The 57,671-nt window shown below is 44.3% G+C and carries 51 protein-coding genes (2 of these 51 cut by a window edge); 22 read left to right on the top strand and 29 right to left on the bottom strand.

The window, feature by feature from the left end; genetic code table 11:
* From AC3CH3_RS21750 to AC3CH3_RS21720, 7 genes are all read right to left on the bottom strand, one after another.
* On the bottom strand, positions 1-260 hold the 5' portion of the coding sequence (locus AC3CH3_RS21750; RefSeq protein WP_488538407.1) for a hypothetical protein. 37 nt of this gene lie to the left of the window's left edge; the window shows 260 of its 297 coding nt (coding positions 1-260); it begins with the start codon at positions 258-260; its stop codon lies off the left edge, out of view.
* Positions 261-391: 131 nt separating this feature from the next.
* A complete protein-coding gene (locus tag AC3CH3_RS21745) occupies positions 392-649 on the bottom strand; it encodes a hypothetical protein (protein WP_488538406.1) in 258 nt (85 codons plus the stop codon).
* A gap of 165 nt (positions 650-814) precedes the next feature.
* Positions 815-1,297: a GNAT family N-acetyltransferase gene (locus AC3CH3_RS21740; protein ID WP_488538405.1), complete on the bottom strand. Its 483-nt coding sequence runs from the start codon at positions 1,295-1,297 to the stop codon at positions 815-817.
* A gap of 127 nt (positions 1,298-1,424) precedes the next feature.
* Complete coding sequence (locus tag AC3CH3_RS21735; protein WP_004730454.1) at positions 1,425-1,739, bottom strand: cupin domain-containing protein; 315 nt, start codon at positions 1,737-1,739, stop codon at positions 1,425-1,427.
* Between the two features lie 61 nt (positions 1,740-1,800).
* Positions 1,801-2,304, bottom strand: a complete 504-nt coding sequence (locus AC3CH3_RS21730; RefSeq protein ID WP_019825028.1) for a YgjV family protein — start codon at positions 2,302-2,304, stop codon at positions 1,801-1,803.
* Positions 2,305-2,427: 123 nt separating this feature from the next.
* A complete protein-coding gene (locus AC3CH3_RS21725; protein ID WP_488538404.1) occupies positions 2,428-3,228 on the bottom strand; it encodes a PhzF family phenazine biosynthesis protein in 801 nt (266 codons plus the stop codon).
* Positions 3,229-3,552: 324 nt separating this feature from the next.
* Positions 3,553-4,203: a LysE family translocator gene (locus tag AC3CH3_RS21720; RefSeq protein WP_488538403.1), complete on the bottom strand. Its 651-nt coding sequence runs from the start codon at positions 4,201-4,203 to the stop codon at positions 3,553-3,555.
* A gap of 362 nt (positions 4,204-4,565) precedes the next feature.
* Between AC3CH3_RS21720 and AC3CH3_RS21715 the strand changes: the two genes are divergently transcribed.
* On the top strand, positions 4,566-5,597 hold the full coding sequence (locus tag AC3CH3_RS21715) for a polyamine ABC transporter substrate-binding protein (protein WP_019825033.1): 1,032 nt from the start codon (positions 4,566-4,568) through the stop codon (positions 5,595-5,597).
* Between the two features lie 3 nt (positions 5,598-5,600).
* Positions 5,601-8,033 carry a putative bifunctional diguanylate cyclase/phosphodiesterase gene (locus AC3CH3_RS21710; RefSeq protein WP_488538402.1) on the top strand — a complete coding sequence of 811 codons (2,433 nt, stop codon included), beginning with the start codon at positions 5,601-5,603 and terminating at the stop codon, positions 8,031-8,033.
* Positions 8,034-8,257: 224 nt separating this feature from the next.
* Here the strand turns inward: AC3CH3_RS21710 and AC3CH3_RS21705 are convergent, their stop codons facing one another.
* Positions 8,258-9,283, bottom strand: coding sequence for a GGDEF domain-containing protein (locus AC3CH3_RS21705; RefSeq protein ID WP_019825037.1), 1,026 nt, complete (start codon positions 9,281-9,283; stop codon positions 8,258-8,260).
* A gap of 9 nt (positions 9,284-9,292) precedes the next feature.
* Positions 9,293-9,748 (bottom strand): putative pterin-binding protein, encoded by a 456-nt coding sequence (locus tag AC3CH3_RS21700; RefSeq protein WP_029405637.1) that lies wholly within the window; start codon positions 9,746-9,748, stop codon positions 9,293-9,295.
* 470 nt (positions 9,749-10,218) lie between these two features.
* Between AC3CH3_RS21700 and AC3CH3_RS21695 the strand changes: the two genes are divergently transcribed.
* The 6 genes from AC3CH3_RS21695 to AC3CH3_RS21670 all read left to right on the top strand — a co-directional run bounded on the left by AC3CH3_RS21695 (position 10,219) and on the right by AC3CH3_RS21670 (position 15,729).
* Positions 10,219-10,593 (top strand): c-type cytochrome, encoded by a 375-nt coding sequence (locus AC3CH3_RS21695; RefSeq protein ID WP_059018733.1) that lies wholly within the window; start codon positions 10,219-10,221, stop codon positions 10,591-10,593.
* 37 nt (positions 10,594-10,630) lie between these two features.
* Positions 10,631-12,055 carry a cytochrome-c oxidase, cbb3-type subunit I gene (ccoN, locus tag AC3CH3_RS21690; RefSeq protein WP_019825043.1) on the top strand — a complete coding sequence of 475 codons (1,425 nt, stop codon included), beginning with the start codon at positions 10,631-10,633 and terminating at the stop codon, positions 12,053-12,055.
* Positions 12,056-12,670 carry a cbb3-type cytochrome c oxidase subunit II gene (locus AC3CH3_RS21685; protein WP_017060032.1) on the top strand — a complete coding sequence of 205 codons (615 nt, stop codon included), beginning with the start codon at positions 12,056-12,058 and terminating at the stop codon, positions 12,668-12,670. It abuts the gene before it with no gap.
* Entirely contained in the window at positions 12,667-14,823 is a 2,157-nt protein-coding gene (locus AC3CH3_RS21680) for a c-type cytochrome (RefSeq protein ID WP_488538401.1), read from the top strand. The genes AC3CH3_RS21685 and AC3CH3_RS21680 overlap by 4 nt, the downstream gene beginning before the upstream one ends.
* 227 nt (positions 14,824-15,050) lie before the next feature.
* Positions 15,051-15,278 (top strand): PAS factor family protein, encoded by a 228-nt coding sequence (locus AC3CH3_RS21675; protein ID WP_004730426.1) that lies wholly within the window; start codon positions 15,051-15,053, stop codon positions 15,276-15,278.
* Between the two features lie 268 nt (positions 15,279-15,546).
* Positions 15,547-15,729 (top strand): hypothetical protein, encoded by a 183-nt coding sequence (locus AC3CH3_RS21670; protein ID WP_488538400.1) that lies wholly within the window; start codon positions 15,547-15,549, stop codon positions 15,727-15,729.
* A 196-nt stretch (positions 15,730-15,925) separates the two neighbouring features.
* On the opposite strand, the gene AC3CH3_RS21665 is transcribed toward AC3CH3_RS21670, so the two are convergent.
* From AC3CH3_RS21665 to AC3CH3_RS21635, 7 genes are all read right to left on the bottom strand, one after another.
* Entirely contained in the window at positions 15,926-17,218 is a 1,293-nt protein-coding gene (locus AC3CH3_RS21665; RefSeq protein WP_488538399.1) for an alpha/beta fold hydrolase, read from the bottom strand.
* Positions 17,219-17,549: 331 nt separating this feature from the next.
* Entirely contained in the window at positions 17,550-18,287 is a 738-nt protein-coding gene (locus AC3CH3_RS21660) for a DUF3726 domain-containing protein (protein WP_019825051.1), read from the bottom strand.
* Positions 18,284-20,086, bottom strand: coding sequence for a hypothetical protein (locus tag AC3CH3_RS21655; protein ID WP_488538398.1), 1,803 nt, complete (start codon positions 20,084-20,086; stop codon positions 18,284-18,286). The genes AC3CH3_RS21660 and AC3CH3_RS21655 overlap by 4 nt, the downstream gene beginning before the upstream one ends.
* A gap of 206 nt (positions 20,087-20,292) precedes the next feature.
* On the bottom strand, positions 20,293-21,888 hold the full coding sequence (locus AC3CH3_RS21650; protein ID WP_488538397.1) for a BCCT family transporter: 1,596 nt from the start codon (positions 21,886-21,888) through the stop codon (positions 20,293-20,295).
* Between the two features lie 230 nt (positions 21,889-22,118).
* Positions 22,119-23,114 (bottom strand): membrane dipeptidase, encoded by a 996-nt coding sequence (locus AC3CH3_RS21645; RefSeq protein WP_017060833.1) that lies wholly within the window; start codon positions 23,112-23,114, stop codon positions 22,119-22,121.
* 210 nt (positions 23,115-23,324) lie between these two features.
* Positions 23,325-24,785 carry an aldehyde dehydrogenase family protein gene (locus tag AC3CH3_RS21640; RefSeq protein WP_488539083.1) on the bottom strand — a complete coding sequence of 487 codons (1,461 nt, stop codon included), beginning with the start codon at positions 24,783-24,785 and terminating at the stop codon, positions 23,325-23,327.
* Positions 24,786-24,974: 189 nt separating this feature from the next.
* Complete coding sequence (locus tag AC3CH3_RS21635; protein ID WP_076657332.1) at positions 24,975-25,373, bottom strand: RidA family protein; 399 nt, start codon at positions 25,371-25,373, stop codon at positions 24,975-24,977.
* 157 nt (positions 25,374-25,530) lie between these two features.
* Here AC3CH3_RS21635 and AC3CH3_RS21630 point away from each other — a divergent pair, with 157 nt between their 5' ends.
* On the top strand, positions 25,531-26,412 hold the full coding sequence (locus tag AC3CH3_RS21630; protein ID WP_017099346.1) for a LysR family transcriptional regulator: 882 nt from the start codon (positions 25,531-25,533) through the stop codon (positions 26,410-26,412).
* A gap of 518 nt (positions 26,413-26,930) precedes the next feature.
* Here AC3CH3_RS21630 and AC3CH3_RS21625 read toward each other — a convergent pair.
* The 10 genes from AC3CH3_RS21625 to AC3CH3_RS21580 form a co-directional block, all read right to left on the bottom strand.
* Complete coding sequence (locus tag AC3CH3_RS21625; RefSeq protein WP_488538396.1) at positions 26,931-27,851, bottom strand: IS5 family transposase; 921 nt, start codon at positions 27,849-27,851, stop codon at positions 26,931-26,933.
* Between the two features lie 153 nt (positions 27,852-28,004).
* The gene (locus AC3CH3_RS21620; protein ID WP_488538008.1) at positions 28,005-28,925 is read right to left on the bottom strand and encodes an IS5 family transposase; all 921 of its coding nucleotides are present in this window, start codon (positions 28,923-28,925) and stop codon (positions 28,005-28,007) included.
* 222 nt (positions 28,926-29,147) lie between these two features.
* The gene (locus AC3CH3_RS21615; protein WP_488538395.1) at positions 29,148-30,260 is read right to left on the bottom strand and encodes an NADH:flavin oxidoreductase; all 1,113 of its coding nucleotides are present in this window, start codon (positions 30,258-30,260) and stop codon (positions 29,148-29,150) included.
* A gap of 287 nt (positions 30,261-30,547) precedes the next feature.
* On the bottom strand, positions 30,548-31,237 hold the full coding sequence (locus AC3CH3_RS21610) for a hypothetical protein (RefSeq protein ID WP_479284423.1): 690 nt from the start codon (positions 31,235-31,237) through the stop codon (positions 30,548-30,550).
* Entirely contained in the window at positions 31,237-32,421 is a 1,185-nt protein-coding gene (locus tag AC3CH3_RS21605; protein ID WP_065207132.1) for an OmpP1/FadL family transporter, read from the bottom strand. Before AC3CH3_RS21605 ends, AC3CH3_RS21610 begins: the two co-directional genes overlap by 1 nt.
* 93 nt (positions 32,422-32,514) lie before the next feature.
* Complete coding sequence (locus AC3CH3_RS21600) at positions 32,515-33,327, bottom strand: crotonase/enoyl-CoA hydratase family protein (RefSeq protein ID WP_488538394.1); 813 nt, start codon at positions 33,325-33,327, stop codon at positions 32,515-32,517.
* Positions 33,328-33,595: 268 nt separating this feature from the next.
* On the bottom strand, positions 33,596-35,590 hold the full coding sequence (gene fhuB / locus AC3CH3_RS21595) for a Fe(3+)-hydroxamate ABC transporter permease FhuB (protein ID WP_488538393.1): 1,995 nt from the start codon (positions 35,588-35,590) through the stop codon (positions 33,596-33,598).
* Positions 35,590-36,543, bottom strand: a complete 954-nt coding sequence (locus tag AC3CH3_RS21590; protein ID WP_488538392.1) for an iron-siderophore ABC transporter substrate-binding protein — start codon at positions 36,541-36,543, stop codon at positions 35,590-35,592. The genes fhuB and AC3CH3_RS21590 overlap by 1 nt, the downstream gene beginning before the upstream one ends.
* A 91-nt stretch (positions 36,544-36,634) precedes the next feature.
* The gene (locus tag AC3CH3_RS21585; RefSeq protein WP_488538391.1) at positions 36,635-38,782 is read right to left on the bottom strand and encodes a TonB-dependent siderophore receptor; all 2,148 of its coding nucleotides are present in this window, start codon (positions 38,780-38,782) and stop codon (positions 36,635-36,637) included.
* 206 nt (positions 38,783-38,988) lie between these two features.
* The gene (locus tag AC3CH3_RS21580) at positions 38,989-39,897 is read right to left on the bottom strand and encodes an AraC family transcriptional regulator (RefSeq protein ID WP_488538390.1); all 909 of its coding nucleotides are present in this window, start codon (positions 39,895-39,897) and stop codon (positions 38,989-38,991) included.
* Between the two features lie 220 nt (positions 39,898-40,117).
* On the opposite strand from AC3CH3_RS21580, the gene AC3CH3_RS21575 reads away from it, so the two are divergent.
* Together AC3CH3_RS21575 and AC3CH3_RS21570 are read left to right on the top strand one after the other, a co-directional pair.
* Positions 40,118-40,879 (top strand): siderophore ferric iron reductase, encoded by a 762-nt coding sequence (locus AC3CH3_RS21575; protein ID WP_488538389.1) that lies wholly within the window; start codon positions 40,118-40,120, stop codon positions 40,877-40,879.
* Between the two features lie 77 nt (positions 40,880-40,956).
* Positions 40,957-41,742 (top strand): ABC transporter ATP-binding protein, encoded by a 786-nt coding sequence (locus tag AC3CH3_RS21570; protein ID WP_050633000.1) that lies wholly within the window; start codon positions 40,957-40,959, stop codon positions 41,740-41,742.
* Between the two features lie 137 nt (positions 41,743-41,879).
* On the opposite strand, the gene AC3CH3_RS21565 is transcribed toward AC3CH3_RS21570, so the two are convergent.
* The gene (locus AC3CH3_RS21565; protein ID WP_050644249.1) at positions 41,880-43,073 is read right to left on the bottom strand and encodes a multidrug effflux MFS transporter; all 1,194 of its coding nucleotides are present in this window, start codon (positions 43,071-43,073) and stop codon (positions 41,880-41,882) included.
* A gap of 270 nt (positions 43,074-43,343) precedes the next feature.
* Between AC3CH3_RS21565 and AC3CH3_RS21560 the strand changes: the two genes are divergently transcribed.
* The 4 genes from AC3CH3_RS21560 (at position 43,344) to AC3CH3_RS21545 (ending at position 46,436) form a co-directional block, all read left to right on the top strand.
* Positions 43,344-44,429 (top strand): PQQ-dependent sugar dehydrogenase, encoded by a 1,086-nt coding sequence (locus AC3CH3_RS21560; RefSeq protein WP_488538388.1) that lies wholly within the window; start codon positions 43,344-43,346, stop codon positions 44,427-44,429.
* 494 nt (positions 44,430-44,923) lie between these two features.
* Entirely contained in the window at positions 44,924-45,133 is a 210-nt protein-coding gene (locus AC3CH3_RS21555; protein WP_010430417.1) for a cold-shock protein, read from the top strand.
* A 117-nt stretch (positions 45,134-45,250) separates the two neighbouring features.
* A complete protein-coding gene (locus tag AC3CH3_RS21550; protein WP_019822856.1) occupies positions 45,251-45,790 on the top strand; it encodes a YaeQ family protein in 540 nt (179 codons plus the stop codon).
* A complete protein-coding gene (locus AC3CH3_RS21545) occupies positions 45,783-46,436 on the top strand; it encodes a hypothetical protein (protein WP_488538387.1) in 654 nt (217 codons plus the stop codon). The genes AC3CH3_RS21550 and AC3CH3_RS21545 overlap by 8 nt, the downstream gene beginning before the upstream one ends.
* 260 nt (positions 46,437-46,696) lie before the next feature.
* Here the strand turns inward: AC3CH3_RS21545 and folE are convergent, their stop codons facing one another.
* Positions 46,697-47,350: a GTP cyclohydrolase I FolE gene (folE, locus tag AC3CH3_RS21540; RefSeq protein WP_017061725.1), complete on the bottom strand. Its 654-nt coding sequence runs from the start codon at positions 47,348-47,350 to the stop codon at positions 46,697-46,699.
* A 216-nt stretch (positions 47,351-47,566) separates the two neighbouring features.
* Between folE and moeA the strand changes: the two genes are divergently transcribed.
* The 7 genes from moeA (at position 47,567) to AC3CH3_RS21505 (ending at position 56,682) form a co-directional block, all read left to right on the top strand.
* A complete protein-coding gene (gene moeA / locus AC3CH3_RS21535) occupies positions 47,567-48,802 on the top strand; it encodes a molybdopterin molybdotransferase MoeA (RefSeq protein ID WP_488538386.1) in 1,236 nt (411 codons plus the stop codon).
* A 12-nt stretch (positions 48,803-48,814) separates the two neighbouring features.
* The gene (gene moeB, locus AC3CH3_RS21530; RefSeq protein ID WP_029405488.1) at positions 48,815-49,564 is read left to right on the top strand and encodes a molybdopterin-synthase adenylyltransferase MoeB; all 750 of its coding nucleotides are present in this window, start codon (positions 48,815-48,817) and stop codon (positions 49,562-49,564) included.
* A gap of 255 nt (positions 49,565-49,819) precedes the next feature.
* The gene (locus AC3CH3_RS21525; protein ID WP_488538385.1) at positions 49,820-51,955 is read left to right on the top strand and encodes an LruC domain-containing protein; all 2,136 of its coding nucleotides are present in this window, start codon (positions 49,820-49,822) and stop codon (positions 51,953-51,955) included.
* Positions 51,956-51,966: 11 nt separating this feature from the next.
* Entirely contained in the window at positions 51,967-52,578 is a 612-nt protein-coding gene (locus AC3CH3_RS21520) for a hypothetical protein (protein ID WP_488538384.1), read from the top strand.
* A gap of 224 nt (positions 52,579-52,802) precedes the next feature.
* Positions 52,803-53,117: a hypothetical protein gene (locus tag AC3CH3_RS21515; RefSeq protein ID WP_488538383.1), complete on the top strand. Its 315-nt coding sequence runs from the start codon at positions 52,803-52,805 to the stop codon at positions 53,115-53,117.
* A 35-nt stretch (positions 53,118-53,152) separates the two neighbouring features.
* A complete protein-coding gene (locus AC3CH3_RS21510; RefSeq protein WP_488538382.1) occupies positions 53,153-54,001 on the top strand; it encodes a sulfurtransferase in 849 nt (282 codons plus the stop codon).
* A 386-nt stretch (positions 54,002-54,387) separates the two neighbouring features.
* Entirely contained in the window at positions 54,388-56,682 is a 2,295-nt protein-coding gene (locus AC3CH3_RS21505; protein WP_488538381.1) for a putative bifunctional diguanylate cyclase/phosphodiesterase, read from the top strand.
* A gap of 80 nt (positions 56,683-56,762) precedes the next feature.
* On the opposite strand, the gene AC3CH3_RS21500 is transcribed toward AC3CH3_RS21505, so the two are convergent.
* A protein-coding gene (locus AC3CH3_RS21500; RefSeq protein WP_488538380.1) for a glycoside hydrolase family 18 protein crosses the window boundary here: on the bottom strand, positions 56,763-57,671 show its 3' portion. The gene runs 459 nt beyond the window's last position; only the last 909 of its 1,368 coding nucleotides appear in the window; its start codon lies off the right edge, out of view; it ends in the stop codon at positions 56,763-56,765.

The raw sequence follows: 57,671 nt of genomic DNA, 5'->3' as shown, positions 1-57,671 counted from the left end.
ACCGACACCACCTTCGTGAAGACCACCACCCAGATGCAATCACCAATACTAGAGTTCGTCGCTTTCCCCAGTAGGTACACAAACAGAATCAACCCTAACACCCAGCCCACTGTCGGAATCAATGACACCAAAGCAACGATAACAGCAATAATAAGAAGGGATTTAAAATCTGCGACCACGAAAGACATTTTAGAGGCGATGTACATACAACATGCGGTGATTAATGCGTCCATCACAAACGCTAAAGCTTCAATACCCACTTTACTTCCTTCACTCAAATTAGTTGAAGTGAATATTATCTCTAAAGTGATGATTTTTCTTGAATAAGAGAACAAAAAGCAGGTGAAAACTGTGTCAGAAATGAGATTACCGTTCGTCTGAAGGCATAGGTTTATTTGTTCGAGTCTTCTAAGCCTTTGACCAGTGCTCCCGACCGAGTCTGATTTGCTTTTTGATAGGCATCAAAGCCATCTTCGCGTTTACCTCCGAACAAACAAAGAAACGAGTTAATGACGAATGAAAAAAATGAGATGACGACAACAAAGAGAGGAAATAACCCCGAAACCCCAGCATCTAAGGCAAGAACGCCAACAGCGAAGGAGAACATCGACACCAATGTATATAGTTTAGATCTACTCACATGACTCATGAACAACACTCCTTGTATTCACTCAATGTTTAGATTAGACAAATTATCTTGCACACAATTTGAACTCATCGACAATATCAATAGATCAGGAAAAGTTATCCTTAATAAGGTTCATTAATATTTCAAACTTGGTTTCTGTATCCCTAAGAACACGAGTCCACCTATTCAGCTGCCTTGTCCATCATCAACCACCTTTTCCATCACGTAATTGGTCAGCTTTACGCCACGCATTTCGACTTCCTGTTCATTTACTACCTTAAAGCCAAGGTGCTCATAAAAAGGCCTTGCGGTAATACTTACTTCAGAGAAATATCTCGATACGCCACGAACTCGACCCACAGTGAAAACATGTTCCATCAACGCTTTCCCTACACCCTTCCCTTGATATTCGTGGTGACAGAAAAAGTGATCAATCAAGCCGTTCGGTTGCAGGTCAGTATAGCCAACAACGCAGCCATCGAGCTCAGCTACAAAGGGTTGTAACCCATTCATACGCTTTTTCCATAATGCAAAGTCAAAGCTACTGGGTGCCCAAGCTTCGACTTGCTGTTGAGAATAATCTCGAACATTCACGTTACGTACGGTATGAAAGAAGATCTCCCACAGTGCTTTATCATCACTCGCTTGATAGTTTCGAATTCTAACCACGACATACTCCTTTTTGCCTTAAGTTCTTTCAGAGGTGCAAATAGACACCTGAATCAGCAGGCTCAAAAGTCCAAGCTCAACAGGCTCTGTAACCTGCACTCAACAACCTCAGCTTTAGAACAAGATATCAACGATAAAACACAGCCAACCAGATCGTCACCATGTCTTTATCCGTACCAATGACCTTGTGCTTTTCTCGTGCAGCGATGTTGATGTAATCCCCTTTTGATAAAGTAACAACGCGTCCATCTTCAAACTCGATGACACCTTTACCTTCAATCACCATCACCCATTCATTCTCATCTTGGTCATACCAACCCTCTTCTGGTGAGCTATGTCCATGCGACAATATTCTTTCGATTCGAACACCGTCGTTGGCAATCAGGTCATTGAATATTTCATTGGGTATTGACGAAGGAACATCATTGTAAATGTTTGGCATCAAGCTCTCCTAGCTAGCATTGAATTGATTAACAACCTGGGCTTTAACTGCACTGTACAACCTAAGCAGCAGCACTCTTTCTGAAATAAAAACGGTAATAGCCCACCAAGTTGCTGCAGATAAACAGCGCTTCCATCAGAACCGCTGTTGGCGAGCCAACTAAGTAATTATGAACCAGCCAAAAACTGGTTCCGATGATCATCAATTCTCTTAATCGACGGTCATCTTTATTGAAGGCAGCAAAGGTTTGAAACACGGAAGCAAAGCAACTCAATATGCTGGTCAGCCCTGAGTAAGTCACTGCGGTTGCGACCACCGACATAGAACAGAACAAATATTTAAACTTAGACGAGGTAGAAAATACGCTCGTTAAATAGCGAACCGTGGCAATCGTCATTAAACTCGCCGCTGTCCATTGTTCGAGAAGGATAAAGTGACTCGAAATAAGAACGCCAGCAAAGAACAGACAAGTGACGATTTTCTTCCTTTCCTTGAATTGGAATGACAGAAGATCAAAACAAATGGCTATCGCGACTAATACTTGAGAAAGATAAAAGGCAGACACGGTGATTCCTTCAATAATACATTACGCCCTAGCCGCCTCTTTTAACTGTGAACAGTCGAATAAAACGTACTAGGCGGTTCCAACGATACAGGTCAAACAGCGATCTAAAGCTTCTATAGAGATCTAAAGCTTCAACACGCCACTAATCACAGTGGTCGCAGAACCGATTAACTTTATTCGCCCATTAGCTAAGAGCTCTGTCGACATATAACCACCACGACGAGACGCCTGATAAGCACTGAAACTGCTTTTTTTGAGCTTTTCTGCCCAGTGCTGCGTCAATGCGCAATGCGCCGAACCAGTCACAGGATCTTCATTAACCCCAACCCAGGGTGCAAAGTAACGAGAAACAAAATCAAGTTCCGTATTTGCTGCCAATGCTGTGACCACAACACCGCGACCTTGAATGCCTTTTAACGCATCAAAATTTGGTGAAAGCCCCAATAATACTTGTTCGTTGGATACTTCGATTAACTGCTTAGAGTCAAATTCTTGGAATGATACGACTTGATGCGGCTCTAAACCTAGATGTTCAAGCAGCGTGAGGTTGGGTTCAGAATCTAATGACAGTTCGGAGCTAGGAAAATCAAGCTCGATAGACGATTCACAAACGGCGGCAGATAATTCCCCAGATAAGGTGTTAAACACGACCTTATCACCTGTCTCAAGCAGTCCTTGTTCTTTCATCACATGAACCGTTGCCAGTGTGCCATGTCCACACAGCTTCACTTCAACTTCGGGAGTAAACCATTTAAGCGTCATAGTGTTAAGCGCGAGAAAAGCCGTTTCAGATACCGCCATCTCTTCAGCGATTGAAAACATTAACGACTCATCCAACGGCTCTTTGGAAATACAGACCCCGGCAGGGTTCCCTTTAAACGCTTGAGTTGTAAACGAATCTACTTGATATATCTCTAAATCCACAATGGCTCCTAAATGCACAACATTTCCCAAACCGGCAATCATGGCTCGTTGGGACATAACCTAGATATTGCTGCCCACAATAAGCACAATCACCTTGTGCTACAAGTCTTTAGAAACAAATTTATAGATACTTAATCAGAAACAAAAGAAATGACAAACAAAGAGTTATGCAAAGAATTCGTGGATTAAGCAGAAGGTTTATAATCGAGCAGATAAAAGATAAAACGTATCAGCCTGGCAGGAAACAAGCTCACATTCGTGGCACACCGACACCATATCGAGCTACGAACGTAAGCTTACCAAGTAATTATAATTCAATATAATCTACTGGCGGACTAGAGCAGATTTCACAATAGTCAAGCCAAGTAGCCCCAGCATGACTCCTGTCACTTTATCAATATAGTAAGCAACACGTGTAAACTCTTGACGCACTTTAGGTGCAGATAACAGGAAGATGATCGCCGCATCCCATACAAATACAACCACCGTCATCCAAATACCTAGACCTAACTTAAACATGAAGCCAACGTCATTGTTCAGTACAACAGTAAATAAGCTCAAATAGAACAAAAGGTTTTTAGGGTTAAGGATGCCCGATAGAAAACCGGTGAGGAATTCTTTAAGAAAAGTGGTTTGATTGGAGGCACCTTCTTCGTCAACATCGAAATTACTGTAATTGCATTTTTCCGCTCTTATCGCTTGTACAGCAAGATAAACAAGAAACACACCACCAATGATCTTGAGTGCAATCATAATAGAAACGGATGCCGCTAGAATCGAGCCAACACCAACCAAGCACAAAGCAATATAAACCGCATTCGCACTGGCAATACCGAATGCAACGCCTAGGGCTTTTTTTCCCTTATTTCGAACAGCACTCTTCACCACAATCACAAAGTCTGGTCCGGGGCTCAACAACGCCAAAAAATGAGCAATCGCCACGGTAACAAAAATCCCAACTAAACCTGCATCCATAAATCAACGTCCTTATTTTGAAATTTAATGCATTATTATCGCATAATTAACTTACGGTTGGTTTTTTGGTTCATAATTAATGCTTCGATACTAAGAGAATCAGACGGACAACACGTTTTCATAAGCCTCGTTAGGTAAAGACGCTCTAATAACCGACTTTCCAACATTTAGTTTAGATAGTTAATCCATTATTTTGCCTAGCGATCTCATAACCCAGACTCATTTCCCTTCTATTTTGGTAATTAAAAGTCGGTATTCGCATGCATTGCATTAGGTTGTACTAAAATAAGAGTCGTAAATTTGAATCAGGTTGCAGATTTTGGGCTACGATTTAGTTATCACGTACGAAAGGGAATCCGTCAGTGAAAGCGTTTTGCGTATCAATACTTGCGTCAACATCCTTTTTGGCTAGCCCTGTATTTGGCCAGCAGCATGATATTTATCTCTACAATTGGGATGAATTTTTATCTGACAGCGTCGTTACCCAGTTGAGTGATACCTACGGCATCTCACTAAAGCAACAATTTTTCTCTGATGAGTCAATAAGGGATGAGGTTCTATTAAGCGAGCGTCGAGGCGCTTTTGAACTGGTCATCATCGAAAGCGTAAAACTTAAGGCATTAGCCAAACAAAACCTGTTCCATAACCTAAGTGACTTACAACAATCCATTGAAAGCAATTTTGATCCCAGGTGGGCAGATGGATGCGGTGAATATGGTATTCCTTACGCTTGGGGAACATCCGGTATCCTATATCGCAGTGATAGAATCTCCGCCCCAGAATCTTGGATGGCGATTCTTGAACCCGACTCTAAAGTCAGTGGCCGTATAAGTATGTACTACGACCCCACCGACTTGGTGAGCACGGCGTTATTGGTCAATCGATTTAACCCATTTACTAATAATGAGCAAGAACTTCGTGTTGCGTACAAAACGCTACAACTGCAAAAACCACATCTTGAAAGCAATGAGTATGTCATCGACCACATCCACCAGCTTGAGCGCTTAGCCAATATCGACCTCGCCTACGGATACTCAGGTGACAGCTATGTGCTTAATGATGCCGAACCTGAGGCATCTTGGGCCTACACAGTGCCTCTAGAAGGAACAACCTTATGGTTAGAGTGTATGGCTGCAATTAACAACGGAGAGCGATCTCCACAGGCAACCACGATTCTCGCCTTCTTATCGCAACCCGAAATCGCCGCTCAAAACGCAATGGATTCATGGTTTGCAACGCCAAGTTCAAAAGCAAAAGCACTCACTTCTCAGGAGTATCAAAACGATCCCGAGCTTTTCCCGAATAAAGAAGTATTAGATCGCAGCTACCTTTATCAGCCGTTAGAACCGAGTAGCATTCAAATTCGCAATCGTATTGTCGACAGTTTGAGATAACTCATGCCAGTATTGAAGAAGCTCTATTTTGTACTTTTACCAACGCTGACATTTGTGCTCCTGATAGCAGGAATCGTGATGTACAACTTCGCATCAAATCATGCTAAGCACATGTATTTGGACAAGGTGCAATCTGATGTGAACACCGCTTTAGTCGCGGCGGAATACGAGCAGCTCGGCTTGTCCTTACTAGTTAAAGATATCGGTTCTTCGTTGCAGTTCCTCCGCTACATTCAAAATCCTGGCGACTACACGACTCTATCGCTATTGGAAAAACGAGTACTCCGAGTATTAAGCCAGAATCACGTCAATCATTTTGGGCAACGCAATGTTTATATCGTGGACCCTAAGTTCAAATTAACGCTTTCGACTCTCAGAGCCGATCCTTTCGAGGGGCTAAAAATCCCTGACAAGATTTATGAAAGAGTCTTCGACATATACACCTCGTTAATCAGCAAGAAGGAACTCTCCTACGAAGGCTTCTCTTATGTCTCGATTAGTGGCGAGCTCAGATATTCGTATGTTGCGGCAATTGACCCTTACCTCCTTCCTCAAGATAAACGTGCAAGTAGCAGTTTAAATCGCTACATTTTGATTGCTGACGGACCTCTGATACAACTCTCTAGCTTATTAATCAAATACAATGACGATGACAATATTCAGTTCTTAATCGAGCCATCCTCAGATGCTGCCAACATCGCAAATACCCAATTCGTTATCAAATCAATTGAGCAAACCCAAGATAATATCAATGTGCAGATGACCAGCCGACATCTCATCGCGCAAGTAAATATTCGAGAACAAAAGTTCAACCATGAGAAAGCCATCATCGCTAAACAAACCTTGTTAGGTGGCTTTGGCACTCTCTTTACGATCATGTTGATCGTGCATTTAGTGGTGCGTTACCAACTTGTGCGCCCGCTTAAAGACTTACTGCAAGAGATATCGATCGGCGGGCTCAAGCTTAGGTATTTCAAGCGTTCATCGGGGCAAAGTGAAATTGATGGTTTAAAGAACGCGTACATAGACTCGCTAACAGAATTGAAGTTCGAAGCCGAATTCGACCAACTCACCAAGCTAGCCAATCGACGCTCATTCATCCGACACCTTGATGTACGCCTCAAGAGTTCAATGAACCCACACTGCTATGTGGTTTGTTGGGACATCATCGACTTCCGTAAAATCAACGATCTCTACGGTGCAAAAGTTGGTGATAATGTACTAATAAGCTTAACTAGAGTGCTTAGAGAAACTCTACAAAACCAACAGTCATCTTCCGGTTTCAGTTGCAATGACTACTCCATAGCAAGGCTTGGGGGGAATCAGTTTATTGCCATTTTAGAAATGGATAAAAGCCAAGTGATAAACGAAGAAATAGAGAACATCAATAATACGCTGACTAGCACTACGTTCCTTGATTACTATGGGTTTAGGTTATCACTCGCAACAGGTGTTTTACCGCTCGACACACCAAAGTTTGAAGAAATTTGGCACCGATGTATTGATGAGATGCTGCTCCGTGCAAAATCTCACAATGATGGAGAAAGCCGTATTGTTTATGGCGAGGAGTTATTACACACGTTAGAGAGACACGATATTATAGAAAAAAGGCTTTTAGAGTGCTGTGAAAGTGATAACTTTGAACTTCGCTTTATGCCTATTTTCAACGCTAAAACACTTCAGGTAGATGGCGCTGAGTGTTTGATTCGTTGCCCTGCTTTATTTGACATAAACGCGGGTCCAGACGAATTCATACCTGCAGCAGAGAAAAGCAACCTCATATCCAAACTCGATATGTGGGTTATTAGCACCGCTATCAAGAGCTATAAAGAGCTCTCAGAAATCCACAAGTACAAAGGTACCTTATCCATTAACATTTCAGCAATGGAGCTATACAACCGCAATTTTGCCGACAATATTCGTAAGGTTATCGAACGGTACCAAGTACCTCCTAGCAACATTATTATCGAGATAACTGAGACCAGTTACGTGAAAAGTACCAAGCTTACGGTACAGACTATCGAGAGAATCAGAAGCCTAGGCTTAAAGGTTTCACTTGATGACTTTGGTACTGGATACACAGCCTTCAACCAGCTACTCCACTACCCTGTGGATGAGCTAAAAATTGATAAGAGCTTTATCGATAACATGGTAGACGACAAAGCCGACCGTAAGATGGTCGAATCTATGGTTAACTTAGGCCACTCTTGTGACACGCGAATCGTCGCAGAAGGTGTCGAGTCCATAGAACAGTATCATTACCTTAAAAAAGCGAACTGTGACCTAATACAAGGCTACTTCTTTAGCCAACCACTCACTTATCTGGAATTCATCGAGTTTGTGCGAGACCATAATCCGCAAGCAATTTTAAACCCGCAGTCTGTTACCAGTTCGAGATCTAACGAGCGAATCGTTGCTCTCACTCAAAAGCAGTAACCTTAAACCTAAACCTCAAGGCCTCCCTTCCTATCCAAGCGTTGCAATCCACTATAGCTATAACTAGTAGTAGAACTATCTTCATCAGTGCAGGAGCTCTGCGTTGGCGACACATTGAATGAGGAGGCAAATAAAGGATGGCAAAGGCCATGATAGTGAAGCGGGAGAATGGCGAGCAAAAAGCAAACAAAACCTGACGATTTAACTTATCGCTAATGCGGAGATTAGCTCTGCATTGTCGTTAATAGCTCCATCATATCTTTAGAGCTGATATTCTTCTTATGCCTGACTACAGCGTCAATCATCAATTCTAAATTGCCCGCCGAGATATAGTCCTTGAGCACGTCATTGAACTTTTCCTGTATCTCATCACTTGTGTACAAGTGCTCAGGAATGAAGAATAGAAATTGGCTGCCACTACTACGAAACGAGATAGTACTTTCCGGAACCTTTGCCGTCAGAGACTTAGCGGCTGAACTCACCACCAAGTCTCCATATTCAAGCCCATACTTTTGGTTTATCTCACTGAGATTTCTGATTCGTACAAAGTAAAGGTCGAAGTTACCGTTTGTAGGATAGCTGTTCTTAACAAATTTCATTAACGATACTCGATTACGAAAGCCTGTAATGAAGTCGGTAGAATAAAGTTTTCGTTTGATGGAAAAATCGAGATAGAAAATGATGCCTGTCATCAACAAAATCAAAACAAGAAAGGCGCTGCTGATTTGGTGAACAACAACAAATTTGCCTACTATGGACGTATTTTCTTCAATAACTGGGCTTTGTAATCGAAACTTTTCGTTAATGAATTCGACCAAAGTGGTGTAGCAAATATCAACTTTCTTCTGCAGCGATTCTTTAGGTAATTGCCCTGTACTGACCAACTTGATTGACGATTCTAGCGACTTAAACTTTTCAAACTCTGCGGTAAAGTAAGGCTTAAAGTTTGCCGAGCGAATAAAATTGGACGATTCAGTGCTGTTGATCAGAATATCAAAGCGACTCCATGTAATGTCATAAGCCAACCAAAGTTCATCATAATCAATCTTCTTTGCGTGGCTAACCATCAAGAAGTTTGCATACTCTTTGACAAGTTGAAAAACAAACCATGTGGCCTCATTTTGGCGATTAGAAAAGCTCTTGTTGATGTCATTAATTCGAGTAACACTGTAGATATTGACGGATAGAACAACCACGGCCAAAGACAAAACAACGACTTTGATTGCAGCCATAGACAACAGCTTCTTCATAATTAGCCTCTACAGATGAATATCACGAATCTGCCAAATCATCTTGGCATGGAAATCAGGGGTATTGGTCTCAGGGTTCGCAGAGATTGGGTAAATCAACCAAAACGGGCCTTTCTCCCTCACAGACATCAACTCACCATTCTTTTTAATCGCAATGATGGGTTCATAGGTATCAAAATCTTCTTTGGGCACCGCAATTTTATAGTCATTCAATGCTACGAAAGTAACTTGTGATGATATCGGTAGATCTATATTTTCAAGCACCGTTTGTAACGTCACACCACTATAAACGGTCAGCCCTTCGACCCAAGGCAAGGTGGTAGTAATTTCTTTTTGAGGAAGTGACAGGAGTTGCTCTCTACTAAAACCATGCTTTTGCCCGGAGTGGTCGAAAACCGTTAACTCTGAGGCTGCAAAAATCGAAAACGAGCAAAGCCAAAGCATCAACAAGAATACAGTTCTCATTCTAAACTCCATTTAAAAAGGTCACTAAATTGAGTCTAGTATAAATTGACCATTTAACTTGTACCGATACCACTCAGATTGATTGGTATCGATTTATCCCTAAGGCCCCCTACACCTCGCTGTTTTTCAATAGCTTCGCAGTTTCTCTCTCACTTCTCTGTCGCTTCCATCACCGCTCTCGTTCAGCACTCCCTACCCGCTTGACGTATTCCTTCTCGACCGTCTAGTAACAAAAACTCGTATTTTACTCTGCGGAAGTAAACCAATAAGCCTTATGAATACGTATCAAACAACAAAATTAACAATAAATATGAGTAAGTAGCGAGAATGCTGGTTGCTGCATAACCTTTAATCGAACGTAAGCAGCTTTAAGAGACTTAATAACGGGTTCCAGTCGTTTCTACTTCACCAGTTGATCTCGTGTATTGATCTTAGAAAGCTTACTCATTTCATAATCAAGGGAATCGAGAATGAGTTTGAATATAAAAAAATTTAACCCCATGGCGACACTTTCTACCCTGGTAATGACGCTGGTCATGTTTCCTGTTTCTGCCGAAGTTAACCAAGAACAATTCGAGTTAGGTAAACAAAAAGCCAAAGTGTGCATGACTTGTCATGGCGCTGATGGCATCTCAACACAAGACCCCTACCCGAACCTTCGCGGTCAAAAAGTGGGTTATCTCATCTCCTCACTGAAAGATTACCAGACTCGAGAAAGAACCAGTGGCTTAGCGATTCTCATGCAACAACAAGCCGACACGCTCTCAGACCAAGACATCCGTGACATTTCCTATTTCTATTCAGTGCTCGGCAACGAAGCAAGCTCGCTCAGCGATTCAAATTAAGTCAGCGATTCAAAATATCTAGGCAAGGAGCCTTGTTATGGAACAAGTGACAACGCAATACAGCATTAAGGTCGTGAAGTACTTTATTATCGCATCCTTAGTGTGGGCGATTGTAGGTATGATCATCGGCGTGATTCTCGCCGCGCAATTATATTGGCCAGTCTTAAACTTTGATTCTCAATATTTCCAATTTGGTCGACTGCGTCCGCTACATACCTCTGGAGTAATTTACGGCTTCGTCGTGAATATCTTGATGGGGACGTCTTTATACATTGCCCAGCGAACAGGCCATTGTGACTTGTTCAATAAAAGCCTTTCATGGATGGTATTTTGGGGCTGGCAATTCATCTTGTTACTTGCGGTCATTTCCTTACCCGCAGGACACACCAGCTCAAAAGAGTATGCGGAGCTTGAATGGCCAATCGACTTAATGATTGTGCTGGTTTGGGTGCTGTATGCGGTATTGTTCTTTGGCACCCTTGCTAAGCGTAAGGTCAGCCATATCTTCGTGGCTAACTGGTTCTTTGCTGCTTTCATCATCGTCGTTGCAATGATTTTCATCGTGAACAACCTCGCGATGCCTGTGTTGGCGATGAAGTCTTACTCTGTGTTTGCAGGGGCTCAAGATGCGATTGTTCAGTGGTGGTGGGGACATAATGCCGTAGGTTTCTTGCTGACCGCAGGTGTGATTGGTATGAATTACTACTTCATACCTAAAGCGGCGGATCGACCTATCTATTCGTACCGTTTGTCTGTGATCCATTTCTGGGGCTTGGTCGGCTTTTACACGTGGGCCGGCACGCACCATTTGGTTTATTCTTCCGTTCCTATCTGGATTCAGAACATCGGCATCGTGATGTCTTTGATCTTGTGGCTCCCTTCTTGGGCCGGTGCGTTCAATAGCGCAATGACCCTCCTACAAAACAAAGAAAAGCTGAAGTCCGACTACATTCTTTTATTCTTTTTCTCAGCGATTCTTTACTACTGCTTGGCAACATTCGAAGGTCCGCTACTCGCAATTCGCTGGTTCAACATGGTGGCACACAACACCGAATGGATCATAGGACACGTACATTCCGCGGCTCTCGGATGGGTTGGGATGTCAGGGATAGCGGTTTTTTACTATTTCATTCCACGCTTATGGGGCCAAACCGATCTATGGTCACGACGACTGATTAAATGGCACTTTTGGCTCGCTCATGCTGGCGTCGCCATCTATGCGATAGCACTTTGGATCGCAGGCATCGGTGAGGGTTATATGTGGCTAGCTCAAAATGAAAATGGCGAACTGATTTACAGTTTTGTAGAAGCTATGGACTTTAAAGCACCTTGGCTATTCATGCGTTTCTTTGGTGGTGCGCTGTTTGTACTTGGATTGTTCTTAATGGCTTTCAACTTGTACAAAACGGTTCGTATGCCCGCAGTACATGATGCTAAACACACCGTTAATGAGGGGGCTTAAATGATGAGTAAAGACTTTACACATTCAATCGTCATTTTAATTTTGACCACTGTTGTCGTGGCCTCCTTCTCTTTATTGGTCTGGGTAGTGCCAAGCATTGTCCGTGGAGATGATATTGCCAAAGGCAGCTTAGCGATGCCACTCACACCGATAGAGTTAGCTGGCCGAGACATCTACATCAGTGAAGGCTGCCATGTTTGTCACACACAAATGGTTCGCCCTCTAGAGCCAGAAGTGAAGCGTAATGGTCGCCCCAACCAAGAAGCAGACGATATCTATGAGTTTCCTAACTTGTGGGGCTCTAAACGTACTGGCCCTGATCTCACTAATTTAGGTAGAAAGTATTCTGACCAATGGCATGTTATTCACTTAATTGATCCTCGAAAAGTCGTACCGACCTCGATCATGCCCTCTTACCCGTGGCTATTTGAGCAGACTCTGACTGGCGATGATATTAGCGCCAAAATGGAAGTGTTACGTACCTTAGGTGTGCCTTATACCGATCAAGAAATTGGTGATGCCCGTTTGCAAGTAAGAGGCAAAACCAAAGGTGAAGCGCTGATTCGCTATTTACAAAGCCTGGGTAAAGATACGTCACAGGAGGTATCACAATGAGCACATTTTGGAATCTATGGACGGTACTCTTAACCTTAATATTCTTTGTTCTGATGGTGTCTGTTGTCGTTAAATACTGGCGTAGCAATCACAAGGCCGATCACGACCACACCATTGGCACCTTTGATGGTATTGAAGAGAAAGATGCGCCTCCACCTAAGCTGCTATTTGTCAGTTATGCAGTGGCATTTCTTTTATCTGCAGGCTATTTGGTGCTCTATCCCGGGCTTGGCGAATGGGAAGGGTTAGTCGATTGGGAACAAAGCGACGATAAGCTCAGCTCACCATCCACCACTCTCAATGAGCAATTTGCACAAACCAGTGAAACCACGTTAGAAGGATTAGCTGCCGTCCCAGAGATCGTGAACAGCGGAAAGATTCTGTTCCAAACTCACTGTGCCGCTTGTCACCGAGATAATGCTCAGGGACAAAAGCACTTTCCTAACCTGATAGACCAAGAGTGGCTCTATGGGGGCAGTGATGAAGCTGTGATTCATTCGATCGCCAAAGGTCGGAACGGTGCTATGCCAGGTTGGAGCGAAATCATGCGCCCCGACGAAGTGGCTAAGGTTTCTTACTACCTAGCGTCTCTCAACCAACGCCATACCGATGTTCCAGAAGTAAAAGTTAAAGTCGGCAAAGAGCTGTTTGTAAAATACTGCTCGTCTTGTCACGCTGATGGTTCTGTTGCGAACCCAGCGATTGGCGTACCTGATCTTTCAGACGACATCTGGCTTCATGGCGGCAGTATTGAAGAGATTCAGCACACCATCAATTACGGTTTGAACAACCTAATGCCTGCGTTTGATGAGCAGCTCACCGAGAACGAAATACTCGCGCTTGGGGCTTATATCCGACACGCTGGTGAAGTGGAGCAACAAAGGCTCGCGAGTTTGAAAGCATCATCTGTTGGGCGCGGAGAATATCTCGCTTACGCCGGTGACTGTGTGGCTTGTCATAGTGCAGAAGGTGGCGAACCCTTTGCTGGCGGCCTACCCTTTGTCACCCCCTTCGGCACCGTGTATTCAACCAACATCACGCCACACACCACCGAAGGGATTGGGACTTATGACTTCGATGATTTTCGGGCGGCGTTAGTCGCAGGTAAAGGTAAGAATGGTTACCTGTACCCTGCAATGCCTTACACCTCTTATCAATACCTGACCGACCAAGACATGGTGGATTTATGGGAATACATGCAGTCAATCACCGCCGTGCCGAGACGTAATGATGACAACAGCATGATGTTTCCATCGAACATTCGCTTAGGTTTGCTTGGCTGGAACATCGTATTCATGGATACCGACCCTATTGATTACGAAGTACCAGAGGAGCTCAAAGGAGAAATTGAGAATGTCGATAAGTGGCAACAAGGCAAATATTGGGTCGCAGGACTTGGTCACTGCTCGGAGTGCCATACGCCTCGAAACATTGCCCAAGCACTGATACCAGAACGTATTTTCCAAGGTAACTTGATCGACGGTTGGAACGCGCCTGATATCACAGCTAATGAGCTCTATGTCGATGGTTGGGATGAAGCAACACTCACCGACTTTTTACACACAGGACATTCAGACAAAGGCACCGCTTTTGCAGGTATGGCAGATGTAGTAAAAAACAGCCTAAGCTTGATGACGCGTGAAGATGTTGAATCGATGTCTTATTACCTACTCAGCGGAGACGTCAACAACACCATTGCTAGTGACGCAGTTCCGTTACAACCTAAAGGGTTTGATGAGGCCGCGTATAACAGTGAAATCTACGCCACATATCGTCAAACCTGTGGGGCGTGTCATGGTGACGATGGTAAAGGTCGCGACCCTATCGCCCCTACTCTGTTGAACAACGGTATCATCATGCACAGCGACCCATTCAACACCATTGCGGTAACTGTTCGCGGTTTACAACCGACCTACCTTGACAAGGATAGAAACTTCATGCCAATGGCAAGCTTTGAAGATGTCCTATCAGATCAGAGACTGGCTGAGTTGATCACCTTCGTCCGATTGCACCTTGGAGACAGGCAAGAACCAGTAACCGCAGAGCATGTTCGTGAGGTAAGAGAAACACTTGAAGCGGCAGGTTACGCAGGCGGCCTACATACCACGCCAGACATGTATGACCGAAGAGATAACACCATCAATATCCGGTAACAGGCAAATTGCTTGAAAAGTGAATTGTAATAAACCAAAGGGAGACCACTGTGTCTCCTTTTCTTTTGTCCAAACACAAGCTTTCGACGCTTTGCCAAACAACACAATTGTAACTAACTGATTACACAATTAAGCAGAGCTGCACATAATGCGATCAATCTCGCAGAACAAAGATGACACCAAGTGCATAATATGCAAAATTTTCTAAAGATGTACTAAGGACAGTTATGGATACAACTACACTCATCTACGATACGTTGGAAGGCCTGTCGAGCGCAAAGCCACAGCAACACGCTCAAATCCGCCAAAATCTATATAACCAATTAGATTTATCATTTGAGAAGCAGTTGGCTTTGTATTCATCAGTTCTAGGTCCAGCGAGTGCTGGTAGATTGACCGATTTGGATAGTGCAGTGATGTCTGCACGCAAGATTGTTGGTTTAGAAAACAGCTAATCTAGCTTCAACCTATCTCCATTTTAACGCTGCCATTGTGCAGCGTTTTTTTATACACGCTATTTACAATAAGTACGGCTATTAACGATAAATGCAGCTGTTTACGATAAGTATGTATGGCTCTTTACAATAAGTCCAAGTCGCTGCAATTTTCAAGTTGCTCGCATTCTCATTTGGTTAATCTTATGTTCCATTTTTAACAGGTGTGTAACCTCAATAATGGCGCTAATGTTAGTAGCACGTTAACCACACATCGGATGGAAGAATCATGAGAGTACTTATTGAATATACACAGGCAGGCAAATATCGTGACCATGCGTGGGAAGCACTAACGATTCGTTCAAAAGGCGAAATTCAAGCTGTGACTCCCTCTTATGCGGCGCAGCTCATCGAACAGAACCGCGCCAGCTTATCGACTACTGAAAATCAAGATATCGTCATCCAACCATAATGAGTTTAGGAACTATCCCTCCCGGTTCTTAAATTCTCTGTTTTACTCGCTTTAGTAATCAATACGATACAAAGTAAAAACAGAGTTTGATGACATAAAAAAAACGCTGCACGGATGCAGCGTTTTCTTGTTTCTGGCGTGCCTTGTTTCTAACTTAGATAACTTCTAACGTAGATAACCTACGCAGAGAATTTGATTATTTTGGCAAGTTTTCTAACGAATCAACCATTGTAATTAACTTATCGACAATTCTTTCGCCGTCCACTCGCAAACCATTGTGTTCATATTCATTAGTAATCCACGCTTTCGAATTTGGAATATTCGCCAGTGTTTCACGGCTGTAATCCAACTCAACGTACATGTCATCCGCGTAAACCGCACACGCCATTGGAACCGTATTCTTACTTAGCTGTTCTGCGTTGTACAAAGTGCCCCAGTCCGACTTTTCAGCCAGCATGTTCGCCGCTTCACGCAGTGGCTTCAGTGTTTCTAATTGGTCGAACATCCATGGATAAACCATTTCGCCAGTAAACCAGAATTCACTGCCCGATTGATAGTTGAAATGCGGATACTGCTCACGCACGCGATGTGCCGACCAGTTAGACGCTGTGCCTTGGCAGTAAATCGATTCATGCAGAATCGCGTAAATAGGGTTTGTTAGGTAGCCCTGCTCTTGCTGCATTTGATTTAGGAAGCTGTAGCTCAGCTGCTTGTTACCGTTCACTTCAACAAACGCACTCTCTAGTGTGAAGTACATAGGAAGGTTTGCTTCACCGCCACCAAGGTTAATACCAATCAATTGGAACTGTTCAACCGTAAACACCTGACCGTTTGGCAGTCTCACGTCGTTGTTAAGCAGGTAATCAGAGATCTCACGACACATAGCTTGCGCTTGTGGGAACTGATCAAAGAAGGCTCTGTTTTTGTCTTCTACACGCTTGTAGGTTGCTCGATACACATCATCAGCTTCGCGCTCGATAGACGGAATACCGCCCGTGACATAACAACGCTGTAAGCTTTGTGGGAAAAGCGACAAGTAGCTAAGTGTACAGAAACCACCAAAGCTCTGGCCAATCGTCGACCATTGTTTAACACCGAACTGCTCACGAATCGCTTCCGCGTCGCGCACGATGTTGTCTGCTCTGAAATGCGATAGGTATTCAGCTTGTTGTTCAGGAGACAAATGAGCCAAGGTTTCGTGGCTGATCACCGTGCTATTGCCTGTACCACGTTGGTCAAGAAGCAGAACACGGTAGTTTTGCAATGCACGCTTTAGCCAACCTGATTGGCCGCTAACACGTGGAGAAGGAAAACCCGGGCCGCCTTGAAAGTAGATAAGCCACGGCAGCTCTTGCGCATCTTTAGCGAGATCAACCAGCTCACGTGCGAAGACTGGGATCTGTTGTCCAGCTTTTGCTTGGTAATCGAGTGGCAACTCAAAAGAGTGCTGACGATACAGGGTGGTTCCATCAATAAAGTTAGCTTGCACGCTTCATTCCTTTTTATCTGATTCTAATGTCATCGGTACGAATAAAAGTGGCGCCCTATGGCACTCATAGTAAGCAAGATACGCATACTAGCTTGTAAAAGAAACCGTTTGTTTAACCTGAATGTGAAGGTGCTTCATCTAATTGCTCAATTGGTCTTCAACGCGTAACAACTTGTTTCAAAAGCGAAGGTTTAAGGGTGATCTATTGGTGGGAAGAAACGAAAATGGAAAACAAATAAAAAGAGCTTAACGAGGTGAGGATACGTTAAGCTCTTTGGTTTTATCTGTTGTCGGTTCTATCTGTTATAGAAAGTGCTATCGATACACTACGCTATGAAGTCGTCAGCTCACCTGCACCTTGAATCGAACGTTGGCTGCTTTCTACAAGAATGGCTGTAGCGGTTTCTTTCAACGCGCCCCACTCTGCTTCATCCACTTCAATACCATCGTTCCACGCTTTCTCTTGGGTTTTAAAAAGTACTTCTGACTCAATGTGTGTTTGGTAGCCATCTGACAAACGTTCGATATCGAAATCCTGGACGGAAAGTTCGATGGTCATATTATGGATATGTTCGTCCGATGTCAGTGGCGAATCTGATAAGAACAGCTCTGGTGCTACGCACCCACGATTAAGCACATACAAGGTGCTCTTCGGATTGGAGCCATTATCCCAACGTGCGGTACAGGCGATGCCTTTCGCAGCTAGCTTCACAAGTTCACTGTACGCTAACCAACGGTTGTGACAGTTATTAAGCTCAATTTTCAGCGCTTTTTTTCCGACCATTTTTTCGATCGCGTAATCCATCACCACAGGGAGATGACACGCCAAGCTCGCCTTGTGCAAATCCACTTCAACTGTGTTGTCGCTTATCATTTGGATATCTACAGGGCAATCATCTTCTAACCCCATAAAGTTGCTCGCATTGTTAAAATGGCGAACACCATCCAAGCCAACCATTTGTAAATCTGCCACCATGTTCGCTATCACATCGGCTTCACCACATGTACGGCGCATCCCTAAAAAGGCTTTGTTGACGGCCGCGACCAGTTCATTGTGAGAAACGATCATAACGATTTACCTCCATGTTGAGCGTTAATAGGCGTAGAAGTTTTATGTGATTCAGACAGCTCCGCTTCGCTTGGTAACAGTGGGAACACCCACTCGTCCTGATGGATTTCATCAAGCAGCGGTGCCCCTTGGAAGAAAGTCACTCGAACCCAACGGTCTGAGCGAGGATCAAACTTAGTTGCGCCAAACATAGCGAGTTTGCAACGTAACAAATGCATCGGAAGTGACTCTTGATGAAGTACATTCATTTGAATGTCACCCATCGCTTTGTTGCCTAGCGTCCACACACGGCGTGCAATCGCACGATGCTGTGGCTGTTTAACAAGGAATTCAGCCAACGACAGCTCTGGCGCGAACTGCAGCAACGCATGGTACAAACGGTAAGCTTGACGGCCGATATCTAACGGCAGTTCACGCTCTTCGCCTAGTTCCTCACCTCGAACACCGAGTCTTGGCTCTTCTTTGTCTTGAGAGCGATACCAGAACCAATAGTTGTTCTCAGCTTTAGTAAAGTCAGTAGTAATTGCCCAGCGGTACTTCTCTTCCAATACCACTAAAAGGTCTTGGATCTTTTTACCGCTAGAAAGCGACAGTGTTTCGCTGCAATTCATTTGCTCTTGATGGGCGTCCACTAATTCTGGGTACAATTCCATCAAGCATGAGATAAGGATTTCTTGGGCTTCCATACTCATGTGCTTAGATTGTTCAACTAACTGTGCCCATGTATCGCAGTGGTTTACAGAGGCTTCTAATGATTGTATTGCTTGTTTCAACTCATCAACAGCTGCTTTATTCAGCTGTTGTTGGTTTTCATTAATGGTGACTACCTGCTCCAGATGAGACACAGCTTTGCTCATCAAAGCTCGCAGTGGCTCGATTAAAGCTGTCTCGGTAGGATGAGCTAACACTTCCGCCAATGCATGTTCACGAGTCGTCATCCACTGGTCGACAATACTTGGGTGGTTGATAAGGTATGGTGCCATCCCTAGACCTGTCGCATTCCCCACACCAAGGTAACGTTGTAACCCTCTATGCAAGGTAATCGCTTGTTCACCGCCTTGTTGCTCGGCTAGGTAATGTACCCAATCTAGGCTGAACTCACGCAGCATATAAACCGCACACATTTGCGCACTAAACGACTGATTAAAATCTTCATTTTTCTCTAAGATTTTGAAGTCAGCGATGCCAAATTTGCCATTACCGTATACCGCCGTCGTTCGCAGGATATAACCCACTTCAGCCAGTTCTTTTGGTGTTGGTTGAACACCTTTAGCTAGGTGACTCACGATGTGTTCAAACACTCGCACACTTTTGTTTGCACGCGCCAACACAAGCACGTTATTTGGATTACGACCTGCTTCTTGTAGCGGTACATTCGCACGAAGCCTTTCAAGTAAGGCGACATCAACATCACCAAGAACAAGCGCAAACGTTACATCCCACTTTTCAGCAATTACACGGTCATTTCGCTCGTCGTCTGCAATCTCATCGCAGAAAACAACCAAATGATAAACATGATTTGGCGTTTCTAGCTTATAGATAACATGACCAAAACCTTGAGGATCCAGTTGCCACTCATGTTTAGTCACTTTCCAATGCTGTTGTGCCATTTTACGAATCAGAGTTCTTACGAAGCTGATGCGTGTTTGGTGCATTGCACCTAGCCTTTCCGGTGCCATGACGACGGTTGCGTCACGCAGTGCTGATTCAGTGTAAGTAGAACGATGTGCATCCATTTTGCTCACCACCTTATAGTTATAGGATTTTGCTAGCCATTCAGAACCGATCGTTGCCATCATATGAAGCATTCGTTGTTACAGTGTGCTGGTTAGCTTTCACGTTATTTGGGGCAAGCGAGCTCACCCCTTATTATTTGTCCTGACTAGATCGATTGACCTAAATACGTGCCGCCCGGTGTATCTTCACCAGTACGGTTTTTCTGTTCCTCTCGGAACCTTGTATCAGCCTTCTTTCAAAGGCTGATACCTTGTTTCTCTTTAATTTGTTATAAGCCCTGCTCTTTTGCCATCTTGATTGCGATTTGAGGCGCATTCCAAAGTGATGGCAGCAATATTAAGGACACAGGTACCGCTGTGATAACAATGAAGGATTGCAGCGCTGAGATTCCGCCTGAACCTAGGGAAATCAGAATCAATGCAGTTACCCCCATCATCACACCCCAGAAGGTACGAATAATTGCATTCGGTTCTGTCTCACCACTGATCACCACACTGATGGTGTAAGTCATTGAATCACCAGTCGTTACGATAAAGATCGTCGTTAAAATTAAGAACAGAATTGAGATAAGCATTGGCATTGGTAGCTGCTGAGTTACCGCTAGCAGTGCGCCGGGTAAGTTAAAACCTTCGAACGCTTTACTGACGCTACCTGGGTCTGCAATTTCGAACGCAAGACCAGAGCCGCCAACAATCGTGAACCAGAAGCAAGTAACAAACGGAGCAATCAAACTAATCGTTGATACCAACTGGCGGATACTACGACCACGTGAAATACGTGCGATGAAGATTGCCATCATTGGGCCGTAACCTAAGAACCAACCCCAGAAGAATACTGTCCACCAGCTCAACCAACCTTCGTCACCACGGTATGTTGCCATTGGGATGAAGTTATCTATCATGCTGCCTACACCTTGGATGTAGCCATTGAAAATGAAGTTTGTTGGGCCGAAGATCAGGATGTAGACCATCAATGCCATTGCTAAAATTACGTTGTAACGGCTTAGCATTTGCATCCCGCGGTTAAGACCACTTAATGCAGACAATGTGTAAAGAACGATAGCGAACAAGATGATGATCAGCTGTGTCGTGAAGCCATCTGGAATACCAAACAGTTCGTTCAGGGCATAGCTCACTTGCAGGCCTAAGAAGCCAATCGGACCGATGGTTCCCGCTGCTACTGCAACAATACAACATGCATCAATCAATGCGCCTGTATGGCCTTTCAGAGCTCTTTCACCTAATACAGGGTAAAGAAGAATACGAGGTTTAAGCGGTAAGCCTTTGTCGTAGTGAAGATGCATAACCACGATAGACGTTAAACTACCAACGATTGCCCATGCAAGAAAACCCCAGTGCATGAATGATTGTGATAGAGCATTCACCGCGCCTTGTTGTGCATTTTCTTGTGCACCATATAAAGGTGGTGGGCTAACAAAGTGCGCAATAGGCTCAGCTGCCGCCCAAAATACACCGCCACCCGCCAGTAGCGTACAAAAGATGATTGCCATCCAACGGAAGCCATCCATTTCAGGCTTAGCAATACCACCTAGGATAACCTTGCCTGTTCGCCCTGCCGCCAGGCCAAGACCAATAAGAAAAGTCAGAAGAAGAAGCATTTGCCAGTAAGGACCGAATACTTTTACAGACCATGCAAAGCCCGTATTTACTAGGCTTGATAACAGCTCGCCATCAAATAGAGCAAGTGCCACGAACAGAGCGATAAACCCGCCGCTGTACCAAAGTGCTGGGTTGGATAGTCCTAATTTGTCTGACGTAGATTCAGACTCGTTTGTGTTGCTTGCTTTGTGTGTTTGACCCGCATTTAAGCTAGAAGATTTCACGCTATTGGTTAAATCAGACATACTCTGACTCCAGAGGTTTCTTTGCAGCTGTCATTTGAATGATGACTACAAGGGTGTATTTAACACCTGCCCTATTGTTTTTTGTGTTGGGCAGGCTAATCCATGTTTGGGTTACCGCGTTGCGAAATAGACCGTTGTTCCTTTTGAATAGTGAAATTGGTTTAAGCAGCACTCGCTCATTGAACGTTTGTTACAAGGCTGCTAATTCGATGATGGCTCGCGAGAAACCATTAACCCTTGGTTTGAGGCTCTAGGCCATCTTTCAAAAAGTTAAACCAGTTTTCTCCTAAGACTTGCCCAGCTTCAGACTCGCTGAAACCATGACGCATCAATCCGTTATATATGTTTTCCATACCCGCACTACCACAGAACCAAGGCAACGCATCTGGCCAACCAGAGTTGTTCGCAGAGCCTTCGCCGTAGTCCATTGCTTTAGACCAACGACCATTTCTCATCCATTCAAGAACGGCTTGAGGTTGGTTTAAGCATAGGTCACTACCAATACCGAGGTGCTCTACGCCGACCATGTCAGCAGTAGTCGCAACCATTTGGCAGAAGTCTTCCAAGGTACATTGGCTGCCGTTTGGTAGGTGGAATGGGTATAAGCTGAATCCGATTAAGCCGCCGCGTGCGGTTAGGGCTTTAATCACATCGTTTGATTTATTTCGTAGTGCATCATGAGCAAACGTTGGGTTCGCATGGCTGATACAAATAGGACGAGAAGACAAGTCGATTGCTTCAAGTGTTGAGCGCTCGGCACTGTGAGACATATCGATGATCATGCCCACTCGGTTCATCTCTTCGATGGCTTGTTTACCAAAGCGAGTAATGCCGGTGTCGTTCTTCTCGTAGCACCCCGTCGCCAATAAGCTCTGGTTGTTGTAAGTCAATTGCATGATCAAAAGACCTTGCTTACGCATCACTTCGATAAGACCAATCTCATCGTCGATTGGAGAACAGTTTTGAGCACCAAGGAAAATGCCGACTTTGCCAGTCGCTTTTGCAGTCTCTACATCAGCCATTGAGTGAATCGGCATGATAAGGTCTGCGTTCTGCTCGAATCTTAAGTTCCACTCTGCAAAGCGAGATAAGGTTTCACGAGCTGTCTCGTGGTAAACCGCGGTAGCGTGAACTGCTGTAATGCCGCTCGCCTTTAGTGTTTGGAAATATTCTCTGTTCCAATTGCAGTATTGCAATCCATCTATAACAATCCGTTGCTGGTACATAACCACTCCTATTGAAAGCTCAGTGTTCTAGCTCGGTTTTGAAAACACGCTCAAATAACATGTTTTCAAAAATGGGTTAAATCACTTATCTAAGTTCGTTTGCTGCTTTGGTTTGAATGTTGGCCTGACTCTGTGAATCAGGCCAATTCGATAGCTGGATAGCTAGGGACTTAATATCTTCAGCTATCCAATTCTTATTTAGAAAGTGGATTAGTAAGGACGCTGGTAAGCCGTCTTAACCACTGTGTAGAACTCTTTCGCGTATTGACCTTGCTCACGAGGACCGAAGCTAGACTCTTTGCGACCACCAAACGGTACGTGGTAATCCGTGCCTGCTGTTGGTAGGTTCACCATCACACAACCTGTTTGGGCTTGTTGCTTGAACATCGCGCTAGTACGTAGGCTCTGAGTAATAATGCCGCCCGTTAGACCAAAACGAGTATCATTGGTTGTTGCAATCGCTTCTTCTAGGTCAGCGACACGAATCACGCTTGCCATTGGCGCGAACACTTCTTCTTGGTTCACTTCCCAATCGTTCTTAGTGTTCAAGAACAACGTTGGAGCCATGTAGAAACCTTCGTGTTTCATGCTCAAGCGTTCGCCACCAAATGCCAGCTCACCGCCGCTTTGACGTGCTTTCTCAACCCAACTTAGGTTTGCTTCAAGTTGGTTGCCATCAACGACAGGGCCCATGAATACGCCCTCTTCCAGTGCGTGACCCACTTTCAGCTCGCTCATACGTTTGATTAGTGCTTCAACGTATTGGTCGTGAATGCTATCCATAACCACAAGGCGAGAAGACGCTGTACATTTTTGACCAGCGCCAGAGAACGAACCGGCAATCGTTGCATCAACCGCAGTTTGGATATCAGCATCGTCTGCGATAACAAGTGCGTTTTTACTGCCCATTTCCAGTTGGCAACGAACGAAGTTTGGCGCTGTAGCAGCCGCAACCTTACGGCCCGTATCAACAGAACCGGTAAAGCTCACACCGTTCACTTCTTTAGAGTTGATCAGTGCATCACCTACTTTCGAACCGCTACCTAGAACAAGGTTGAACGTGCCTGCTGGCATGCCTTGGCGGTGGATAATCTCAGTGAGTGCTACCGCACTTGCTGGTGTTAGGTTTGCTGGTTTCCAGATAACGCTGTTACCGAAAGCAAGCGCTGGAGCAATTTTCCAAGCTGCTGTTGCTGTCGGGAAGTTCCAAGGAGAGATGATGCCGATAACGCCTACCGCTTCGCGAGTCACTTCAACAGAAACGCCTGGGCGTACTGAATCAGCGTTGTCGCCAATCTGGCGAAGCACTTCAGCCGCAAAATATTGGAAGAACTGACCAGCACGGTAAATCTCACCACGACCTTCAGCAAACGGCTTACCTTCTTCACGAGAAAGAAGCGTGCCTAGTTCATCACAACGTGCAATCAGCTCATCACCAATCGCTTGAAGAACCGCTTGCTTGCGTTCAATCGGCGTTTTTTCCCACTCTGGTTGAGCGTGCTTCGCCGCTGAAATCGCTTGTTGAACTTGTTCCGCACTTGCTTGTGCAAAGTTACCGATGTTTTCAGAAATATCTGATGGGTTAATGTTCGCTACGGTGCTTACACCCGCTTGCCATTCGCCGCCAATATAAAGTGCGTTTTCTGCTTGAACATTCTGTAATTGAGTCATCATTCTGTCCTTGTAACGGTTAGGCTGCGTTTGAGTCTGGCAACCATCTGATTAATGAATAAAGCGTTAATTTATATAATAAATAATGTTTAAATCTTGTATGTAAAAATGAACCAAGTCGCTTGTATCAATAAAGATCTTTACTTACAAACAACTTCAATCTGCAAATTGCCTTAGTTCACAGTCGAATTATTCAGGTTGAGACGCCGATGCATAAACCACGAACTCGACCAGCATCTCTTCTCTTGCTAACCCTGCAACGACGACCGCAGCACGGTTTGGGTAAGGTGCATTGAAGTACTCTCCATATACGCTGTTCACCGTTTTTAGATATTCACGGTCTGTCACGTAAATAAGTACCTGCAGCACTGAATCCATAGATTCACCTGCACACTCCAATGTATGGACAAGGTTATTAAAAGTCTGACGCGTTTGTGCTTCGATACCACCCTCTACTACCGCACCAGTCTCATCGATTGGAATCTGCGCTGTATATAGAGTGCCGTTATTAACGATTGCCCACTCTAGTGGTGCTTTTGAAGCGAAAAGCTCAGTTTTTACTGGGTGTTTTTTAGTTTTTGCGTTCACGATTCCATCCAACTTTGTAACAACTATGTTTCAAGATGGTTAAATGCTGCACCTTGACGACTGATAAATCTAACGGTAAATTTTGTGCATTTGATAAGAAAAACCTATCACCATACAGAAAGTAAGGCATAGCAAGGGCTAGAGAAGGATCAGTGCCATGAGCATTAAGCTACAACAGTTAAAACATTTTGTTTTAGTGGTCGAAGAAGGCGGATTTCGAGCGGCATCTCACCGAGCAAATCGCTCGCAAGCAGCACTTTCTACGTCGATAAAAGAGCTAGAAAAAATACTTGGTCAGCCACTGTTTGAAACAGGCAACAAATCAACCCTGACACCTTTCGGGGAGATATGCCTGCCAAAAATCATTCAATTCCTGAATGTTTACAAAGCATTAGACAATGACCTACGTGCAGCCGCGGCAGGACAACAAGGAAGAGTTCGAATAGCAAGCGTGCCATCAGTAGCGGCAAAATTAATCCCTAGTGTTTTAGGGGCTTTTTGTGAGCAGTACCCGAATGTTGAAGTCAGCTTGATTGATGATAACGCGGCGGGTGTAGAAGCGAGATTACTGTCTGGAGAAGTGGATGTAGCCCTCGGAAATAGCTCCCATTTAGAAGAAGAGAGCATCGACTTCACGCCTTTACTTTCCGATCCTATCGGTGTGGTCTGCCTCAAGGACAACCCCATCGCCTCTCAACGAGAGGGAATAGAATGGCAAACGTTGTTAAAACAACCCTTCATTCGCAACGGGACTTGTACCCTACTTGACCCAACACCTGCAAGAATGCTCAGCGAACAAGCTTTGTATTCAGTCGAAAACATTACTTCGTTGTTTTCGGTGTTAGAGCTTGGGATAGGCGTGACCACGCTACCTAAACTGGCTTTCCCAACCAATGAAACCCGCTTGGTGTGGATTCCGTTGATTGACCCGCCTTTACAGCGTCAAATCGGTATTTTCAGATTGTCTGATCGTACGATCTCGCCACAAGCGCAGGCTTTCCATGACTTATGTATTCAATATCTAAGTTATGAAGACTAATAGAGGGACATGATTGAGTTTGTTTGCTTAAAAAGCGGTTGTTAGAGCAACACATCAAGAAATTCCAGCTCGAATCTCCAGACTTTTGACCTTTCTATCTTGGGCTTAGTGCCCTAACCTTCAGATTTTTGCCCTATCTTCAGCTCCTTACATCCATGTGAGGAGCTGAATTTCTTCCATAATATTCATCTTAAACGCCGATTTATCCGTTTCGAATCGCTTGAAAGACGTTAAGAATGAAGTCGTGACAAACTATTTTGAAAAATAATCACTTCCAGATAGAGAACGCCGTATAGATAAATAACTCAATGCACGAAGGCTTTCATCGCTGACTAAAACTGACTTTATCCACTTGTAGAATGGCACTCAATAATTAACTTATAAATGACGCTAAGTGTTTGAATATGCTTAATTGATAAGATCGTAACTTGCCAAATTTACGTCTAAAATTTTCATACAAAAACGGCTTTGTTGCGTAATTAAATTTATAGATAGAGCTACCCCATTTCGTGTGTTTCTTAGTCAATACGACAAGTTTCAGGCATACCTAACCCAGTAAGCTTGTTCAACGCTTTTATCATCGCGTAAGTCTTACCCACCTGCGCATTGTAATGTCTTAAGCTCAATCGTCCTCCTAGTAACTGTTTAACTCGATACATCGCTGTTTCTGATAGTGAACGTCTGTGGTACCCATACCGCTCTTTCCAATACTTATTTGAGCCGTATAACTTCTGGCAACCCACTGCGAGGTTTCGAGGATGACCACGCTCCCAGAAGGCTGCCCCTTCTCTTGGGGGAATAAGCGCAATGGCTCCCTTAATCTTAATAGCAGCATGACACAATCTCGTGTCGTAAGCTCCATCACCAGACACCTCAAGGATACTTCGGCGTGTTTGTTTCAGTAAGTTCGGGAGGACTTCTCCATCTGTAATCGTCGATAAACTTAGCTCGGCTGCGATAATTTCATGAGTGCTTGTATCAACGGCAATATGCAGCTTTCGCCAAACTCTACGCTTGCCATCTGTCCCGTGTTTTTTGACTTTCCATTCACCTTCGCCATAAACCTTTAGGCCAGTTGCATCAATGGCCAGGTGCTGTATTGCTCCTCTCGCTTTAGTCTTAAATGAGACCTCAACTTGCTTTGCTCTACGACTGATGCAGGTGTAATGCGGACAACTTAATGGAACATGGGCAAGCCTAAATATTGAGTCGATAAACCCTTGCAGAGCTCTCAGTGGCATAGAAAAAACTCGTTTCACCATGAGCGCTGTCGTGATAGCTAAATCGCTGAACCGACGTGGCCTCCCGCGCTTACTCTGTTTGCTTTGCGCCCACCCGTTTATTGCCTCTTCATCAATCCAAAAGGTCAGAGAGCCACGGTTAATAAGTGATTGGTTGTATTTCTTCCAGTTGGTTGTTTTGTAACGAGGTTTAGGCATAGAGCTACGAGAAGGAGTGAACGTAGCTGATCAGATCGTAGGCTCTTGATTTAGTTCCATTGAATTACGCAACAAAGCCTACAAAAACGCCCGTTTCCGGGCTTTGTTGCGTAATTAAATTTATAGATAGAGCTACCCCATTTCGTGTGTTTCTTAGTCAATACGACAAGTTTCAGGCATACCTAACCCAGTAAGCTTGTTCAACGCTTTTATCATCGCGTAAGTCTCACCCACCTGCGCATTGTAATGTCTTAAGCTCAATCGTCCTCCTAGTAACTGTTTTACTCGATACATCGCTGTTTCTGATAGTGAACGTCTGTGGTACCCATACCGCTCTTTCCAATACTTATTTGAGCCGTATAACTTCTGGCAAACCACGGCGAGGTTTCGAGGATGACCACGCTCCCAGAAGGCTGCCCCTTCTCTTGGGGGAATAAGCGCAATGGCTCCCTTAATCTTAATAGCAGCATGACACAATCTCGTGTCGTAAGCTCCATCACCAGACACCTCAAGGATACTTCGGCGTGTTTGTTTCAGTAAGTTCGGGAGGACTTCTCCATCTGTAACCGTCGATAAACTTAGCTCGGCTGCGATAATTTCATGAGTGCTTGTATCAACGGCAATATGCAGCTTTCGCCAAACTCTACGCTTGCCATCTGTCCCGTGTTTTTTGACTTTCCATTCACCTTCGCCATAAACCTTTAGGCCAGTTGCATCAATGGCCAGGTGCTGTATTGCTCCTCTCGCTTTAGTCTTAAATGAGACCTCAACTTGCTTTGCTCTACGACTGATGCAGGTGTAATGCGGACAACTTAATGGAACATGGGCAAGCCTAAATATTGAGTCGATAAACCCTTGCAGAGCTCTCAGTGGCATAGAAAAAACTCGTTTCACCATGAGCGCTGTCGTGATAGCTAAATCGCTGAACCGACGTGGCCTCCCGCGCTTACTCTGTTTGCTTTGCGCCCACCCGTTTATTGCCTCTTCATCAATCCAAAAGGTCAGAGAGCCACGGTTAATAAGTGATTGGTTGTATTGCTTCCAGTTGGTTGTTTTGTAACGAGGTTTAGGCATAGAGCTACGAGAAGGAGTGAACGTAGCTGATCAGATCGTAGGCTCTTGATTTAGTTCCATTGAATTACGCAACAAAGCCCAATTTGACAGGAAGATGTGATTAATAAGGTTTCAAATTTCGTTTCATATAATATGAAATAAATAAAAGCCTGCGCGATTACACAGGCTCAAACTTAGACTCAGTTATAAACTCCGGCTCACGCTTGGAGCTGGGTTCAGCGACTACATACGAGCAAGCTGTACTTTTCTGTCTTTGTTGACCACGCAGAAGTTACCGCGCTTAGTGCGACACTTAGAGCATCGTTCGCATTCAACAGGGCTTTTATCCCCTTCTTTCCAACGCTTCACTAAGTGCGGCTCAGAAAGCAGAGGTCGTGAAAGTGCGAAGTACTCAATGCCCGTGTTGTTCGCAATCGCTTCGATAGCATCAAAATCCGTCAGGCCGCCAACCGTGATAACTGGGATGTTAACGTCTTGGCTAATTGCGTGGCCGTATTCATGGAAGTAACCTTCAGCTTGGATAGTAAATCCGTCGTGTGACTCGCCAATCATGGTGTCGGCTTTACCATGAATGTTGCCAGAAACTACAATGCCATCAACGCCTACTTCTTCAAGCTTTTTACACACCAAACGCGTTTCATCGAAGGTCACACCGCCCTCAAAAAACTCAGAAGCGGTCAGCTTAACCAAGATTGGGAAATCGTCGCCTACTAGCTTGCGCGTTGCCGTGTAGATCTCTAGCAAAAATCTCATGCGATTTTCTAAGCTACCGCCGTATTCGTCCTCACGCTGGTTGTAATAAGGACTTAAGAACTGGTTAATCAGATAGTTATGAGCAGCATGAATTTCAACGCCATCAAAACCTGATTTCTGTGCTCTCAATGACGCTTGAGCAAACGCATCAACAATGTAGTCGATCTCGTCTTTAGTCATCGCTTTGCCTAGTGTTTGAGTTCCTTTTTCTGGAACCTCACTTGGTGCGTAGATCACTCGTTCGCCAAGATCATGCGTGGTTTTGGTGCCACCATAAGCCAATTGCATCACGATTTTAGAGTCATTATCGTGCACCAGTTGAGTCAGCTTTTGATACTCTGCTATGAATGAGTCGTTATACATCCCCATCATGCCCGCATTCGGCTTTTCTTCTTCAACAATGTTCGCGTAACCCGTTACGATCAGGCCGACTTCACCTTGAGCCAACTCTTCATAGATAGCGTACAGTTTATCTGTCATATGCCCATCTTCGGTGGCCATATTTTCCCACGTTGCACTTCTCATGAAGCGGTTCTTTAGTGTCATCTTGCCAATGTGGGTTTCTGTAAACAAAGTGCTCAAGTGTCTTCCTCTCAAAATCGTATTACGCGAGTTACCCATTAAGCATGGGCACTGATTCAGGCGGATACTACAGAGAATAAGACAGGTAAAACTTAATCTAGATTAAGAGAGCGGCACTCTCATGTGAGAAAGATATAGAAAGCATCAAAAAGAGATAAAAAAGATTGGAGAAATGGTAATAAAAGAAAGTCGCTAAGTTTTAATAAGCGACTTTGTTCAATTTAATCTGGACTAAGTCAATGGTTCTTACGAGAGGTGTCCACCTGCGAATTGCTGCCTGCTAACAGTTATTTGAACTCATAGGTATAAGAAGCCCCAACACTGTTATTTTCACCGAAGTCATCCTCAGCAAAAATAGTGAAGAAGTTGAATGATTGAGCATCACTCAACTTGTAACTAGCACCTACCCCAGCCCAATAACCAGAATAGTCGTCAGAACCCATTGAACCGCCACCAAAACTCATAATCGACCACTCGTCCGTTATCGTTTTTAAGGCAAAGGCACCGATATAACCGCCATGTGTCGAGCTTGGCATTAGTACATAATCAGACCCCACATTCTCATCATCGAATACTGCCACTTCACCATCGTTATAGCTGTATCCAGCCATAGGGAAGATTTGCCACCCAAAAGGTTCAATATCGAAATAACTCAATGGTACAAAGGTACCGATACTGTAGTTATTTTTGTAAGCATCATTATCGTATTCAGAACGACTAAAGTTAAAGTTAACAATGCCTAATGGCAACAGCCAAGAACCACCAAGTCGCCACTCTTCACCGTCTGCATTGACACGAGCATTTATCATGCGTGCTTCATCAAGCCCAATAGAGCCCGAAAACTTCAATTCTTCGTTATAAGCAATGCCTGCTTTGGTTACGATCTTAGTGGGATCATCAGGGTGCTTCTCTTCAGCCAAAACACCCGTTGAACACCATGTTACTGCTGCAACAATTAATAAGTTAAGTTTTGTCATTAGAAGGTCGCACTAACGCCAACAAAGTGGATACGGCCATCGAAAGAACCGTTGAGCAAGTTGACGCCTAGAGGTCCCTGTAAATCACGATTCATCTCAACTGAACCTAAGTCAGCATACTCGTAGAACACATCAATTAAGATGTCGTCCCAATAGGTAGATGCACCCACTGAGTAGCGATACTGTTCGCCCACTGGAAGGTCAACCCACTGCATTGAAGGATCGTCTTGTGGAGAGGTTTCGTAAGAGAAGCCCGCCTTTAAACGCCAGTCAGAGTTCAGCTGGTAGTCAGCACCAACAGCAAACTTCCATACGTCGTCCCAATCACGTTTAATTGGGATCCCATCTCTATCTGTCACTCCAAAATCTAATACTGTCTCATCCCACTCACTCCAGCGGTGGAATTGAATGCTAGCCAAGAGATCAAGTTGAGAGTTCAATGCATAGCTTGCGCTTAAATCAACGATCTCAGGTAGTGCAAGGTCTGTCGACAACGAGTTAAACGCACTTCCACTTAACTCATTATTAAACTCATGCTCTAGTTTCGAGCGGTAACTTGCGCCCAATTTAAGCTTGTCTGTCGGTGTGTACATCACGCCAAAGTTGTAACCGTATGCCCAGTCAGTATCTTGTTTTGCTGTAAACCCAGCAACCCCAGAGGTCGACTGTTGAAACGCAGCCCAGCTGAATTGCACACCCGCGCCTACTGACCATTGGTCATTCAGCTTATAACTCAGTGATGGATTCACTTGCATTGCTGTGAGAGTGATATCTTCTAGAAGTGCAGCACCCGCCCATTCACTGCCGTAATCAAGGCTTGAACCACCGACAGCACCAAGCGCAATACCAAGGTGTAATTTGTCGGTGACTTGATGTGCATGAAACGCGCCAAATGAAGGCAACACTGAATGGCCTTTACCATCCTGCTTGTCCCCGTTATCTTGATATTTCATCTCAAGATCAAACGCCATAGTATTAATGGTCGTCTTGCTTTCGCCCATGTGAGACATGGTGGCAGGGTTCGTCCACATTGCAGCAGCAGAACGAGTATAAACACCATCACCAGCACCAGTAGTACCAGCGTTAGCAACAACGGCCTCTTGTAAAAAAAGGCCACTTGCAAATGCATTTAAGCTAGTAAATATTGCGGTGGCAGCTAGAGAGTAAGTAAAAGTTTTGTTCATCAGATTGCTCATTTAGCCTTAGACATAAAATTGCTCTAAGGTTACCGCAAAGCCCCATAAACAAATGGAATATCCGTTATTCCTGTACAAACGCTATTTAAACTTTCTGGCGACGTATGGACGTGGCTTGTCTCGATGAATTTCACGTTGAGCAGCAATTGCTCTGTTCTTACCTAACCCTACCTTTATCTGATACCAGGTCTCGTAGAACACGGCCATGCCTGGGCTTGACCACCAAGTCTTGTTGTAGAGTTTCTTATTAGCAGCGACGACATCTGGCGACCGATTCGCACACTCAAGTGCCAACGCATAAGCTTCAGCGTAAGGGTCTTCGGCAATCTTGGTTACCAGCCCATAGTCTTTCGCTGTTTCACAGTCGATCTCTTTAGCGGTCATCGCCATTTCTAAGGTGTGATCTTTACGCATTAACTCTCGAAATGCGATGGCGCCTCCCATATCTGGAATCAAACCCCATTTCGCTTCCAATATCGAGAAGGTCGCGTCTGGACTGGCCATCCTAAAATCACCACCACTGGCTAATTGAAGGCCGCCTCCCCAACAACGACCATGAATCGCAAAAATGACAGGACATGGGATCTCTCGCCAACCAAGCGAAAAGTGCTGCGCAGCATTAGGTAATGTCGGTAACCATTTGAACAAAAGCTTCATCGCCCCTACTTTACTGTTCAATAACGATTTAACATCTAAACCAGAACAAAAATCGGAACCACTGCCTTTAACAATAACAGCTCGAATATCTCTGCTCTTCTTGAGCTCACTTATCATGTCATTAACGGCTTCAAACATCGCCATATCAATAGCATTGAGCTTATCGGGTCGATTCAACACAACCGTCGCAATTTGGTTTCCATCGATAGAACAAGTAATACGATCGAGGTTTGGCATGGTGGCTACCTTATAAGTGGTCAGACCTTTAGATTATACATTTTATTAACATATGCCAAACTTGCACATTAAGAAGCGAGACCTGTGTTGCTTAACACCGCCCCTTTAAACAAACGACATAAATAAAAAAGCAGTGATGGATCGCTCCATTCACTGCTTTTCATTCATAGCTTTTTTGCCAATAGCTTTGATCGCCAGTAGTTTTGAATACCAATAGCTTTGAATACCAGTAGCTTTGATAATCAAGGACTCTCAGTTTTGGGAGAACCTATGTTCTTCGAGATTTCAATAACAAGAAGATGAAGTAGCTACCACCAATAATGGAAACTAACGTCCCTGCAGCGAGTTGAGCTGGGAATACCACCACTTGCCCTAACCAGTCTGCAAATAGCATGAGTGCAGCACCAATTAAAAACGACAAGATGATCTGCTCTCGAACCAAACGAGCCCCCATCATTGCAGCGATATGCGGAGCTAACAAGCCGATAAACGCGACTGGTCCCATGGTGGTTGTCACGACCGAACATAAGATCGCAACAATACACAACAATGCCACGTAAGCGATATTGATATTCAATCCTCTGGCACTCGCGAACTGACGTCCAGTCGCTATTAAGGTCACCCAACGACTCAACAGCAGAGCCACACCAATACAAGCCGTTATCACTATGACCATAATCATTGCTGACTCAGGTTCAACACGATAGGTAGACCCTGCTAACCAAGCCAATAAAGTGTATTTCCCCTCACCCACTCGCGTTAGAGAGAATTGCACCAAAGCTTCCAATACCGCGGTCAGCGAGATACCTGTCAGAATTAGAATAGACGGAGCAAACTGATGCTTCTTGCCAAGAAACAGCAATAAACAAAGTGCAATCGCACTACCTAAAAATGCAACCCACGGGCTTAGTGAGTGAATCGAATAGCCCATGAATAAGCTACTGAAAATCAATGCCAGAACTGCACCCGCCGACACACCAAGAATATCTGGGCTTGCGAGCGGGTTGTAGACCAATCTTTGTAAAATCACACCCGCCACCGCTAAGCCGCCACCAGCGAATATCGCGGTTAACATTCTCGGCCAACGAATAGACCATTCAAATGCGTCTGGAATAACAAAGTAGCCCATATCAGAAGAAGGCTGAGACAATGTACTCAACGCCAACAGCCCCAAGATCATCGTCCCCAACAAGAAGTAAGCCAAAGGTGAAATAGACTTTGGACCTTTAGGCATCGAGAAAAACAGCTGATCTTGAGCCGATAATTGCTTTCTCGCAATAATAATCAATGCAGGAGCACCAATCACTGCAGTTGCCGTTCCTGTTGGAATCATGTCCAAAGACCATTGCGCCAAGAAGATCGCCAAGCTATCAGTGACACACAGCAGTAACGCACCTAATACACAGCTTGCGATGAGTTCAGATTTCGCCTTTAGAAAACCTAGATGTCTAGCAATGTTCGGAGCAATCAAGCCGATAAAGCTGATCACGCCCACTGAGGTAATCGATACTGAAACCAACCAAACGCCAACCACCATCAATACAAAGAATGTGTTGCCAATATTGAGCCCGCGCGCTGCTGCCCCTTCTGTGCCGATGGAAAGCAAAGTCAGAACTCGCGGAGCTAAGAAGAATATGGCAAAAATCGGCAACAGCTTAGGCATCAACCAAAGCACTTGTTCCCAACCATTCTGTCCTAGGTCGCCCGCTCCCCACACAAACAGATTTTGTGCGTACTGATCGTTGAGCAGAATAATCGCTGTCGCAAATGCCCCTAGCAACAAGTTGACCGCCATACCCGCCAATACAATTGGCAAACCGCTCATGTTTTTGATTCCGACAATCGAAACAATCAGCCCCATCGCAAGCAGCGCACCAATTAGAGCAAACCAAACTGAATACTGAGCGACCAACATCGGCGCAACCACATTTATAATAACCAGACCAAGCCAAGCGCCTGATGATGTGCCTAAAGTTAACGGAGACATCATGCGATTCTGTGTCAGTTGTTGAAACAAGCTGCCGATGGTACCAAGTGTTCCGCCGACCAAGATCGCCATCACCAAGCGAGGTAAATTGACATAGGCTAACGCCATCAACTCGAATGAATCATCGACCATTGAGTTGAACGTAGTGATATCACTGATCTGTGAGACTTGCTGGAGCAACTCACTAATAGGGCCAAATTCCGACTGCCCTAACCACAAATGAACAAGAGCAGCGCAAAACAGCGCAGCCCCCATCATAAAACCACTGGATTTCATTACTGCTCCGCTACCGTCAATAGCGATTTCGCCATGGCTTCTGCGTTATACAAAATCGACATTGCACCGCCGTAACTCCAACTTGCCGCGACTGGGCTAAATTGACCCTTGCGAACGAAAGGCATGCTCTTCCAAACCGGAGAACGGTCTAGCTTGTCTTGATATGGGAAAGGTTCAAAGTAAAGCGCAATACCGTTCTTCACGTTCTTAAGCTCGGTCATGCGTTTTTGACTGATGCCCCACTGACTTGCAGGAAGATCCATCGCATTGTCAAAGCCTAGCTGTTCAAGTGCGTATTGTGGAATAGAGTTATCGCCGTAAATGAACACCGATGTGGTGCTCGCAAAACGGAAAGAAGTGACTTTCGGTTTATCGCCCGGATACGCTTTGTCTAACTCAGCTTTTAAAACCGCGATACGCTCATCCATTACGGCCAGCTTTTGGTTCGCTTGTTCTTCTTTACCGAGCAACTGTCCGATCTTCTTGAAGTTCTCGATAGCAGCCGCTGCATTGCTGTGCTGGTCACTGTATGTTTGGTAGTAAAGCACGGGCGCAATTTCAGAAAGTCGTTCCTGAAGATCTTTCTGAGGAGAAGCGATAAGAATCACATCAGGGTTTAGCTTCTTCAAAGCAGAGAAATTAGGCTCAGTTCGAGTGCCAATGTCCGCCACGCCTTCTGGAATCGCAGGTTGAACAACCCAATCGCTATAACCTGCAATATCAGGCACTGCGACTGGCGTAACGCCGAGTTCGATAACTTGCTCTGCAATGTCCCAGTTCAGCGCAGCCACTCTAACAGGCTGAGCTTCAAGGGTTTTAACACCCTCACTGTCTTCAACTTGAAAATCCGCCATCGCATTAAACGATAAAGCGCTCGCTAATACGGATACCACCAGCTTTGCATTCAAGCACTTTACTTTAGAAAAATGGGAAGCTATTCGTTGTAAATTCATACTGTTGCCTACTCAATCTAAATTCTATATTTCTTCAAACAACAAAAGCAGCCCAGTGAAGGCTGCTTTAAAATTGATCACCCTAACCTAGTTAGAATTCATAGTTTACGCTTAGCTCTACAGATTGCTCAGCACCAAACCAGCAGTTCGATTGGTCGTAACAGGTGTAGTACTCTTCATTGAATAGGTTATTCACTAACAAGTTAGCGGTTGCGCCAGATAATGTGTCGCTCGCCTCTCCTAAGTCATAACCCACGGATAAATCGACAACCGTATATGATGGTACTTTTCCTTGAGTATTGGTTGCATCCATCTCCATTTCACCCATATAACGTGCACCTGCACTGAAGCGAGTTCCTGATAAAGCACCACCATAGACATAGTAATTGCTCCATAGATTAGCAGCATGTGTCGGTACATAGATTGGTGTAGTGCCTTCTAGATCTGGGTTCGCATCTTCAGTCACTTCCATGTCGACATACGTATAGCTCGCATTAACATCCCAATCTTCCGTTACAAACCATCTGCCTTCGACTTCGACACCTTGAGAACGCACTTCGCCTAACTGAATCTTAGAGCGATACGTTGGATCCGATGGATCTGCAGCAATTGAATCTTTCTTAGTAATGTAAAAGTATGATGCTGTAAGTTGCTGTGCCATATCAGCAGACAGGTATTTCACACCTAGTTCGACTTGCTCACCCAGCTGAGGTTTCAACGAATTACCGTTAATATCAGTACCAGCAGCTGGTTCAAAACTCGTCGCGTAACTTACAAATGGAGAGATGCCATTATCTAACTCATACAAAGCACCTACGCGGTAAGAGAACTGATTGTGATCCGCTTTTTCTGTGCCATCGCTTGTTGGGTAAATACTCGTTTTATCGTCACTCGCTTTGAACATGTCGTAACGTCCACCAGCAAGTAAAACCAGCGCGTCATAGCGAACTTGGTCTTGGAAATATAATCCTAACTGCTCGGTAGTAATGTCGTGGGATTCACGGTAATTCTCTTGAAGCTGACTTTTATCCAAAAGGTCGTTATTTGGATTGTATGCGTTGAAATCACCGAAACTACTGTTTGCATCAAACTCTTTGTACAAAGAGTCACCTGTTAGCTTTAGATAGTCGACACCGAATAGTAAATTGTGCTCTAAGCCACTAATTTCGACGCGGCCTGAAACTTGGTTATCGATAACAAAGCTTTGAGAGTCTTCATCCGTGCTATACACATTTCGAATTAAGCTACCAGTTGCGGCGTTAAAATTCGTACCGCGATGGTAGGTGTTTTCTTGATATAGCGACGCATCGGAATAACGAGCGTTCTGAAGGAAAGTCCAGTTGTCATTGATTTGGTGGTTAATTTTGTAACCTAACATCAAGACTTCACGTTCAAAGGTACTCCAGTTCTTGTCGCCCATCGACACAGATGGATCACTTGCCTTCAATACTTCGAGCGGCATTGCAGAGTTAGTACCCATTGACGGATCATTCTGATAGTAAAGATTGAAGTTAATAAGTGTTCTATCAGATACCTGCCAATCTAGCGATGGAGCAATCACATAACGCTCTTCTTCAGCGTTATCAACTTGGCTGTCTTGTTTACGAGCGAGTGCAACTAAACGATATGAAAAGTCACTGTCACCTAACTGACCTGAAGTATCAATTGACGCTTCCATCAAGTTTCTTGAGCCTGTAGATACACCCACTTTTGTCGACCCGTCTTCTTGCAGTGCCTTCGCGATCATGTTGACCATACCACCCGGCGGCATCGATCCATACAACACAGACGTAGGGCCTTTAAACACTTCAACTTGCTGAATCGCAATAGGGTCGATCTGAGGTTGCAGGTTCCATCCAGTAAGGAACGGCAGAATCAAGCCATCGTAGTAACTCTGATTGTTACTAAACCCACGAATCGAGAACGTATCGTACATCGTTACTGATGCGCCCTTTTGCTCCGTCACAACACCCGGCGCATATCTAAGTGCCTGATTGAGGGACTTCACACCTCGTTGCTCTAACTGTTCTTCATCAATGACTGTAATACCTTGAGGTGTTTCTTCTGGCTCAAGTGCCGATTTAGTTGCTGTATTACGATAGGCTTTACCCATAATAGTGACAGTTTCTACATTCGAATCTACCGCAGTAACGGTTTCTTCCGCTAATGCTTGCGCTGAGAACGCAGTCAGCAACGCTACTGCCAATGATGAATACTTAAAACGAGTGTGAGTGGTCATAATTCCCTCGGTACCAATGCTTAATATAAATAATAATAAATCTCATTTGCACTGTATGTATCTAGAGGTGGGATAATTAACAATTTGGTGCAAATTCAAAAAGAACTTGACCTATTTTTAGTAGAAAACGGTCAATTGGTGATTAAAAAGACAATTGACCCTATTGATAGGAAGGCTTTGCTAGAAGAGAGTGAGCGGGAATATGACTACGATTTAATAATAGGGATCCAGTACTCCATTTCTGCATTAGCAGCATGAGCTTGATAGCCAAATGGATACACTTCAAGCTCATATCCATCAACGCCACGATAACCTGAACTTGGCATCCAATTCAGCACAAACCAACTCAAGGTGTGTCGTAAATTCTCAATTGGACCACAGTGCTTCACTACAGCATAAGTTTGCTTAGGAACCGTCAGTACCTCTAACCTTTCAGAGATAATACTCGGTAATTGCGGGATTGAAATTCCTTCCTGAAGCTCAACTCCTGCCCAATAGTGAATATTCGTGCCGTCAAAGCAAGACTGAGTCAGGTCAACCACGCCAATGAACTGGAGCACGTTGTCGTCAGGGAGCTCAACCTCACCTTCTAAAAGTGACCATAGCTGAGGGACTTTCTGAGCGAAGTCTTGCGTGAGTGAAAACAAACCACTGATTTCTGATGTCATGCCTTTAACAAGAAACGACTCTTTTTCGTCGATGCGAACTTCAACAAAACTCAGAGCGCCTTTTTCTTCTGCACTGACGGTTTCAGATACTTGTATCGGCTTCCTTAGCCCTACTCTTTTACCCGCTTTTCTATATTGGCTTGGGCTTGCCCCAAACATCTGCTTAAAGGAACGACTAAAACTAATTTCTGAGTTGAATCCAAGCCCGAGTGCAACATCAATGACCCGGTCTCTTCCATCAAGTAGCTCTTCGGCAGCTTGACTCAGTTTTAGCTCTCTCACATAGTTCGCCACAGTAAGCCCAGTTTCGGCTTGAAACACTCTTTGCAGTTGCCAGCGAGACCAACAGCTTTGCTTTGCAATATCTTCTAGAGATAGCGCAGAACTAAGGTTCGAATGGATATAGGTCAAAACGCGACTGATACGACCAAATGCAGGTGTGTTCATATTTAAGCTTTCATATTCTCTATAGTTGGCAGCGACATATTCGATTCAGCAATACTTTTATCATTTAAAAAGGCTTTGATCACTTAAAAAAGGCTAAGCCGCGTACAATTCATAAATTAACCAAAACAGCAAAAGCCCAACGTAGATGCTCCATTTTGTATGGTTATCCTTAATTAGGTTCGCTATGATAACGCAACTGATTCTCATTTAATGGTTTAAGATGCTTTCCCAGCTCCACAATATTGTCACTCGTAGGAGAGCGCCGTCTCTACATCAAAAAATTTTCGCTTACTCAAAGCAAGTTACCCCTTATTTAAGCGGAAGCTTTGGTGCTCTGCATAGTAAGAGCATTGCAATAACGAATGACGATAGCCATAAAGAGATCAAACGCGTTTACGATGGCCTCGCACAAAACCACCCTGAAGCGGGCAAAGCCTATTGGTTAACCCGAACGTGGGATCTAGTATGCTGGCAACTCATCTATGTGACCTTCATTTCCATTTATGGCCTTCACTCATTGCCGGATATTAAGAACATCGGCCAGTTTAGATATAAAGAGTTTGTCACTGGCTACCGTTTCTTTAATGGTGATCATCAACACGGTTCACCAGAAGAACTGATTCCACAGGCGGGTGAAGCTATTCTTGCGCTGACCGAGTTTTATCGCAGCCAGATTAGTGAGTGGACACGCATTCGTCCAGGGTTTACCAACCACTTACTGGCTGATCTACTGTTAAGTAGTTTGATCAAGCTTCAGCAGCACGAACCAAGCCTAACTAACGACTATATCACTGAACAAGCGAAGCTTTGGTTAGCGGCATGCCAATTGTCGGAAAGTCATTTGGACAGCCTGAAGGTTGATGCAAACTCAGGTATGCTAAAGCTAATCAGAGTCAGTTGCTGCCTCGTTTATAAGTGCGATTCAAGAAAGTATTGCGACGATTGTCCAAGACACCCCGATAACAAAAAAGCAGCGCAATAACACCCTCTATTTTTAAAGGCCAATAAAGCTTATTTGATTTCATTGATTCGCTTTATTGGTCTAGACACAGGACTGACATGTTTCAGCTTTCAAACATCAAAATTGTTCGTGATGAACGAACCATTCTCTCAATTGAAGACCTTGCGATTCCGACCAATGAACTGACTGTCGTTCTTGGCCATAATGGTTCAGGTAAATCTACACTCGTTAATTTGCTATCAGGGCAGATGTCACCGGATCATGGTAGCGTTGAACTGGACGGCACTTCTCTTTCTTCACTAAAAAGCAAAGACTTAGCCAAGAAGATTGCGTATTTACCGCAAAAACTTCCAGCTTCTGCTGGCTTAACTGTCGAAGAGCTGGTTCGTTTAGGGCGTTTTCCTTGGCGAGGCGCACTTGGCCGTTGGAATTCAGAAGATAAGTCGATCATCCAGCAAGCAATGGAAAGAACCGGTGTTACTGAATTCTCACAAGCATTAGCGGATGACTTATCTGGTGGTGAACGTCAACGAGCGTGGGTCTCCATGTTGCTGGCTCAACAGTCACCGGTATTGATCCTTGATGAACCGACTTCTGCATTGGATGTTCATCACCAATTCCAACTGATGAGTTTATTGTCTGAACTGAACAAAAATGAAGACGTTGGCGTTATCGTTATTTTGCACGATTTGAACCTAGCGCTTCGTTACGCGACGCATATTGTCGCCCTGAAAAAAGGTCAGATTGCGTTTGAAGGCAGCGCGGATAAGTTGCTTGATGAACAGGCTTTGTCTGCACTGTATGAATCCCCTATCCGACTGATCGATCATCCAGTTCCCGCTAAGACAGCAGCAAGCGAAAAGGTAGCCGTTGTTTGTGAATAGTTCGGATATTTAAGTCCAAACTCTAAGCTCTAAGCTCTAAGCTCTAAGCTCTAAGCATAAAAAGGCCATTGAAATTGTAGAACTTCAATGGCCTTTTCGTTTCTACTAGCCAGGCAGCTAGCTAATTAACTAAACAACTAACTAAGCTGAGACTCTCTCGCTTCTTGGCTACTAAAACCACGCAAAATGTTAAACAGGGTAATCAATGTGAACAGCATGATGACGAGCGATAAATGCCACGCTTCCCCTAACCCTAACTGAACCAGCCCCATACTCACCATTGAAGAGACCACCATCTGCCCGCCGCCAGACATCGCAGCAGCCGCGCCAGCGTTCTTCTTATAAGGCAACATCACTAACGCCTGAGCACAAGGTAAAGCAATACCATTACCAAGAATCATCAAGAACTGACCAAGCATGAGATACAGAGGTTCAAGTGGACAGAAGAAAAGCCACAACGCAGCAGATATGTGTAACACAGGCGTGCATAACAGTGTTTTCTTGTTACCCAACATAGGGCGAATACGGTTACATAAGCTTGTTCCGCCAAGCATGCCTAATGCAGGAATCACCGCCCACATCGCGTATTCATCTGACGTCATGCCAATCTGGTTCTGCATGATAAACGGCATCACCGAAACAGTGGTGATCATCAAGCTAAAGTTAAGCCAACCGATACTCGCAAAGCTCATAAAATAACGAGAAGTGAGTAACTCCTTATATTGAGAAACCATTTTCTTCGGTGAAGGGATCGCCGAAACCTGAGTGACGGTTTCCTTAAATTTGAACGCTAACACCACCCAAGCTAATGAGACATAGCCAAGTAGCGAGATAAACACCATGCTCCAACCGAAGTGGAAGTTAATGAATCCACCGATAACCGGAGCAATCAAAGGTGTAATAGACGCAACCATAGCAATGTAAGACATCGCTAATGGCAAATCTGCCCCACTGAATCTGTCTCGCGTAGACGCACGAGCAAGTACCGCGCAACAACCGGTTCCTAAGCCTTGCAGGAATCGCCCCATCACCATGCTAGTAAACGAGTGACTGAAGAAGATGATCATCAAGAGGCCAAGCATCGCAATCAACAAACCGCTTAACAGTACCTTCTTACGCCCAAGAGCATCGGAAATAGGGCCATAAATAAACTGGGAAGGACCAAAGCCTAATAAATACACACTCACCAAAAGCTGAGCTTGCTCTAGCGAGACATCAAAATCTTTTGCGATCCAAGGTAAAGAAGGAAACACCAAGCCCATACTGAGCTGACCGATACTGATGACCAAACACGCTAGTAAGATCGATTTAAAATCAAATCCACGACTCATCGTTTAATACGTCCATTTGAAGAAAAATCGTGCGTATCTAACTCACAACATAAAAACTGAGAAAATAGCGAAAATGCTGCTGACGAGTTGTTCATAATGCTCCGACGGGGTCAAATAGAGTAAGGCACAGTAAACATACGTGAGCTTGTATAATCATACAATAGTCGTTCAACTAAATATGTGAATAGTCACTTTTCAGCAACCTCGGCTTTTCGCCTATCGGCCACAAGCGCTAGACTAACACTAGATGCTCATAATCAAGGGACTTCAATGAACACTCATCACCGTATTTTTTCATGTGCTTTGGCGCTGCTTGCCTCTGTTCCTATAACGTCAGCCTTTGCGTGGCAGGCAGAGGAGATCACCGACGGACTCGTGATCCCTTGGGGGCTGGCTTATGTCAACGATAAGTCCATGCTAGTCACAGAAAAATCAGGCGTCATTAAACATGTCGATTTAAAAACAGGCGATCAACACACACTCTTCAGGCTGCCCAATGTATGGGCGAAAGGCCAAGGTGGATTATTGGATATCGCACTATCTCCTTTTGAAAACGGAAAGTTCTACGTCACTTATAGTAAAGACGTCGATGGTGAAGGTGTAACAACACTGGCTTCTGCTAATTACAACAATAATGAAGTCACCAATTGGACAGACGTGTTTGTATCTAAATCCAGAACGGACACCGGACGTCACTTTGGTAGCCGTATCACCTTTGATGATAGCCACCTGTATTTTTCGATCGGCGATCGAGGTGATCGAGACAACGGCCAAGACACCATGACTCATGCTGGCTCAATATTACGACTGAATGCCGATGGAAGCACACCAAGCGATAATCCATTCACGGATAACAACAAGGTGCTCAATGAAATTTGGAGCTTTGGTCATCGCAATCCACAAGGGCTCTTTTACGACTTCCACAGTAAAAAGCTTTGGTCTATTGAACACGGGCCGCGCGGAGGTGATGAAATCAACCTAATAAAAGCAGGTGCCAACTATGGGTGGCCAGTCACCTCACACGGAAAAGAGTATTGGGGCCCTATCAGCGTTGGCGAATCTGAAACCAAAGATGGTATTGAAGCGCCTAAAAAAGTCTATGTTCCTTCAATCGCTCCGGGCAGTTTGATTGTTTACCAAGGAGACAAATACCCAGAGCTGAAAGGCAAACTGCTGGCTGGCGCACTAAAACTTACTCACATCAATATTGTGACAGTCAATGAACAAGGTGAGGCAATAGAGGAAGAACGCATTTTAGAGGACTTAGGCGAAAGGGTAAGAGACATCGAAACTTCACCAAACGGAGACATCTTCTTCAGCACTGATAATGGCAATCTATATCGCCTGAAGAAGTAACACGATACGCAATCACACCGTCATTATAAGGTATGGTTGCGTCCGTTTATTTACCATTTAGTAAGACTCCAATCTAGCGAAACGTGTGCCGAACTCGCAGTTTGAAAACCTGACGTTGGTGGTAGTTATTTTAACGCCCTCAACTTAGTAGCTACACGTATAAAACTAGTGTAGTTACTCCAAATTTGTCATCAATTTCACCCACGTTTTTCACAAAAACGACAACAAATCACCATACTACTGTAACTCCATGATATTTAAGGAATGCAAAGTTTGACTGCCCCCTAGTTTCTGCAACCTTTCGTTATGGATTCGATTGACTATCCCCTGATTTGATTTAGACTTCATCTCGGCTAGAAAGAAAGTTCTTTGTATATAAACATTTCGTTGGATTACTAGTAACCCCGTTGTGTTGTACGCAATAGCAATAAACTTTTCCACGCTATCAGTGCCACAATTGGCTCACTATAAAAATTAAATTTTAGGATATCATCATGTCTAACACAGTTACTGGTACAGTAAAATGGTTCAACGAAACTAAAGGCTTCGGCTTCATTCAACAAGAAAACGGTCCAGACGTATTCGCACACTTCTCTGCAATCACAGGCGACGGTTTCAAAACTCTTGCTGAAGGCCAAAAAGTTGAGTTCGTAGTATCTCAAGGTCAAAAAGGCCCACAAGCTGACAGCATCAAAGTACTTTAATTTAGTATTTTAAAGCTTTCTAAAAATAGCCAGCCTCTGCTGGCTATTTTTTTACCCGCTATTCAGAGATTTAAGGTAATATTCCCCCTCACTATTTCTACCTAAGACACCCTCTCAATGGCTCTTAAACCGACAATCTACAAGTTTCGTATCTCTTTAACCGATATGAATCGCGACTATTACGACTCTTTTAATCTAACGGTTGCACAACACCCTTCTGAAACAGAACAGCGAATGATGGCTCGAATCATGGCTTTCTGTATCAATGCATCTCCTGAACTTGAGTTCACTAAAGGGTTGTCTAGCATTGAAGAACCCGATTTATGGCAGAAGTCGTTAGACGATCAAATCCTAGAATGGGTTGATGTAGGCGAACCTGATCCAGAGCGTGTTAAGAAGGCAACTCGCCTATCTAAATCAGTACGCGTATTCAGCTTCAACACTAAATCAAACGTTTGGTGGGAACAGAACAAAGGTAAATTCGGTTACCTAAAAGCTCAGATCGTTCGTCTAGACAACGATGGTATTGAGCAGCTAGCAGCGATGACACAACGTACGATGGATCTTTCAGTCATGCTGTCGGGTAACTCTGCTTTCGTTAACAGCGATACTCAATCTGCAGAAGTAACGTGGGAAGAGCTACAGAGTAATGACTGAGCGTCCAACCCCGAAGAGTTCGCAAACAGAAGCTAGCCAGCTAGAAAAAGCCAAGCAGCAAGCCGACGCGCAGCTAGAAATCAAAGCCAAACAACAAGCTAGAACCAAGCTTCACCAGTGTTTAAAAGAAGCAGGTTTAGATTCAGTCAAAGCGCTCTCAACAGGCTACGAGAAAGAGCTATCGTCATTTATTGATGAAAACCACGCTTTGTTTAAACACGCCTGTGAGAACAAACCGGACAACTCTGCACGTCAGACGTTGCTTGGCCTGCTAACTAAAGTACATATCGATGCAAGCTATCGCTTTGAAAGCAATAAAGAAGCGAATGAGGCGATGCAAAATGTATTCGATAATACAGTGGGCTCTGAGCACAGCGACAAGTTTCAAAACTCTAACGCTCAACAGTTAAAACTAGTCACGCATTTGTGGTTGTTCATTCAAGGACGACTAGGAATGGATTACAGCCTAGCCAATGATCATGCTGCTGTGGCCGCTACGCTACTGTCTCGTATATCGAGAAGCAGTGATGATGAGATTCGCGTAGAGTTCATGGCCAGTTTTTATGATGGTTTGAACATCTATCAAGCCGAGAACAAGCCATCCGGCATTGTTCACCACTTAAAGCGTCTGTTTAATCTTTCTTAAGCACTCCACCAGCGATTGATTCTAGTTACGCTTTATATGCTTTCAACAAACGTTAAGATATAGAGCGTGCTTTTTCTGCTTGGCCGCAACAGATTCCCTATTACGATCATTCTTCACTCTAGGGAATGACGGCATTCGTAGTCATTGCTGTTTACTTCATTACAGGCGTAAAAAAGCCCCGCAGAAAGCGAGGCTTAGAATATTTTCAACGAACATCAATTTACAGAGGCTAAATCGCGTTCATCAAATAACGAAACGTATTAACGCAGGCCGTGTAAGAATTCGTGGCGCGTTGCTGGGTTTGATCTGAAAATACCGCCCAGAGCTGTTGTTGTGGTTTCGCTAGTTGCATCCATCACACCACGAGACTTCACGCAGTAGTGAACGGCATCCATGGTGACAGCAACGTCATCAGTTTCGAGTAGAGTTTGCAATGCAACAAGGATCTGCTGAGTCATACGTTCTTGAACTTGTGGACGCTGAGCAAAGAATCGAACAATACGATTAATCTTTGAAAGGCCGATGATTTTCCCACGCGGAATATAAGCGACCGCAGTCTTACCATCAATCGTCACTAAGTGGTGCTCACAAGTACTGGTCACAGTAATGTCTTTTACTCGTACCATCTCACGAACGCCCATCTTGTTTTCGATTACCGTAATTTTAGGGAAATTAGCGTAATCCAAACCAGAGAAAATTTCATCCACGTACATTTTAGCAATACGTTGCGGTGTTTCTTCCAGACTATCGTCCGTAAGATCAAGTTCAAGGAGAGTGAGAATCTCACGCATATGGTGTTCGATTCGTTCCTTTTTCTCTTCTCGGCTAACCTGGTTAGGACTCATTGGTGTCTCTAATCCGCGGCTTGCTAGCGCATCTTTAACCAACTTCGCTGATTCGCTAAGACCTGACATTGAACTTCCTCTTTTATTACCCCTTCTGGATGGCAAACAAGGATACTCGGAATTTTGAATAAATACACCCATATTTTAAGGGAGGTCATTATTTACGGGGCTTAAACTATGCTAAAGTGGCTGCAATTTCGTTGGCGAACCATCATGATTTGATAATTATTGAATCCCTATTGCCAACCACCAAATCAAAATAATAACGATCAAAGGATTTCAATTATGGGCTGTTGCGACGCTCCGGGCTTGATGCCAATTGAAGAAGCACTAGATAAGCTGCTATCACCAATTCAACCTATTCAAGCGACCTTATCACTGCCATTAGCAGAAGCATTGGGTTACGTACTTGCTGAAGATATTCTATCCCCTATTTTTGTACCTCCTTTTGATAACTCAGCAATGGACGGCTATGCACTGCGCTTAGCAGACCTAGAGAACGGTAAAGTGCTGCCTTTAGCGGGCAAGTCCTATGCAGGTCAACCATTTGAAGGTGAATGGCCAGCAAACACCTGCATTCGCATTATGACTGGCGCAAAGATCCCGGAAGGTTGTGACGCTGTAATCATGCAAGAAAATACTCGCGAAACCGATGCGGGCATCGAAATTCAGCAAGACGACATCAAACTGAACAACAATATTCGCCCTACCGGTGACGACATCAAACAAGGTGACATCGTTCTTAGCCGTGGCGAACGTTTAACGCCTCGTGATATCCCAATGATTGCTTCACTCGGTGTGAGTCATGTGACTGTGGCACACAAACCTAAAGTCGCTTTCTTCTCTACTGGCGATGAGCTAAAACCGCTAGGCCAGCCTCTTGAAGATGGCCAAATCTACGACAGCAACCGCTACGGTATTAAACCGCTGATTGAAGCATTTGGTTGTGAAGCGATTGACCTAGGCATCATCCCAGATTGCCCTGCAACGCTTAAAGAAACCTTCGAGAAAGCTCAAGAACTCGCGGATGTTGTTGTGACTTCTGGCGGTGTGAGTGTGGGTGAAGCGGATTACACCAAAGATATTTTGGAAGAACTCGGCCAAATCGGCTTTTGGAAGCTAGCAATCAAGCCAGGTAAACCGTTCGCATTTGGTGAGCTAGACAACGCGTGGTTCTGTGGCCTACCGGGTAACCCTGTTTCTGCAATGATGACCATGTACGTTTTAGTTCAACCTATGCTGGCTAAATTGGCTGGTCACACCGCATGGACAGCACCAGAATCGATTCCTGCTATCACTAAGTCTGCATTCAAAAAAGGCCCAGGCCGTACTGATTATCAACGTGGCATCTACTCGATCGAAAACGGTCAGTTTGTAGTAGAAACAACAGGTAACCAAAGCTCCGGCGCTTTCCGCTCAATGAGCTTAGCAAACTGCTTTGTGGTACTAGAGCGCGAACGTGGCCGTGTTGAAGTCGGTGAAACGGTTCAGATTCAACTGTTTAACTCGACGCTTTACTAACGAGGCTTGCTGATGGAAATACTGTCTGACGCAGAGATGCTTCGTTACAATCGCCAGATCATTCTCAAACAGTTTGATTTTGAAGGTCAAGAAGCTCTGAAACAGAGCTCAATCTTAGTGTTAGGTGCAGGTGGTTTAGGCTGTGCCTCTGCTCAATACCTTGCGACTGCGGGCATTGGTAAGCTAACGCTGATCGACGACGATGTTGTCGAGCTTTCAAATTTGCAGCGACAAGTACTTCACACCGATACTGATATTGGTAAGAAGAAGGTCGATTCTGCCGCTGAATCTTTGCAGGTATTGAACCCGCATCTGACGATTGAAACTGTCGAACACAGGCTTGATGACGAGGCGCTGGCGAAGCTTATTGAAATGCATTCACTCGTACTTGATGCCAGTGACAACGTCGAAACGCGCAATCAGTTGAACCGCTTATGTTACGCATCAAAAACGCCTCTAGTATCGGGCGCTGCGATTCGCATGGAAGGTCAGATTAGCGTATTCACTTATCAAGATGAAAATGCACCTTGCTACCAGTGCTTGAGCGCTCTATTCGGCAACGCTGCTCTAAGCTGTGTTGAAGCCGGTGTGATGGCACCTGTTGTTGGCATGGTGGGCGCGGCTCAGGCTTTGGAAGCTATCAAGGTTATTGCCAAGTTTGGACAACCAAAGCAAGGCAAACTTTTGATTCTTGATGCCATGTCGCACAGTTGGCGTGAAATGAATTTAATGAAAATGCCTAATTGTTCAGTGTGTGGATAAACTAAATCATATCCCCTCTTATCGAAAACCTAAGCCTTGACTTTATGTCAGGGCTTTTTTAGGTCTCTACATCAGCTTCTCATATCGCTTTATCAATTTGAAAGACTTTATGAGAGATTAGTTTCATTTGAGTTCTCATTTTGAGAATACAATAAAAAACCCAAAACTTTAAAATATAAAAGTTAAAAATCAACGAGTTAAAAATGGCACGTAACTTGTAAAAGTATCTATACCTTCCATCACAAGGATGTAGATATGAGAATTACAACGTTAAGTTTGCTATTAAGTGCGCCATTGGTCGCCAACGCAGCGCCCTTCGATACCTGCCCGAGTAAGGCATACCTCTTTCAATCCACCCCAGTGCAAGTTTGGGGCGTTAACCTAGTGACAGGCTCAACCACCCTGTTAGAAGACGATACAGGCATGAATGCCAACATCAATGGTGTAGGTTTCGACTTTCAAGACAGATATATTTATGGCTATGACACCTCCAACAAACGCTTAGTGCGTCTTGGCCAAGACTTCCAAGCAGAGGTCATCAACACAAGTGGCTTACCAACCGATCACACCTTTTATGTAGGCGATGTCTACGACCATGTTTACTACCTATACCGCACAGGTAAGGGACTGTTCACCGTTGACCTATCGCCTTTAGATGCCGATCCAAATGCGACTGTTACCGTTAACAAAATTGTAGGCAGCCCAGCAACCGTAAAATTGACTGATTTCGCCTTTCATCCAAGTGATGGCTCTTTATATGGTATCGATAATAACTCTGGTGGCTTATACAGCTTCAACCCTACAACTGGTGCCGAAACCTACATCGGAGACACCGGCGAGTTAGGTACATTCGGTGCTGGCTATTTTGATGTCAACGGCTACTACTACGTATCTCGAAACCAAGACGGTAAAATTTACCGTATCAATCTGTCTCCAGACAACGCTGCCAATATCGCGGCAGGTATTGTTCCAGCCGTTGAATTTGTTTCGAATGGCCCAGCTTCTGGTCAAAACGATGGTGCTCGTTGTGCCAACGCACCTGTTGTTGATGAAGACTCAAACATCGACTTCGGTGACGCACCAGACAGCTACCTAACGTTACTGGCGAGCAATGGTCCTCGACATGAACTTGATGGCATCACATGGTTAGGTACAACGCCTCCAGATGCGGATCTAGATGGTTATGTCACACCTCAATCAGATGAAACTGTCGGGGTGGATGATGAATGGGCAAACGGTGGTATCGGTTTTGTTACCGCACTTGAAGCCGGACTTGATTCGAAAGTTGTGATTGAAGCTTCAACAACCGGTTACCTTTCAGCTTGGATCGACTGGAACCAAGATGGCAGCTTCGATGGTGCTAACGAGCAAGTATTTACCGACTATCAATTGGATGCTGGTGAAAACGATCTGTTCCTAAATGTCGATATCAACGCACTAACGGGGACTACTTGGGCTCGCTTCAGATTCAGTCAACAAACCAATCTAAGTTACTTTGGTGGTTCAACCTCTGGTGAGGTGGTTGATATTCAAGTTGATGTTCTTAACGACGGCGCTAAAGCCCGTTACTTCCCAAGTGCTTCTGGCTACGCAACGCTCGCGTACGAAGATAACTGGCCATATAAAGCAGATTACGACATGAACGATGCTGTTCTTATGTATCGTATTACCGAGATCCTTAAAGATGGAAAAGTCGTTAAATCCACTATCGACGGACGGTTAGCTGCTGTCGGGGCATCGTACAGAAATGGTTTTGCTGTTCGACTTCCTAATTTAGACCCGAGCTTAGTAAGTAGTGGTAACTCTTACATGAAACACAACGGTGTATTCACTGACCTCGACTTAGAAGATGGACGTAGCGAAGCAATATTTGTAATCGCCAATGACCTGACAGAAAAAATCAGCACTGGCTGTACCTTCTACCGCACCAGTAATGGATGTAAAGAGGATGAGCAGTTCTCATTCCAAATTGGTATTACTTTAGCCGGTGACGGTGTGAGTACTGGCAGTTGGACCGATATGCCTTACGACCCGTTCATTTTTGCAACGCCTGGGTATTATCACGGTGAAAACCTACCTCTACATCCAGGGCGCAGCTGGGAGGTTCACTTGCCAGACCAAGCGCCAACCGAGGCCTTTGATACCGATAACCTCTTTGAAGCTGGATTAGGTGTCGATGACAGTAATCCATCAACAGGTAAATATTTCAAAACAGCAGAGAACCACCCTTGGGCACTGATCATTACGTCAACCGATGAATGGGAATGGCCGCTAGAGTATGTGGATATTGTTACCGCTTACCCTGAGTTCAAACAATACGCAGAGTCCGGTGGTGACTCGAACCAGACATGGCACCAATCACCAGCAGACAATCAACGCTACGAACCTTAAGGAGAGACGTTATGACTATTCACAATAAACACTATCGAGAAACTCATTGCGTTGATTCAAATCGCAACCTAGCTAAGGAAGATGGTATGTCTGCACACAGAACTTGGAACATGAAGAAATCGTTAACTGTTATTCTCGCTGTCACTCCACTGATATTAGTTGGGTGTGGAGGCGGCGGTGGAGGTGGCGGCAGTGCTTCGACACCATCTCCAGCAACACCGTCGACGCCAGCAGCGCCTTCAACTCCAGTAACAGGAACGACATCTCCAGCGACAAGTGCAGCAGCGACACCAATCTATACGATGGCCGATGTAGTCGTACCCGACGGCTTTGATTACAGCTCTATTGAGCAGTTTGATCTCGATATCGACATTAGCAGCATTTCAACGGCTCGCTCATTTGTCACGGTTTATAGTCGTTTCAGCACAAGGGATGACTCGACCTTTAAACCGGACTATTCGAGTAAAGTGATTGCAGGCTCGTTAAATAATGGGGTATTCGCGTCTAACTTTACGGCTCCAGTCAATCACGAATCACTGTTGGTCGAAATTTGGTTTTATGACGGTCAGCCGCCATTACAACAAGTGGTTTCTAGCGGCGATTCTCAGATTGTCTGGCAGTAAGTCGTTAACAGCAGGTAAGTCGTTTAACAGCAGGTAACTTGTCGTCAGCGAGGTCTATGACGAAACAGATTCAAAATTGATTCTTTGTAGGTAGAAAGTGAGCAGAAATGCTCACTTTTTTATTTTCGCCGATGAGCGGCTAATTCAGCTTTCTTAGCGAGTAGCATTCACTTTACCACCAATCTCACTTATATTTTAAATATAACCTTCAACGACTTACTCTCATGAAACAGTTTAAAATCGGTCTCTTTATATTGATGTGTGGTGTGGGGGTGCTATTGGCCCTTACCTATTTCCCGCTAACATCTGAGACGGGACAACGCATTCAAGCCAAAGTAATTTCGAACACGCTCACTCAGTCCTTAGATGGGCACAGGCGTTATCTTACGGTTCAGACAAAAGATAATGACGTATTTCGCGTCTCTATTGCTCCAACCACAGACTGCCCTATTGATTCTATGGTCGCGCTTGATACATTAAACCATCAAATAACCGGACAAAGCAGTTATCAGTTCATCCACTGTCGAGCAGCACAGTAGCTATCGATACAACAACAAGAATGGATATAACAATAATGAATCAGCCACTCATCTCACCACAACAACTTCAACAACGTTTGCTAGAAAAAAGCAACATCGTCATCCTTGACGCCAGTATCGAGTTCCAAATTCCAAGTGAGTCAGAAAAGGTCAAAGGACAGATGATTCCTGGGGCTATTCGTTTTGATTACGACAAAGACTTTTGCAACAAGCACACCCTGCTTCCTCACATGTTCCCGTCTGAGAAGCACTTTAACACTCGCGCAAAAGAAATTGGCATCAATCAAGACAGTACGATTGTGGTTTACGATAACTCAGGAACCTTTGCTTCCCCTCGTGCGTGGTGGATGTTTATGGCGATGGGACACAACGACGTATACGTCTTAGATGGCGGTTTACCTGCATGGGTTGAAGCTGGTTACACGACCGAGACTGACTATCGCACCGAAGTAAAAGCGGGCAATTTTGAAGGCCATATTCAAGACAACTACTTTGTCAGTGCTCAACAGATCGAAAGTTACTCTACTGACAAGAGCGCAAACATTATCGATGCTCGCTCTCAAGCTCGCTTTGATTCAGAAGTTCCTGAACCACGAGAAGGCTTACGCAGCGGGCATATTCCGAACTCAATTTGCCTACCATTTGCACAAGTACTCGATAACGGCAAGCTTAAGTCCCAAGAAGAACTTGTCGATATCTTTTCAACGTTGCAATTTACCCCTTCTCAGCCGATGTTCTTCAGTTGTGGTTCTGGAGTAACAGCCTGCATCATATTATTGGCAGCTAAACTGGCTGGTTATTCAGGTGAAATAGGGGTTTACGATGGTTCATGGACTGAATGGGGTGCTAACGACAAACTACCAATCGCCGTGACTAAAAAGTAATTCAACTTCGCTTAATGCCACTAATGGAATATACTGCGATTGCATAAAGAGCTTACTGATAATGATGACCTCACACCTCACGAGGTAAGCCTTTATGTCGCAGTTAACGCTACCTTCATTTGAAACCAAGACTTAATGAGTGTTGTTTGCTCTTTAACCTACATAATTTTAATAACCATAATTTGTGATTAATCATAGACTAATCGTTATCTACTTTATGAATATTAATTTTTCACTCAAGAATCTCTTCTCGTAGTCGTTACACTATTTAATCATTAATACTTTCATCTTTGATGTTTGTATCTTTCGTTGCATGAATCACGCTGACGAGCCAATAGGTCGTCGTCTGCACTCTGTGGAAAGCAGTAACCAACAAAAGGCATCTCATGGCTCTATTTAAGAAAAATATCTGGTCTCTGTACGCGTTTATCGTACTCCTGACCCTGATACTTTTCGCCGCGTTGGGGGTAACAAATTGGAAAGCAAACAGAGACGACTTCACAGAACAGCAACACATTCAGGTGGAACTTTTTTCTAGCTCTGTCAACTCACTGCTGACCAGTCAAGAAGCCTTGTTAGAAGTGGTCGGCCATCAACTGGCTCAACAGTCTGACTTTACACGTACTGCGTCTATCCAAATTAGGCCAATTTTAGACAAGCTACTTGAAACCCACCCAGCTATAGCAGCATTTGGCTTGTTAAACACTGAGGGTGACTATCTCTCTGTCAGCTCAAATCTCCAACTTGCGAATCAAAAGAACTTACTGCAATACACGGCGACGAGAGATTCCTTTTTAGACGCCTTATCCAGCAGTAGCATGGTGCTTGGGCGTACTTATTATCAAGAGACATTGAAAAGCTTGGTTATCCCGCTGAGAAAATCCATTTCAATCGATGGCAAAAAGACCGATGCAGTCATGACCGCAGGACTACGATTAGACGCCACAATCGTATTTGAAAACAATGCCCATGCGGGAACTTTCAACACACTGAGCCTAATCAGAACAGACAACTATCGCCAATTTTATTCAAGTGATATCGAATCTGTAAGTGCGTATTCCGCTCCTGTCGCTAAAGATATCACACAACGTATTGAGCGCACCTTTACCGAACACTTCGGTATTAGCGTACAAGAAGCGATGAATGGGAAAGGAACCTACTCCTTTGTTGTCGATGATGAGCAATACCACTCTTTGATGAGCGCCAAATACATCCCAAACTACAAACTATGGGTGGTTGGACGTACTGACCTGGCTCACGTCGATAGTATATTTGTACGAGAGTTCAGCATCCTTTTCGTTGCCTTTATTTTTCTTCAACTCGGTTTCTACTTTTTGGTGAAGTCAATTGCCAAGAACGAACAACGCACTCGCAGCCAACTCATTTACCAGGCTAACCATGACCCATTAACCTCTCTGCCAAACCGTTTGTACATGCGTAAAAATATTGGCAAATGGATTGACGATGAGTCAGAAGAATTTTCGCTACTATTTATCGATATCGATAACTTTAAATGCGTCAATGACACCCACGGGCATGACTTTGGCGACAAGGTTCTCAAGCAAATCGCTTTGCGTTTGATGAGGTTCCGATCTCGCCTTAGCCTATTGGTACGTGAATCAAGCGATGAATTCTTGTTCTTAACGCCCTTGTCGAATGAAGCTGAGATTAAACGACTCGCCAAGCGCATAATTGAAGTTCTTTCTCAGCCTTATGAACTTAAAAATGCTCAGTTTTTGTTAGGTTGTAGTATCGGCATAGCGCGTTTCCCTGAGCACGGAAAAGATCTGGATAGCCTATTACGTTCTGCCGATATATCGATGTACAAAGCAAAACAACAGCAAAACTCGTACAGTATTTTCACGACGGAAATGCAAGAAGCGCACCTCTATAAAATGAAAGTAGAGCAAAGACTACGTATCGCTATCGAGAAGCAGACCCTGTTCATGGTTTTTCAGCCACTGGTTCGTGCAAATGAGAGTATTCATGGTGTAGAAGCACTCGTTCGCTGGATTGATGACGAGTTGGGCTTTGTTCCGCCAGATGTCTTTATACCGATAGCTGAGAACACGGGCTTAATGCAAAAACTGGGGACTTTTATTATTGAGTCCAGCATTATGCAAATCGCCCACTTGCATCGAACAACGGAACAAAAGATCGGGCTCTCGATCAACATATCAGTGCGTCAGTTTTCTCATCGATCCTTCTCTGAGCACTTGTTCGCGACACTAGAAAAGTATCAACTATTTCCTAGCTGTTTAACGCTAGAAATTACGGAGAGCTTATTCATTGAAGATGTGACTTTGGTGAAACCGACTTTTGAAGCCCTCAAAGAGAAGAATATAAAGATCTCTTTAGATGATTTTGGTACAGGCTATTCATCACTAAGCATGTTGAAAGCACTACCTATCGATGAGCTTAAAATCGATAAGAGCTTTATTGAGAACATTGCTGTCGATCAGCAGTCACTCACAATGGTGCAAAACATCATCGCAATCGGTAAGAACTTCGGCATGGTGGTATTAGCAGAAGGCGTAGAATCAAACGAACACTTCACAATTCTAAAGGCATGTGGATGTGACTTAATGCAAGGCTATTACTTCTCTCGCCCTATTCCTTATGATGAGCTGGCTACTCACCTAAACAAGCAGATGACTGAGCACGCGGAATGTTCTGTTTAACAACGTGAGTTAAATAGACGAGCAAAATAAATAAGGTAGGCGGATAAACCTACCTTATTTTCTGGGTGTTTTTCCATCGGTTATTTATTCATTTCACTATGCATTACATCTATCAACTGCCCGGAAGGATCTCCTGATAATTCCCAAGTAAAAATTCCGCCTAGGTCTGATTTCTTCGCCCATTCTGCCTTTGCTTTAATAGAACGTTGATCTTCAAAAGATATGAATACCTTTTTATCTGGGTTCCACAAATAAGGTGCTTGAGCTTGTTCATCGTACTTGTACTCATAACCTTGTTTGCTGCTGTAGTTATTTATAAGATCCCAGAACATAAAGTAACCATTTTCACCGGTACCAAACTGCGCCCCTTGTTCAGAAACCAGATCACCTTTGGGCAACTCACCAGCAAAATCTTTTGTCCCTTGCCAGCCTCGACCATAAAAAGCCGCCCCGATCACGAGCTTCTCGCTAGGAATACCTTGCTCAATCATTTGATTAATGAAGACATCAGCTCCCATTCCCCACCAACTGCGCTCTGTAGCATGCAAGTTTGTTGTGTGACCAGTCTGAGTTCCCCACCCACCAAGGAAGTCATACGTCATCGCAAACATGTTCGTCAAATATGGGCTGGCTGCATTCCAGTCAATTTGTGCAGATTTAGCACCAACACCGACAGCTGTTGAAAGCTCGTAATCTCTTTGAGTCGTCTTTGATAGAGCATCCAAATCACTTCTAATTGTTTTTACCAAAAGTGTAAACGCTTCACGCTCTAGTGCTTTTTGCTCATCGGTTAGTTTAGTCTCTGGGTTCCAAGGCGAAGTAGTTAAGCCGCCGCCTCCTGGGTATTCCCAATCAAGATCAATACCATCAAAAAAGTCATATTTTTGAATCAACTCAACAGCAGTTTTTGAAAAGTGTGCAATGGCTTTAGGATCTTTTGCCATCGCATGGAAAGGTTCAGACATTGTCCATCCACCAAATGATGGCAA

The sequence above is a fragment of the Vibrio sp. QJM3NY_35 genome (assembly GCF_057785915.1).
This window is presented reverse-complemented; position numbering and strand designations above follow the sequence as displayed.

Excerpts from the sequence above, each read along its gene's own strand:
- AC3CH3_RS21685 (WP_017060032.1), top strand. The coding sequence starts at position 12,056 with ATGATGAGTAAAGACTTTACACATTCAATCGTCATTTTAATTTTGACC.
- AC3CH3_RS21575 (WP_488538389.1), top strand. The coding sequence starts at position 40,118 with ATGCTTTCCCAGCTCCACAATATTGTCACTCGTAGGAGAGCGCCGTCT.
- ccoN (WP_019825043.1), top strand. The coding sequence starts at position 10,631 with ATGGAACAAGTGACAACGCAATACAGCATTAAGGTCGTGAAGTACTTT.
- AC3CH3_RS21520 (WP_488538384.1), top strand. The coding sequence starts at position 51,967 with ATGACTATTCACAATAAACACTATCGAGAAACTCATTGCGTTGATTCA.
- AC3CH3_RS21555 (WP_010430417.1), top strand. The coding sequence starts at position 44,924 with ATGTCTAACACAGTTACTGGTACAGTAAAATGGTTCAACGAAACTAAA.
- AC3CH3_RS21625 (WP_488538396.1), bottom strand. The coding sequence starts at position 27,851 with ATGCCTAAACCTCGTTACAAAACAACCAACTGGAAGAAATACAACCAA.
- fhuB (WP_488538393.1), bottom strand. The coding sequence starts at position 35,590 with ATGAAATCCAGTGGTTTTATGATGGGGGCTGCGCTGTTTTGCGCTGCT.
- AC3CH3_RS21545 (WP_488538387.1), top strand. The coding sequence starts at position 45,783 with ATGACTGAGCGTCCAACCCCGAAGAGTTCGCAAACAGAAGCTAGCCAG.
- AC3CH3_RS21645 (WP_017060833.1), bottom strand. The coding sequence starts at position 23,114 with ATGTACCAGCAACGGATTGTTATAGATGGATTGCAATACTGCAATTGG.
- AC3CH3_RS21510 (WP_488538382.1), top strand. The coding sequence starts at position 53,153 with ATGAATCAGCCACTCATCTCACCACAACAACTTCAACAACGTTTGCTA.
- AC3CH3_RS21600 (WP_488538394.1), bottom strand. The coding sequence starts at position 33,327 with ATGCCAAACCTCGATCGTATTACTTGTTCTATCGATGGAAACCAAATT.
- AC3CH3_RS21570 (WP_050633000.1), top strand. The coding sequence starts at position 40,957 with ATGTTTCAGCTTTCAAACATCAAAATTGTTCGTGATGAACGAACCATT.
- moeB (WP_029405488.1), top strand. The coding sequence starts at position 48,815 with ATGGAAATACTGTCTGACGCAGAGATGCTTCGTTACAATCGCCAGATC.
- AC3CH3_RS21675 (WP_004730426.1), top strand. The coding sequence starts at position 15,051 with ATGGATACAACTACACTCATCTACGATACGTTGGAAGGCCTGTCGAGC.
- AC3CH3_RS21605 (WP_065207132.1), bottom strand. The coding sequence starts at position 32,421 with ATGAACAAAACTTTTACTTACTCTCTAGCTGCCACCGCAATATTTACT.
- AC3CH3_RS21640 (WP_488539083.1), bottom strand. The coding sequence starts at position 24,785 with ATGACTCAATTACAGAATGTTCAAGCAGAAAACGCACTTTATATTGGC.
- AC3CH3_RS21700 (WP_029405637.1), bottom strand. The coding sequence starts at position 9,748 with ATGAGAACTGTATTCTTGTTGATGCTTTGGCTTTGCTCGTTTTCGATT.
- AC3CH3_RS21710 (WP_488538402.1), top strand. The coding sequence starts at position 5,601 with ATGCCAGTATTGAAGAAGCTCTATTTTGTACTTTTACCAACGCTGACA.
- AC3CH3_RS21630 (WP_017099346.1), top strand. The coding sequence starts at position 25,531 with ATGAGCATTAAGCTACAACAGTTAAAACATTTTGTTTTAGTGGTCGAA.
- AC3CH3_RS21670 (WP_488538400.1), top strand. The coding sequence starts at position 15,547 with ATGAGAGTACTTATTGAATATACACAGGCAGGCAAATATCGTGACCAT.
- AC3CH3_RS21735 (WP_004730454.1), bottom strand. The coding sequence starts at position 1,739 with ATGCCAAACATTTACAATGATGTTCCTTCGTCAATACCCAATGAAATA.
- AC3CH3_RS21550 (WP_019822856.1), top strand. The coding sequence starts at position 45,251 with ATGGCTCTTAAACCGACAATCTACAAGTTTCGTATCTCTTTAACCGAT.
- AC3CH3_RS21620 (WP_488538008.1), bottom strand. The coding sequence starts at position 28,925 with ATGCCTAAACCTCGTTACAAAACAACCAACTGGAAGCAATACAACCAA.
- folE (WP_017061725.1), bottom strand. The coding sequence starts at position 47,350 with ATGTCAGGTCTTAGCGAATCAGCGAAGTTGGTTAAAGATGCGCTAGCA.
- AC3CH3_RS21565 (WP_050644249.1), bottom strand. The coding sequence starts at position 43,073 with ATGAGTCGTGGATTTGATTTTAAATCGATCTTACTAGCGTGTTTGGTC.
- AC3CH3_RS21660 (WP_019825051.1), bottom strand. The coding sequence starts at position 18,287 with ATGATCGTTTCTCACAATGAACTGGTCGCGGCCGTCAACAAAGCCTTT.
- AC3CH3_RS21610 (WP_479284423.1), bottom strand. The coding sequence starts at position 31,237 with ATGACAAAACTTAACTTATTAATTGTTGCAGCAGTAACATGGTGTTCA.
- AC3CH3_RS21650 (WP_488538397.1), bottom strand. The coding sequence starts at position 21,888 with ATGTCTGATTTAACCAATAGCGTGAAATCTTCTAGCTTAAATGCGGGT.
- AC3CH3_RS21515 (WP_488538383.1), top strand. The coding sequence starts at position 52,803 with ATGAAACAGTTTAAAATCGGTCTCTTTATATTGATGTGTGGTGTGGGG.
- AC3CH3_RS21585 (WP_488538391.1), bottom strand. The coding sequence starts at position 38,782 with ATGACCACTCACACTCGTTTTAAGTATTCATCATTGGCAGTAGCGTTG.
- AC3CH3_RS21525 (WP_488538385.1), top strand. The coding sequence starts at position 49,820 with ATGAGAATTACAACGTTAAGTTTGCTATTAAGTGCGCCATTGGTCGCC.
- moeA (WP_488538386.1), top strand. The coding sequence starts at position 47,567 with ATGGGCTGTTGCGACGCTCCGGGCTTGATGCCAATTGAAGAAGCACTA.
- AC3CH3_RS21705 (WP_019825037.1), bottom strand. The coding sequence starts at position 9,283 with ATGAAGAAGCTGTTGTCTATGGCTGCAATCAAAGTCGTTGTTTTGTCT.
- AC3CH3_RS21580 (WP_488538390.1), bottom strand. The coding sequence starts at position 39,897 with ATGAACACACCTGCATTTGGTCGTATCAGTCGCGTTTTGACCTATATC.
- AC3CH3_RS21655 (WP_488538398.1), bottom strand. The coding sequence starts at position 20,086 with ATGATGGCAACGATCGGTTCTGAATGGCTAGCAAAATCCTATAACTAT.
- AC3CH3_RS21745 (WP_488538406.1), bottom strand. The coding sequence starts at position 649 with ATGAGTCATGTGAGTAGATCTAAACTATATACATTGGTGTCGATGTTC.
- AC3CH3_RS21560 (WP_488538388.1), top strand. The coding sequence starts at position 43,344 with ATGAACACTCATCACCGTATTTTTTCATGTGCTTTGGCGCTGCTTGCC.
- AC3CH3_RS21720 (WP_488538403.1), bottom strand. The coding sequence starts at position 4,203 with ATGGATGCAGGTTTAGTTGGGATTTTTGTTACCGTGGCGATTGCTCAT.
- AC3CH3_RS21505 (WP_488538381.1), top strand. The coding sequence starts at position 54,388 with ATGGCTCTATTTAAGAAAAATATCTGGTCTCTGTACGCGTTTATCGTA.
- AC3CH3_RS21695 (WP_059018733.1), top strand. The coding sequence starts at position 10,219 with ATGAGTTTGAATATAAAAAAATTTAACCCCATGGCGACACTTTCTACC.
- AC3CH3_RS21680 (WP_488538401.1), top strand. The coding sequence starts at position 12,667 with ATGAGCACATTTTGGAATCTATGGACGGTACTCTTAACCTTAATATTC.
- AC3CH3_RS21590 (WP_488538392.1), bottom strand. The coding sequence starts at position 36,543 with ATGAATTTACAACGAATAGCTTCCCATTTTTCTAAAGTAAAGTGCTTG.